A 57461-nucleotide genomic window follows, 5' to 3' on the forward strand; every position below is an offset into this window, starting at 1 on the left:
GGCTCATGAGGACCGGCTCGACGTGCTGGTCAACAACGCCGGCGCGAGCTGGGGGGCTCCCCTGGACGAGTATCCGGACCATGCGTTCGACAAACTCTGGAACGTCAACGTGAAGGGGGTCTTCCTCCTCACCCAGCGCTTCCTTCCCCTGCTCAGGGCCGCCGCGACGCCGGAGGACCCGGCCCGCGTGATCAACATCGGCTCCGTGGACGGCATCCGGGTGCCGTCGATGGACAGCTACGCCTATTCGGCGACCAAGGCCGGCGTGCACATGCTCACCCGCCACCTCGCCGGCCGGCTCGCCCGCGAGTCGATCACCGTCAACGCGATCGCGCCCGGCCCGTTCGACTCGAAGATGATGGCGTTCCTCCTCGACGACCCGGCGACCCGGTCGATGGTCGAGAGCACGGTGCCGCTGGGGCGGATCGGCCGCGCCGACGACATGGCAGGCACCGCGATCTTCCTGGCCTCCCGGGCGGGCTCCTACCTCACCGGCACGGTCATCCCGGTCGACGGCGGCATCACCGCCCACGGCTGAGCCGCGGCGCCGATCTAGGATTGCGGCCATGACGCAGGTCGCGGTGTGCGGGCCGTCCGCGTGCACCCCTCAGGAGGCGGAGACGGCCCGGACGGTGGGCCGCCTGCTGGCCGAGCGCGGGGCGGTCGTCCTGTGCGGCGGCTACGGCGGGGTCATGGCCGCCGCCGCAGCGGGTGCGCGTGAGGCGGGAGGCGTGGCCGTGGGCATCCTGTCCGGGCGCGACGCGGCCGGAGCCAGCCCCGATCTCACGGTCGTGATCCCCACGGGCATGGGCGAGGCCCGCAACGCCCTCATCGTCCGGGCCGCCGACGCGGTCATCGTGGTGGGCGGGTCGTGGGGCACGCTGTCGGAGCTCGCGCTGGCCCAGCGGGGCGGCACTCCGGTGGTCGCCCTCGGCGGGTGGAGCGTCGTGGACGCCGCGGGAGATCCCGTGGCCGGCCCGGTCCGCGCCGCCGACCCCGCCGACGCCGTACGGCTCGCCCTCCTGACCCCCGAGCTGTGATCACACTCAACCCTTGGCCGTGATCACACTCATCCCTGGATGCTCAACCCTTGAGCGTGATCACACTCACCCTTGCGCGTGATCATGCAGAAGTTCGGAGGCATAGCCGCCCACCTGCGAAAACCCGCCACGTGATCATGCAGAAGTTCGTGTGCATGGCCATTGAGCTGCCACGACTCATTCCGTGATCATGCAGAAGTTCGAAAAAGGCCCGCCCACCTGGAAATACAGAGTTCGTGATCATGCAATTCAGCCTCAGTACATGATCACTCACGGCTGAAGCCCACGCCAGCCATGCATTCGGCGATTTTCTGCATGATCACGATTGTTAAATCCCCAGGTCAGAAGGCACGATGGCGAACTTCTGCATGATCACGCCAAGGGTTTGTGCTGGTCACGGCGAGATCCCCGAACTTCTGCATGATCACGCTCAAGGGGTTGGGCCCCTCAAGGGGTGGGGGTTCCAGGGGGTTCCAGGGGGCTCAGCGTCAGGGGGTGTGGCGCAGGCGTTCGGCGAGCTTCTGGGCGAAAAGGTCGGGGGCGTCCAGCTCGTAGCCCAAGAAGAGGTACGGCTCGGCCGCCTCGAGCTCCATCAGCACCGGCTCCCCTCCGGGCAGCCTGACGAGGTCGACCCGCACATACAGGAGCTCTTCCTTGATCTTGCTCAGCACGAGCTCCGCGAGGTCGAACTGGTCGGCGTCGGGATCCCGCAGCCTCGCCTTGTTGTCCTCGCTGATCGCGACGCCCGTCAGCATGGGATGCCGCCGTACGGCGTGGCTGAACTCGCCGCCGAAGTAGAGCAGCGACAGCTCGCCCTCGCGTTCGACCGCCTCGACGTACGGCTGGACCATGACGGCCCTGCCCTCGGCGAGCAGCCGGTCGGCGTGTGCCCGCGCCGCGTCCCTGTCGGCAGTGCGCACCGTGTCGCGCGCCCCGGCGGAGATCGTGGGCTTCACCACGTACTCGGCCCATTCGGGCGGTTCCACCGTGGCCCCGGGCTCGGCCCAGTACGTCGGCACGGTGGGCACCCCCAGGTCGCGCATGTACGACTTGTCGGTGTTCCACTCCAGGACGGACGCCGGGTTGAACAGCCGCGTCACCCGCTCTGTCGCGTGGGCCCAGGCGACGAAGTCGTCGCGCCGCTCGATGTAGTTCCACGTGGAGCGCACAACGGCCGCGTCGAAGGAGGCCCAGTCGACGGCGGGGTCGTCCCACGCGGCGGTGCTGCCCTCGATTCCCGCGCCGAGCCAGGCCGCCAGCACGGCCTCCCGCTCGTCGTCGAACCGCACGATCGGGTCACCGCAGGTGACGTACGCGACCTTCATCGAAGCCCCCAAACCCCGTGCTCTCGGCGCTCATCGTACGGGCCGGTCATGACCATGGAGAAACCCGGACTCCTCAGGCGGTGCCGGTGAGCACCTCGGCCGCCGCCTGTCCGCACACGCGGGCCGAGCCGTGCGTGGCGATGTGCACGGCACCCAGGTCCGTACGGCCGGGCAGCCCCATTTCCACGATCACCAGGTCGGGACGGGCGGCACGGACCTGCTCGACGAAGCCCAGCTGCCAGGGATGGCGGTGGGCGTCGCGCACGACGACGACGAGGGGCCGGTCGGCGGCGTCGCGCAGGGCTCTGCCGGGCGCGCCGTCGGCGGTCTCGGGCGCGGTGAGGCGGGTGACGGTCGTGCCGGGCAGGAGCTTGCTCAGCGGCTCCCCGGCACCCCAGGGCATGCCCTTGTCGATGGCAAGGTTGGTCTCGGGGGCGAGTTCGACGACGTGCGGGGCCGCGCCGAGCGGGAAGGCGGGAGCGGCGGGCGAGTTGCGGGTGATCCTGACTGCGCGGCGGGCCGCGGCGAGGCCGATCTCGCTGGCCGGCTCGGTCTGCGCGGCATCCGCGTGCCAGGAGGCGAGGGCCCGCACCCGCGCCGCCGCGTCGGCGAGCCTGTCCTCGGCCAGCCGACCTTCGGCCACGGCATCGGCGATGGCGTCGCGGATGTGCTCCACCGCGTCCTCTCCGGCGTTCTCCCCGCCCACGCAGATGGCGTCGGCCCCCGCGGCGACGGCGAGCGCGGAGGCGCCGCCCAGGCCGTACGGGCCCGACACCGCGGTCATCTCGATGCCGTCGGTGACGATCAGGCCGTCGAAGCCGAGCTCGTCCCGCAGGAGGCCGGTGAGGATCCGGGGGCTCAGCGTCGCGGGCAGTTCCGCGTCGTAGGCGGTGACGAGGAGGTGCCCGGTCATGATCGAGCGCACGCCCTCGGCGATGGCGGCGCGAAAGGGCGCGAGTTCGACGGCGGCGAGCTTCTCGGCGGACGCGGTGACCCGCGGGATGCCGTGGTGGGAGTCGACCGACGTGTCGCCGTGCCCGGGGAAGTGTTTGGCGCAGGCGGCCACTCCGGCGCCCTGAAGGCCGCGGATCCACGCTGAGGTGTGCCGGGCGACCAGTCCGGGGTCGGCGCCGAACGCCCGGAGGCCGATCACGGGGTTGTCCGGGTTGGAGTTGACGTCGGCCGCGGGCGCGAAGTCGATGTTGATCCCGGCCGCGCGCAGGTCGTGCCCGACGTCGGCGGCGACCTGTTCGGTGAGCGCCTCGTCGTCGACGACCCCGAGCGCGTAGTTGCCCGGGCGTGAGCTGCCCGTGCGCGCCTCCAGGCGGGTGACCTCGCCCGCCTCCTCGTCGATGCCGATCAGGATGTCGGCCTTCTCCGCCCGGAGCCGGGCGGTGAGTTCGGCCAGCTGCGCGGGAGTGTCGACGTTCCTGGAGAAGAGCACCACTCCGGCGAGCCCGTCGGCGAGTCTCCTGCGCACCCAGTTGGGCGCGGTCGTCCCCACGAAGCCGGGGAGGACGACGGTTTCGGCCAGAAGGAGAAGGTCCCGGCTTCGCTTCATACTGTGCCCACAGGGCGGCGCTCAGGCATGCACCGAAATCTAATAGGAAACTTTCCTATTCGCCAGTGGGGTGACCTCGTATTTTACAGATCGACTTGCTCTATGCTGTTCCATTTCACCTGAAAGCTCGCCGCGGTCACCCGGCCGGTCGACGTATTCGACCACTCCGTAACTCCTCCAGCGCTCGCCGTACAACGACAGGGATCCGCGCTGAGTCAGCACGGAGGATCATCCCGCGGCGCCCCGAAGCCGCCCCTGCCACGAGGCGGGGGCGCGCACGCGATCACGGTGGCCAGGCGAACGGGAGAATGCAGAAAAGTGCGGACGATCCGCCGCCGGAGCCGCGCGCGCATTTGAACAAGCTCTTGTTCGTGGGCTCATAATGGGCTCGTGAACCAGCGTAAGGACTCCGGCGTCGCCGCCGCTCCTGTACGGGCCAGGCACGCGGGCGGGACCGGCTCCGCGTCGGAACGGCGGGACCACCTCGTGAAGCTCGCCGCCGAACTCTTCGCGCGCAAGGGCTTCCAGGCCACCACGGTCCGCCAGATCGCCGACGAGGCCGGCATCCTGTCCGGAAGCCTCTACCACCACTTCGACTCCAAGGAAAGCATCGTCGACGAGGTGCTGCGCACCTTCCTCGAAGATCTCATCGCCCACTACCGCGCGACTCTGGCCGACGCCGGCGACGCGGGGGCGGTCCTCATGGAGATGGTCCGGATCGGATTCCACACGCTGGAGCCCCACCGCGCCGCCATCACGGTCATGCAGAACGACTGGAACTACCTGCGCTCGCTGCCCGGCGACCGGTTCGACTACCTCGTGCGGGCCGAGGACGAGGTCGAGCGCATGTGGGTGGAGCAGATCAAGCGGGGCCAGGCCTCGGGCCAGTTCCGCGCCGACGTCGACCCCAAGCTCACCTACCGCATGATCCGCGACGGGATCTGGGTGGCGGTGCGGTGGTTCCGCCCCGGAGGCAGGCTCGACACCGACGCCCTCGCCGAGCACTACATCAAGGTGCTGTTCGACGGCCTGTCCACCGGAGACCGGACCTCGCAGCGGGCATGACACTCGTCGAGAAGGTACGGCTCGCGCTCACCGAGGTCGCCGACCCCGTCCGCGCGCCCGCGATGCGGGCCTATATGAAATCGGAGATGCCGTTCCTCGGCGTGCCGGCGGTTCCGCGCCGCGCCGCGCTGCGGCGGGTGTTCGCCGAGCACCGCCTGGAGTCCGCTCCGGTGTGGCGCAAGGCGGTGCTCGCACTGTGGCGGGAGGCGGAATACCGCGAGGAGCGCTACGCGGCCGTCGAGTTGTCGGGCTTCCGCTACTACAAGTCCTGGCAGACGCTGTACACGCTGCCGATGTACGAGGAGATGATCGTCACCGGGGCGTGGTGGGACCTGGTCGACGACATCTCCGTACACAGGATCGGACCGCTGCTGCGCATGTTCCCCGAGACGATGCGCCCGCTGATGCTCGAATGGTCCCGCGACGCCGACCTGTGGAAGCGGCGCACGTCGATCCTCTGCCAGAACTCCTTCAAGGACCGCACCGACCTCGGCCTGCTGTACGCCTGCATCGAGCCGAGCCTGTCGGACATCGACTTCTTCGCCCGCAAGGCCATCGGCTGGGCCCTGCGCGAATACGCCAAGACCGACCCGGCCGAGGTGGTGCGGTACGTCGACCACCACCGCATCTCCGGCCTGTCCCGCCGCGAAGCCCTGCGCAACATCCCCGGCCACGGCTGACGGGCCGCACCGCCGGGACGGCTCGCGCGCCCCGAATACGCGCGAGCCGCATCACCTCACCGGCTCTCAGGCTCCGGGGACGGTGTCGACCCAGGAGGTCGACGCCGTGCGGTAGCCGTTGACCCGGTTCAGGACCTCACTGGGCGCGACGACCTCGTTCTTCGCGTGGTAGAACCAGTCGACCTGCTGCACGTAGGTGCGCGGGGTCGAGCTGCCGATCTGGCCGCCGCTGATGAACCACAGGTTGAAGTTCACCGACTGCACGGTCTCCGGGTAGTAGATGCCGCCGTGCTCGGCGAACAGGGCGCCGTCGATGTAATACCTGATGGTGCCACCGGAGACCTGCAGCATCAGGTCGTGCCAGCCGTCGTAGCTCTGCCGTACCTCGTTGTGGACGTTGACCGCCAGCCAGGGCTCGTTCTGGTAGGTCTCCCACGACGTGGCGTACATGATGCCGGCCGGCTCACCCCAGCCGCCGTTGGGGAGGTACTCGAAGTCCTGCTCGCTGTAGTCGGGGTCGAGATCGCGGTTGAGGGGCGTGATCGTGAAGAACGTCTGCACGATGGCGTCGCCGTCGGGGCCGCTGACGGGCGCGTCGGAGAACTTCACCCGCGCGGCATAGGTGCCCTCCAGGAACTTGCGCTGGTTGAGCACCTCGGACTGCTGGGTGCCCGCCCCGGTGCCGTCGGTGACGGACTTGAGCTGCAGCGCCTTGTTGGTGCCCGAGACCACGGGGAAGGAAATGTTGCCCTTCGGCCAGGAGGCCCCGGGGATTCCAGGCCCGCCCTGGTTCGTCCGGATGGTCCAGTTGTGGGCGTTGATGGTGGCGTCGTTGGCGTCCGTGTAGGAGAAGTCGTCGAACACTACGCCCGCGTTGCCCCCGGTGGGCGGCGGGGTCGGCGAGGTCGTGGGAGTAGGAGTGGGCGTGGGGGTCGGGTCGCCACCGGTGGGCGCGGTGCCCCACAGCAGCGTGCCGTTCTGGTAGACGGTCGCCTTCGTCCAGTCGGCGTAGGAGGTCTGCGTGCCGAAGGAGTAGTCGTCGCTCTGGGTGATCCGCTGCCAGTCGGAGCGGTAGAAGCGGAGCTGGAGGTCACCCGTCTGGGCTCCGGGCGCGAGCGACCCCGAGGTGAAGCCCACCTCGAGGTAGCGGTCGGCGGTGGCCGTGCCGGGGGTGATCGTGCCGAAGGTCCCGGTCACGGTCGAGCAGGACACGACGGCCCACGAGCAGGCGAAGCGGTACTGCTGCGCCGCGGAGTCGGCCTTGAAGTAGTACCGGATCTTGATCGAGCTCAGCGGCACGCTCGTCGTGCCGTTGTTCACGAGGTTGAACCACGGTTCGACCTGGTCGGCGGTGGCCCCGGTGGCGCTGTTCTTGTACTGGAGCCGGAGCGAGGTGGCGGCGTCGGCCGGGAGGGCGGACACGCCGATGACGGCGAGGGCGGACACGAGCCCGCCGGCTAACCACTTCTTGCGTAACACTGTCGTCCTTTCGCTGGGTGTGAGTGCGATCCCCCGTCGTCGGTGTGCCGCGCGCGCCGCAAAGGCCAGGGCGGCTATGGGATGAGCGGTCCGATCCGCACGCCCCGGGCCTCCAGACGGGCCAGGTGAGGGCGCAGCCGCCGGAGGAAGTCGGGGTAGTCGCCGGCCGAGCCCCAGGCGACCTCGGCGAACGCGCACAGCCGGGGGAACGCCTGGCGTTCCACGTCGGAGGGCGTCGGCATGTACTCCGTCCACAGCTGGGCCTGGACGCCGAGGATGCGCCCGCGCGCTCGCTCGGGGACGGGCGGCGGGTCGAAGTGGTAGGCCTGCGACAGCGACAACACCCGGTCGGGCGCGAACGGACCCTCCTCCAGCACGAGCGGGTAGTCGAAATAGGTTCGCAGGTGGGGGGCGAGCACGACGTCCCTGCCCTCCAGCGTCGCCAGCGGGCCGCTCTCCTCGTCGAGCCAGGTCATCGTGGTGGCGCCGGGAGGCCCGTCGGCCTTCTCGTACCAGTAGACGAGCTTCCTCCCCCGATCGGCCAGATACTCGGCCATCCGCGCGGTGATCCACGCCCGGGCCGCGTGCGCGCCCGGCAGGCCCAGCTCGCGGACGCGCTCCTGCGCCCGGGGGGTGCGCTCCCACTCCCCCGGCAGGCATTCGTCCCCGCCGACGTGCACGTATTCGTCGGGGAACAGGTCCACGACCTCGTCGAGCACGTCCCGGAAGAAGGCGATCGTGGACTCCTCCAGGTTGAGGGTGTGCTCGCTGATCCCCCACGAGTCCCACACCTGAAGGCGCCTGCCCGGGTCGTTGCCCAGGTGCGGGTAGGCGGCCAGGGCGGCCTGCACGTGGCCCGGCAGCCCGATCTCGGGCACGATCCGGACGAACCGCTCCGCCGCGTAGGACACGATCTCGCGGATGTCGTCGTGGGTGTAGTGGTCACCGCTGACCTCGGTGAGCCGCGGATGGCGTTTGATCTCCAACCGCCAGCCCTGGTCGTCGGTCAGGTGCAGTTGCAGCACGTTCAGCTTGAGCTCGGCGATCAGGTCGACCAGCCGCAGCACGAACTCCTTGGGCATGAAATGCCGGGCGACGTCGAGCATGACCCCGCGCCAGCCGAAGCGCGGGCCGTCGCCGATGGTCCCGTACGGCACGGCCTCGCCGAACTGCGACAACGTCTGCCGGCCGTAGAACTCCCCGGCGGGGCCGCCGGAGGCCAGCTCGATCGCGCCGTCGGAGACGCTCAGCCGGTAGTCCTCCGGGCCCAGGCGCGGGTCGCGCGACAGCCGTACGGCGTCATGCGTGTGCGCGGCGAAGCCCCCGAGAACGGCCACTTCCCTCGGCCGCGGAATGATCACGTTGGAAATCCCTCCAGGCAGGATGGACGAACGGCGGTGGGCCGCACGATGACAGGCGAAGCAGGCCTCAGCCCTTGACGGCGCCGGCGATGAATCCCGTGGTCACGCGGCGTTGCAGGGCCAGGAAGATGAGCAGGACGGGCACCATGAACAGGGTCGCGGCGGCCATCGTCGCGCCCCAGTCGGTGCCGAAGATGTTGCCGAACGACGAGAGCCAGACGGGCAGCGTGCGGTCGTCCTGGTTCTTGATGATCAGCGCGTTGGCGAAGGCGAACTCGTTCCAGGCGGTGATGAAGCCGAACAGCGAGGTCGACATCAGGCCCGGCGCCAGCAGCGGGAGCACGACGCGGCGGAAGGCCACAGCTCTGCTCGCGCCGTCCATCTGGGCGGCCTCCTCCAGCTCGGCCGGGATCGCCGCGATAAAGCCCCGCAGGGTGACGATGGTGAACGGCAGCGTGACGATGAAATAGATCAGGGTGAGCATCGACAGCTTGTCGAGCATGCCGGTGTCGCGGGCGATGATGAACATCGGGATCAGCAGCGCCTCCCACGGCGCCATCTGCGCGATGAAGACCATCAGGATGAACGCCTTCCTGCCGCGCCAGCGCATGCGCGCCACGGCGAAGGCGGCGAGCATTGCCACGGCGAGGGCGAGCAGCACGGCGCCGGCTGACACGAGCAGGCTGTTGCGCCAGAACAGGCCGAAGCCGTCGGCCCCCACCGCGGTCCGGAAATGCTCGAGCGTGGGATGCAGCGGGATGAACTGCGGGGTGTCGGCCTGGATGTCCCTGGTCGGCTTGAACGCGGTCACCACCATCCAGTAGACGGGGAAGACCGACACGACCAGCACGGCGAGGGCCGCGAGGTTCAGGGGAAGCCGGCGGAGCCTCACAGCTCTTCTCCTTCGCGGGAGTACATGCGCCGCAGGTGCACGACGAGGACGGCGAGCAGGATGAGCACGGTGAGCGTCGAGATCGCCGAGCCGAGGTCGTACCTGTGGAGCGACTGGGCGACCTGGAACGCGTAGACCGGCAACGTGGTGGTGGCGTCGTCCGGGCCGCCCTGGCTGATCGCCCAGATCTGGGCGAAGCACTTGAACACCCAGATCACCTGCAGCGAGGTGATCAGCCCGAACAAGGACCGCAGCATCGGGAAGGTGACGCCGCGGAAGACCTGCCAGGAGCCCGCGCCGTCGATCCTGGCCGACTCGTACAGCTCGGCCGGGATGGTGGTGAGCCCGGCGTACAACGTGAGGGCCGCGAACGGCACCGACTGCCACACCACGAGCAGCACGAGGATGGCGAAGGTGGAATCACCGTCGGCGAACCAGCTGTACCCGTCGAAGGAGTCGAATCCGGCGGTGACGAGCAGCCAGTTGACGACGCCGAGCCGCGACTGGAACAGCCATTGGAAGATCGTGGTGGCGGCCAGCACGGGGGTGGCCCAGGTCAGCACGAGGGCGCTCATCACCGCCAGCCGCATGCGCCGGCCGAGACGGGCGATCATCAGCGCCGTCAGCGTGGAGATCACCATGATGAGGACGACGTTGACCGCGGTCCACGCCAGCGTGCGCCGCACCACCGTCCAGAACTCCGGGCTGCCGAGCACGTCCTGGTAGTTCTCCAGGCCGACGAAGGCCGCTCCGCCACGGATCAGCTCACCGGTCCTGAAGTGCTGGAAGGAGATCACCACGTTGCGCAGCAGCGGATACAACAGCAGGTACGCGGTGCCCACCACGGTGGGCAGCACCAGTAGGTACGGCCAGGCGGCGGCGGCCCGGCTCACCTTCGCCGCCCTGCGCCGCCCGCCCGGGCCGGGCCGGGTGGGCGTGTGAGGACCCGCCGGCGGCCGGTAGGTCTCAGGGGCCTCGGAGATCACGCGATTCCTCTCGTCGTGCCGTGGCGGGGCCCGTCCGTTCCGCCCCCGGAAGGGAGAGAGGGGGAGCGGAACGGACAGGCGGCTCGTGGAAGCTCGGACCACTCAGGACGGCTTAGGACGGCTCAGGACTTCGTGTTGAGGATCTCGCCGATGACCTGGGACGCCTTGGCGGCCTCGGCTGCGGCGTCGCCGCCGGTCAGCGCGGCCGTCATGTACTCCTTGATGACGTTCTTGGCCTCGACCGCCGCCCAGTTGGGCGAGTTCGGCGTGGCGTGGCCGTTCGCGGCGCCCACGGCCATCGCGGCCGCGCCCTCGCTGCCGCTGAGCACGCCCGCGAGCGAGACGCGGTTGGGCACGTACGACATCTCCTTGGCCATGTCGGTCTGGAACTTCTCGCCGGCGAGGGCCTTGACCACCTCGTAGGCGGCGTCCTGGTTCTTGGACGCTTCGGGGATGATCAGGTCGGAGCCTCCGGTGAAGACCGCGCCGGGCTTGTCGGCCGTCTTGCCGGGGATCGGGAAGAAGCCGAGCTTGCCCTTGAGCTCGGGGTTGGCCTTCTCGATGGCGACCGCGCCGCCGGGCGCGGAGATGAGCTGGGCGACGTCGCCCTTGGCGAAGACGTCGGCCTGCGGCGGGTTGGCCTCGTCGGAGTCGCGCGGGCCGTCGCCGAGCGCCTGCAGCTTCTTGTAGAAGTCCATGCCGGCGAGGGCCTGCGGCGTGTCGAGGGCGCCCTTCCAGGTCGTGCCCTCCTGCACGGCGAGGTCGCCTCCTTCGTCCCAGATGAACCCGGCGAGGGTGTACCAGTTCTGGCCGGGGAGGTAGATGCCCTGGGCACCGCCCTTGTTCAGCTTGGTGGTGATGTCGATCCACTCGTCGCGGGTCTTCGGCGGAGCGGTGACGCCGGCCTTGGCGAACAGGTCCTTGTTGTAGATGACGACGCGGTTGGCGGCGTACCACGGGATGCCGTACTGCCTGCCGTCGATCTTGCCGGGCTCGGCCAGGCCGGGCAGCCAGTCGGTCCCGTTGAGCTCGGCGGCCTTGTCGGTGAGGTCCTTCACGCCGCCGCTCGCCGCGTATTCGGCGACCTGGGTGTTGCCCACCTCGATGACGTCGGGGGCGTCGTTGCTGGCCAGTGCGCTGGTGACCTTCTGGCCGATGCCGTCCCACTCCTGGATCTGGATGTCGAGGGTGACGCCGGAGTGCGCGGCCTGGTAGTCGGCGGCGAAGCTCTTCAGGAGCGAGTCGGAGACGCTGTCCCGCATGACCCATACGGTCAGCGTCGTGGGGGCGGCGGCGCTTCCCGCCGGGCCCGGCGACTCGGTGGAGGAACTGCACGCGGTCAGCACGGCTGTGATCGTCAGCACGGCCGCCGCGGCGAGAAAGCGGGACCTCATTGCTACTCCCAGTGGTCAGATATTGGTAAGTAATCTGCCTGCTGCGGATAGAGTGGTCTTAACCAGTTGGCCCGTCAAGACTCGTTATCTGCTATTTACATGAGAGCTACTGGTAAAGTCCTGGTAAGGTCGAGGAGTGACTCTCAACATGCGAGCCGGACTGAAACGCGACCGGGTGCGCGACTTCCTGCTCGACTTCGTCGCCGACAAGAAGCCGGGCGAGGCGATCCCGTCCGAGCGCGACCTCTGCAAGGAGCTGGGCGTCTCCCGCCCCACGCTGCGCGCGGCGATCGACGACCTCGTCCGGTCGGGCGTGCTGGTCAGGGAGCACGGCCGCGGCACCTTCACCGGACCTCAGCGCGTCACGCAGGCGCTGGCCGCGACGCCCACCGGGTCGTTCTACGCGCCGCCGGCGGAGGGGCACTGGCTGAGCCGGATCCTCGAGTTCGGGTCGGCCCCCGCGGGGCCGCAGCTCGCCAACCGGTTGCAACTCGCTCCGGCGGCGCCGGTGCTGCGGGTGGTGCGCCTGCGCGTGGTGGACGACGAGCCGATGGCGATCGAGCGGCTCCACCTGCCGCAGGCGCTGGTCGACGGGCTCGTCCCCGACGACATGGAGTCGGGCTCGTTCTACCGCGTGCTGCGTGAGCGGTTCGGGGTGGACGTGCGCAGCGCCGTGCAGACCATCGAGGCGACGGTCACCGACGACACCGAGGCGGTGCTGCTCGGCGTACCCGAGCACTTCCCCGCCCTCATGGTGGAGCGCACCACCCGCGACGTGAACGGCCGGATCGTGGAGTTCACCCGGTCGATCTACCGCGGCGACCGCTACCGGGTGACCTCAGAGCTCCACTTCGACGCCGCCTCGGGATGAGGCTCAGGCGGGGCGGAAGGAGTCCCTGGGCCGCGGCGCCGCATGCTTGATCATGAGGTGCCGGGTGACGGAGTATTCCTGGACCGCCTCCTGGCTCATGTCCTTGCCGAACCCGCTGCCCTTGACGCCGCCGTGCGGGGCCTCGGACGCGATGGGCAAGTGATCGTTGACCCAGGTCACGCCCACGTCGAGCCGGTGGGAGACGCGCAGTGCGCGCGACACGTCCGCCGACCACACCGACGAGGCCAGGCCATACGGCGTGGCGTTGGCCAGCCGCACCGCCTCGTCCTCCCCGTCGAAGGGGATGGCCACGAGCACCGGGCCGAAGACCTCCGACTGCACGATCTCGCTGTCCTGGTCGGCGTCGGCGATGAGGGTGGGTGTGTAGTAGAAACCGGGCCCGTCGACGGGCTTGCCGCCGCAGACGACCCGCCCAGACGAGCGGGTCACGAACCCGTGCACCCGGTCGCGGTGGGCCGCCGAGATGAGCGGGCCGATGTCGGAGCCCGCGGCCCACGGGTCGCCCGGCCGCACCCGCGAGACGGCTTCGCGCAGCGCCTCGACGGCGTCGCCGTACCGGGACCTGTCGATGTAGACCCGGGTGGCGGCGGTGCAGTCCTGGCCGGTGTTGTAGGTAGCGCCCATGACGACTCCTGCCGCCATGCCCTCCAGCTCGGCGTCGTCGAACACCAGCGCCGGGGCCTTGCCGCCCAGTTCGAGGTGCACCCGCTTCAGCCCGTCGACCGCGCCGCGCATGACGGCCCTGCCGGTCGCGCTCGAACCCGTGACGCTGACCATGTCGACCCCGGGGTCGGTCACCAGCGCCTGGCCCACGTCGGCGCCGCCCGTGACGACCTGGAGCAGGCCGTCCGGCGCCCCGGCTGAGGCGAACAGCTCGGCGAGCCGCAGCGTGGTGCGGGGCGTGGCCGGCGCCGGTTTGACGACCACGGCGTTGCCCGCCGCGAGCGCCGGGCCGGCCTTCCAGACCGCCATGATGAACGGGAAGTTCCACGGGGAGATCGACCCGACGACACCGACCGGCCGCCTGACCAGCACCGACGTGTACCCAGAGCTGAGCACGCCCGCGCCCGTGCCTTCCAGCGACCGGGCGGCTCCGGCGAAGAAGCGCAGGTTGTCGACGGCGAAGGGCAGCTCGCCGTCGCGGAAGACGGAGGCGGGTTTGCCGGTCTCCTCGACCTCCAGCCGGGTCAGCTCCTCGGCGTCGCCCTCGACCAGGTCGGCCAGGCGCAGCAGCACGCGGGCGCGCTCCCCGGGCGTCGCCTCCCGCCACTGCTCGAAGGCCTCGCGGGCCGTCTGCACGGTTTCCGCGACGCGCTCGACGGGGGTGTCGGGCACGACGTCGACGGCGCTGCCGTCCGCCGGGTTGATGAGCGTGGTCATCTGGGTCGCTCCATCCGAGCACAGTAGCGCGCCGGCGAATGGGAAAGAACGGGCCGGGGCGGGCGAGAGGGGATCGTCTACGCCCCCGGGCGCAGCAGACCCGACTCGTAGGCGAGCACCACGAGTTGCGCTCGGTCACGCAGCCCCCGCTTGGCGAGCAGGTTGGTCACATGGGTCTTGACCGTGCTCTCCGCGAGGAAGAGCTCCGCCCCGATCTGCGTGTTCGAAAGACCCCTGCCGACGAGGCGCAGCACGTCGAGCTCGCGCGGAGTCAGGCCCTCGAGCAGCACCGGCGTCGTGGATCCCGGGGGCGGGCCGTTGAGGAACTCCTCCAGCAGACGCCGGGTGATGGCCGGTGCGAGCAGGGCGTCTCCCGCCGCCACCGTCCGGATCCCCGTGACGAGGTGCTCCCGCGGGACGCTCTTGAGCAGGAAGCCCGAGGCGCCGGCGCGCATGGCCTGGTAGACGTACTCGTCGAGGTCGAAGGTGGTCAGCATGAGGACACGGACGCCGGCCTGGGTCCTCGTGAGGCGCCGGGTCGCCTCGACGCCGTCGAGGACGGGCATCCGGATGTCCATCAGCACCACGTCCGGACGCGTACGGCGCACCTCGGCGAGCACCGCGACCCCGTCTGCCGCCTCGGCGACCACCTCGATGTCCGGTTCACCGGCAAGGATCGCGGTGAGGCCCTGCCGGATCAACATCTCGTCGTCGGCGACCAGGACACGGATCACGGCACGACCTCGGCGGTCAGCGGCAACCTCGCCCGCACCGCGAAACCGTTCGAGACGTCGAGGCTCAGGCTCCCTCCGCAGAGGGCGACCCGTTCCCACATGCCGATCAGGCCTCGACCGGCGCCTCCGGCGGCCGGGGGCGACGACCCGTCGGCTGCCGCGCGCACCTCGAGATCGAGCGCGCCCCGGCTGTATCCGAGCGTCACGTCCGCCTGGTCGGCGGCCGAATGCTTGAGGGTGTTCGTCAGCGCCTCCTGAATCACGCGGTAGGCGCACAGGGAGACGCCCTGCGCGAGCGGACGCGCCTCACCTTCGACTCTCAGGCGTACGGCGAGCCCCGCGGCGTCGATGCGGTCCAGCAGTGCGTCGAGGTCGGACAGTCCCGGCTGGGGGGACAGCGGTTCGATCGCGACCGGCTCCTCGTCCTCGCGCAGGACCCGTAACAGCCGGGCGAGCTCCACGAGTGCGGACCGCGACGCCTCGGCGATCGCCGTGAACGCGCCGTCGGCGGTCGCCGGGCCCCCGTCCAGCACCCGCTTGCCCGCCTCGGCCTGCACGGCGATGACGCTCACCGAGTGCGCCACGAGGTCGTGCACCTCGCGGGCGATGCGCCGGCGCTCCGCGGCCACCGCTCCGCGTGCCTGCCGCTCCAGGTCCTCGGCCCGGGCCTCGAGTGACTGCGTGGCGAGGCGCCGCCGCCGGTATGCGGCGCCCACGGCGGCAGGCAGGACGACGAAGAGAACCATCCCCGTCCCCACGCCACTTGCGTCGGTCTCCGACGTGTCGGTCAGGATCGAGACGGTGAGCGCGGCGGCGTTCGCGGCGGTCGCACCGGCCATGGCGAGAGTCGGCAGGTAGGCCGCGGCGCTGAAGACCGACACGATCACGGCGAGCAGCACGGCCACCTCGTCGGGCGGCTCGGCGCCCAGTGACGTGGCCACCACCGTGGCCGCGACCGCGAGCGCCACCGCGAGCGGATGGCGGCGCCGTACCGCCAGCGCCAGGGTCGACACGAGCACCGCGAACAGATGCTGCTGCGCCGTGTCCGGAGCGAGCCCCAAGCCCGGGAGTTCCAGAAGTCCCACGAGGAGCAGGCCGATCGCCGGGCCGAGATCGATGACCAGGTTCCACCAGACTCGCCGCACCCGGGAAGCGTAGAGCAGCTGTGGGAGACCCGGCCTCCCCCTGTGGTACCGGTCGGGCTCCATCCCTGGACGGGCATGGCCCCCTCCACGGGCGGGTGTCGCGGGCCGCGGCCGCTGGGAGGGTCGAGGCCGTTGAGAACCGGCCTTTGGAGGACACATGCCCCGACTCCCTCAGATCGCTCTCGTCGCCGCGCCGACGCTCGCCCTGATCTCCGAGCTCATCGAGCCCCGGGACGAGCCCGCCACCGCCGCGGCCGAGCTGGAACTGATCGCCGCCAACTCCACGGCCTACCTGCTCGCCGATCTCCTCGCCTTCGCCGCCTTCGCGCTGTTCGCCGTGGGCGTCATCGGACTCGTCGGCACGGTGCGCGAGCGTGGCCGGCTCGCGGCCCGGATAGGCGGCACCATGACCGTCATCGGAGCGCTGGCGATGGTCTCGCACTCCATGGTGCTGCTGGCCACCCGTGACATCGCCCTCATCGGCGACTCGGCGGCCATGGCGCCCGCCAACGAGGCCATGTCGGAAGGCCTCGCGGCCGCGCTGCAACTGTTCATGCTGTTGCTCGGTTTCGACCTCGGCCTCACCGTGCTGACCATCGCGCTGTGGCGGGCCCGGCTGCTCCCCGCATGGCTCGCACCCGCGGGGCTCCTGGCTCTGGTCGCCGACTTCTCCCCGACCTCGTACAACGCCGTCCTCATGTACGGCGTGCTGCTCGTCGTTTTCGGCATGCTGGCGTGGCGGTCACGCCGGGAAACCGCCGTGACCCCCATGGCCGAGACGTTCGCCTGACGGCGATCGGGCGCCTCCGCCGCGGCCCCGAGACCTTCGGGGCCGGCAGGCGGGGCGCCCGCCGGCTCACCTGACGGCGAGCTTCTCGATCACGTCGGCGGCCGTCCGCAGGCCGTCGTGTGCGCGGACGCGCTCGCCCTCGGCAGCCAGCCGCTCGCGCAGCCCGGTGTCGCCGAGCAGCCGGTCGATCGCTGCGACCAGTTCCTCGTCGGTGAAGCCGTAGGTGGACAGGCGCACGCCGTTGCCGGTCTCGTCGACCCGCTGGGCGTTGTCGTACTGGTCCCAGAAGAGCGGCAGCACGATCATGGGCTTGCCGAAGTGCAGCGCCTCGGTGGTGGTGTTGTTGCCGCCGTGGGTGATCACCAGGTCGACCATCGGGATGATCTTCGTCTGGGGTACGAACTCGGCGCCCCACATGTTCGTGGCCAGCTCGATCTCCTCGTGCAGCGGGCCCTTGGAGACGATGTAGCGGTGCGGCGTCTTCGCCAGCACGGAGATGACCCGGCGCATCAGCTCGACGTCGGCCGACCCCAGCGAGCCGAGCGAGAAGTACACCAGCGCGCCCTCGCCCGGGATGTCCGGCAGGGTGAACTCCTCGTCGGTCTCCCTGACGGAGGAGTCGAGCCGCGTCCAGGACTCTCCGAGCGGCCGGTCGGCGGTGTAGTCGAGGATCTCGGGATAGACGTAGAGGTTGGCGTCGCCCTCGTGGACGAACTCGAGGTCGGTCAGTGCGGGAGCACCCTGCTCGACCACCCATTCGTTGAACGCGGTCCACAGCTCACGATGGGTGCGGTCGTACTCCGCGCGGAACTCCGCCCACCCGGTGCCGTCGGCGGCCAGGCCGGAGAAGACCGGGGCGACCCCCGGGCCCTTCACCTCGAGCGGGTTGCACGACACGATCCGAACGAACGGAACGCCCGCCGTCACCAGCGCGGGGAAGGCGATGACGTTGTCCTCGACGATCACGTCCGGGCGAACCCGCGCGATGATCTCGCGCAGCTGCGGCTCACAGTATTTCGCGCCGTCGATCAGCGCCTCCCAGATCGGCTTGGTCACCGTCTCGAGCTGCTCGAACGTGCTCTTGCGGTATTCGGGGGCGGTGTCGCGGATGAAGTCCTTCCAGAACTGGCCCGGGTCCTGCTCCTCCTCGGCCGGCGGCGTGAGGTCGACCAGGTCCTCCTCGAAGCCCAGGGCCTCCAGCTTGCCCTTCCACGACGCCTCCGCGGCGAACACCACCCGGTGCCCACGGCGGCGCAGCACGTCGCCGATCCCGATGCAGTTGTTGGTGGGGCCGTAGGCGCTCTCTGGCATGAACAGGATCGTGAGCTGCTTGTCTGTCATGTGGGGGCTCCCTGGATATTGTTGAATGAAGATTCAAATGCGCCCCTGGAGCAGCCGTCAATAGTGCAGGGGATCTTCACGCCGGCGGGCGACTCCGAGACCATCGGGCGCGGCTTGCGGCCGGAACGAGACTCGTGCTTGCATCGCCTCCTCCGTTGACCCCCGATTCAGGAGATCGCGTGGAACACTCGCCGTGGCCGGGCGTGGAGCGCCGGCCCGACGGCACGCTCGCCCTCGACCCCCGCGAGGGCGTCACCGCGTCGGTGGTCCGGGCCCTGGCCGGAGGGGAGACCCCGCCGCCGCCCTTCACCGTGCGCGTGCTCACGCCGCTGCCGGACGTGCCGCCGGGCGAGCGGGCCATCACCGTGGACCAGACCAACCGCTCGGTGATCGCAGGCGAGACTGTGGTGGTCAAATGGCTTCTCACCCCTTCGCGGGTGCCCCATCCCGCTCCCCCTCTGCTCACCCATCTCGCCGGGTTCTCCCGTACGGCCACGCCGTACGCGCTGGTCTTCTGGGAGGACGCGCTGGTCGCCCTGGTCACCGCGTATCTGCCCGGCGCGCGCGACGGCTGGGAGTGGTGTGTGGACGAGGCCGTCGCCGGGCGGACGGCCTTCGCGGCCGAGATCGGGCGGCTGGCCGCCGAACTGCACGTGGCGATGGCCTCGCCGTCCCAGGTCTTCCCCGATCCCGTACGCCTGCCGGGGAAGGCCGCCTCCGGGTTCGCGGCCCGGGCGGAGGAGGCGTTGCGGGAGGCCCTGCGGCTCACCGGCGGGGAGGACGGCGACTGGCTGGGCCGCCGCGCCGAGACGCTGCGGGATGAGCTGGCCCCGCTGGCGTCGGCCGGCCCGACCCCGTCGATCCACATTCACGGCGACCTGCACGTCGGCCAGATCCTGCAGTGGCGGGACGGCTACGCGGTGGTCGACTTCGACGGCAACCCGACGGTCTCCGGCGGCACGGCGTTCCAGCCCGCGGCGCGCGACCTGGCGCAACTGCTCACCAGTGTCGACCACGTCGGGCAGGTGGCGATGCGCCGCAGGTCGGCCGCCCCCGCCGCGACGGCGGCCTGGGTGGCGCAGGTCAGGGCCGACCTGGAGCGGGCCTACGCGGACGCGCTCGAGCAAGCCGGGCGAGCCGGCCTGCTCGACCGCACGCTGCTGCGGCCCTTCGAGGTGGAGCAGGAATGCCGCGAACTCATCTACGCGGCCCGCCACCTGGAGCGCTGGCGGTACGCCCCCATGGGGGTGCTGCGGTCATGGTTCGCGTGAGCACGGCGGAACGGACGACACGAGGCAGGCATGGACGCTGAACGATTCACAGCAGACCTGGAGGCCAAGCCGGAGGCGCTGGGCGCGCTGGCCGATCTCCTCGACAAGGGCGACCCGTTCGACGGGCTGCCCGGCCGCGTCGACCGGATCGTCTTCCTCGGCATGGGCAGTTCACGCTATGCGGCGGGCGTGGCGGCGCAGCGGCTGCGCGCGGCCGGTGTCGACGCGGTCGCCGAGCACGCGTCGGCGGCCTCCGGCACCCGCCCCGGCCCCGGCACGGTGGCGGTCGCCATCTCCGCGACCGGCGGCAGCCGCGAGACGCTCGACGCGGTGGCCCGCCACACCGGGCGGTCGTTCGTCGTCGCGATGACGAACACACCGGGTTCGGCCGTCACGCGGGAGGCCGACCTGACCGTGCCCATGGTCGCGGGTGAGGAGGCGGGCGGCGTCGCCTGCCGGACGTTCCAGCACACCCTGGCCCTCCTGCTCGCCCTGGGCGCGCGCGCCGAATCCGGGGAGGGGGCGGGCGGCCTGAACCGGATCTCCCGGCTCGTCCGGCGGGCCGCCGAGGCCACGGCCGACCTCCTGGACCGGCGCGGCGAGTGGCTGGACGGCGCCGCGGCCCTGCTCGACGGCCCCCACGGCGTCTACACCATCGCCCCGGCCGAGCGGCTCTCCTCCGCCGAGCAGTCGGCGCTCATGTTCCGGGAGGGGCCGCGCCGCCAGGCCGACGCCTGCGAGACCGGCGACTGGGCCCACGTCGACGTCTACCTGACGAAGACCTACGACTACCGGGCGATCCTGTTCCCCGGCTCGCGGTACGACGAGCAGGCGATGGACTGGATCAGGCAGCGGGGCTCGACCGTGCTGACGGTCGGGGGCGACGTCGACGGCCAGGCCGGGTCGGTCCGTTACCGTCACGACGACGACCCCGACGTCGCCCTGCTCACCGAGACGCTGGTGGCCGAGCTGGTGGCGGCGGCCTACTGGCGGCGGGTCAGCTGACCGAGATGTTCGGCGGCGGCACGTTGACCTGGAGCTCGCGCACGTTGCCCTCTCCCTCCGGCCACAACGACCGGAACCCGTGCACCGATGCGCGGCTCGCCTCGGCGTGCTCGCCGAACACCACCCAGTTCACCGGCCGGAAGTAGTCTCCGGTCTCGTCGGGGGTCGTGAGGGAGCCCGTGTACCGGTACGTGGTGCGGTCCTTGGGCAACAGGTCCTTCAGGTGGATGTTCCGTACCTGCTGGGCGGAGCCCAGGGGCGGCGGCGAGGCGAGCAGGCGGTCGTGCTCCGAACGCCGGGGCGAGGCGTCGAGCAGGACGGACAGGACGACGTATCCGCGCTCCCCCGTCGCCTTCTCGTGCACGAGGTGGGCCTCGACCGGCGCGTAGCGCTCGCCGGCGAACCTGTGCTCGGCGTGGCCGTGGAAGTGCACGTTGTTCAGGGTGTACCGCTCGCCGCCGAACGTGATGTGCGGCCGGGGGCCGGCGATGACGAAACGGATGTCGTCGTGCTCGCTCGGGTGCCCGCCGACGGGCGCCTTGTCCTGGAAGACCAGCTGCCCGTCGACGTGCCGGGGATAGTGCAGCACGAGCGCGGGCACCGGGCGCTTGCAGACGGCGGAGCGGTCGATCTCGACGGGAGACCGCACGGCCTGGTCGGTGCCTTTGCAGGCCGGTTTGCGCCGGGCGGTCGCGGCCGGCCCGCTTTCTGACGCACCGGGCAGGGCGGCGGGAAGAGCGCCGCCGGACGGCGCGGCGGAGGCCGGGACGGCGCCGGCGACGGAGGGCAGTGCGGCGGGGGCCAGGCCGAGGGCGGCGGCGACGGCCAGAGGCAGGATGCGGGGAGACATGCGCGGACGACCTTCAGTGATCGGCTTGGACGGGGGAACAACCCTTTTGCTCGCATCCGTGGGGATGCGCCGTGCAATTCACCCTTTATATGGATGCGCTCGGTTATGGTTAATGTGGCGTCGATCACAATGCGTAGCGATTTGTCCGCTTAATGGTGGTCTACTACGCCAGGTGCGTGGATAGCGCAACTATCCAGTAGCATCGCGGCATGCGGATCTCCCAGCTGAGCGCCGAGTCAGGGGTGCCGATCCCCACGATCAAGTACTACCTGCGTGAAGGCCTGCTTCCGCAGGGAGAGCAGACGTCCGCGACCCGGGCCGAGTACGGCACGGCCCACCTGCACAGGCTGCGGCTCATCCGGGCGCTCCTCGAGGTGGGCCGGCTGCCGGTCGCCGCGATCCGCAAGGTCGTCGAAGCCGTCGAGGACGAGCGGACCGGCGTGCACACCATGCTCGGCACCGCCCACTACGCGCTCGCGTCCCCGCCGGACCCGCACGCCGGCGACGAGGACTGGGAGGAGGCGCGCGAACACGTCGACCGGCTGATCGCCGAGCTCGGCTGGGCGGTCAGCCCGCACGCTCCGGGGCGCGACGAACTCGCCCAGACGCTCCTGACGCTGCGCCGCCTGGGCATGGCCGCCATCGACGCCGACCTGCTCCCCTACGCCGCGGCCGCGATGAACCTGGCCCGCGACCACGAGATGGGCATGATCCCGTTCGACGGCCCGCGTGACGTGGCCGTCGAAACCCTCGTCGTCTGCACGGTGCTGTACGGCAAGGCACTGGAGGTGTTCCGGCGCCTCGCCCACGAATCAGAGTCCGCCAGACTCCTCACCCCTGCGCGTGATCATGCAGAAGTTCGGACGCAAGACACCTGACCTGCCCCCACCCCTGCGCGTGATCATGCAGAAGTTCGCCGAGGCCGGCAGTGACCTGCGCGAACCCATGCCGTGATCATGCAGAAGTTCGGTAAATCATCCCCCGACCTGCATGAACGCCAATCGTGATCATGCACTGGATCGCGGGGCGAGCCCCGCCATCAACCCGCCGACCAGACCGGGCACGAGGGTGTCGTCCGGCCCGAGGTCGACCAGGCTTTCCAGCAGCGCCCGGTGGAAACACGCCCCCATCAGCAACGTGGCGGCGGCGTCGGGGTCGGCGTCCGGTCCGACGCGGCCGAGCCGCTGCTCCTCGCGCAGATAGGCGCCCAGCCGGTTGATCGGGATGTGCGGGCCGCCCCCGACATCGGCCAGCATCCGGCGAAAGCCGTCCAGCAGGGACGCCTCCGCCACCACTCCCGCGCTCAGCGGCAACGACCTGCGGTAGAAGACGACGGCGGCCTGGGCGAACTCCTCCAGGTTCTCCCGGACGGCGCCCTTGCCGACACGCTCGTTCAGCCGAGTCACGGCGGGCACCAAGGCCGGCACGCGTTCGAGCAGCACCGCCAGGAACAGGTCTTCCTTGCGGCTGAAGTGCTTGTAGAGCAGCGCCTCCGAGCATCCCGCCGCCCGGGCGATCTCCCTGGTCGTTGCCCGGGCCAGGCCGAGTTCCTGAATGACCTGTTCGGCTGCGGCGACGATGCGGTCGCGAGTGCCCACGGCTGACTCTTCCGGTCTTGACGGGTGAGTGGATGCTCACCACTATAGAGGTGAGTGAGTGTTCACTGACCACGAGAGGTCGATCGTGCGAATAACCGTTTTCGGCGTCACCCGAGGCACCGGGCGCCATTTCCTCCGGCTCGCGCTCGCCGAGGGACACGAGGTGGTCGCGGTCGCGCGCCGGCCGGAGGCCGTCACCGAGCAGCACCCCAACCTGTCCGTACGGCACGGCGACGTGATGGACCCCGCGACCCTCGATGTGAAGGGCGCGGACGCGGTGGTGTTCCTGGCGGGCCCGAGCGAGGGCGGTCCCACGCGGCTGTACTCCCGCGGCGGCGCCAACGTCATGGACGCCATGGCCGACCAGGACGTCCGCCGATTCGTCGCCGTGACCAACGCGCTCGGCGACCATCCCGCGCACACGACCGTCCAGCGGCTGCTGACCCGGGTGGCGCGGTCGACGGCGCTGCGGCACGTGCATCGTGACGCCCGCATCATGGAGCTCGACGTGCGCACACGCGACCTCGACTGGACGGTGATCCAGCCGCCCCGGCTGACCGACGAGCCCGCGTCGGGGGTCTACCGTACGGCGCTGAACGACGGCGTGGCCGGCGGGCTGAGCATCTCCCGGGAGGACCTCGCCCAGTATGCGCTCGCGGCCGTGACCTCGCCCGAGACGATCAGGGCGACGGTCGGCATCGGGTACTGACGGGCACGCCGAAACCCGTCAGGGCTACATCCATGCGGTGACATTATGCTCCGGTGACAACCGGCCTTTCGGATGAGACCTTGGTGCAGGGCTATCCGAAGGGGCCGATTCATGACCGGCTGGTCGGTTCCCGGATACCGGGAAGTGCGAGAGCTCGGCGCAGGCGGCGCGGGCAGAGTGGTGCTGGCGACGTACACGACGACCGGCGCCTATGTCGCGATCAAATACCTGCGTGACGAGCTGCGCGGAAATCGGCGTTTCCTGAACGACTTCCGCCAGGAAGCTCGCATCATGGTCGAGCTGAACGATCCGTCCATCGTGCGGCTCTACGAATACGTCGAGACCCGCGACGGCGCCGCCATCGTCATGGAGCTGGTCGACGGGGTTCCGTTGCGGCGCATCCTCAGCGAGCACGGCGCGACCAGCCCGGAGGCGGCGCTGGTCGTGCTGAAGGGCTCGCTGACCGGCCTGTCCCTCGCCCACGCCTCCGGAATCGTCCATCGCGACTACAAGCCGGAGAACGTGCTCATCCAGGCCGACGGCGCGAGCAAACTATCCGACTTCGGCATCGCGACCCCCAGTTCCGAGCCGGGCATCCCGGCGGGCACTCCCAGCTACATGGCGCCCGAGCAGTGGGACGCGGGAGCCGTCAGCCCCGCGACCGACGTCTACGCGGCGACGTGCGTGTTCTTCGAGTGCCTCACCGGACGCCGGCCGTACCACGCGGAGCATCCGGCGGCGCTCAGGCACCGGCACAAGACGGCGCCGATCCCGCTGGACGACGTGCCCGCCGGCCTCCGCGAGCTGGTGGGGCGGGGGCTCGCCAAGGACCCGGCCGACCGGCCGCCCACCGCGGGAACGTTCCTGGGAGAACTGGAAGACGCCGCGAGTGCCGAATACGGCCTCGACTGGGAGCAGCGCGGCCGGCGCAGGCTGGCGGAACTGGCCACGCTGCTGGCGCTGATGTTCCCGCTCGCCCGCCCGGCGGAGCCGGTCGAGGTGGCCACCTCGGTCGCCAGGACCGTGCTGACCAGGCGGCTCGTCTCGTCCGCGCCGCGTTTCGCCATCGGCGGCGCCGTGCTGTCCGCGCTGGTGGCCGCGACCCTGATCGCCGCCAACAACCAGGAGCCCGTGGCCCGCGACACGCCCATCTCCCCGCCTGTGCATTCCGGGACCGTTCCAACGCCGGGCAACTCACCGGGGACGTCCCCGGCCGCCTCGCCCTCGGGCAGTCCCTCTGCCGGCGTCTCCCCCAAACCCGATCCGTCCGGCACCGCCCCCGGCGGTGGCACGCCCGCGACTCCCGGGACCACTCCGGCACCGTCGACCGCGCCGCCGCCGGTGCCGCTGGTGGTGACGAGCCTCGGCGTCAGCGGATTCGACGGCCAGTCGGCGACGGTCCGGGTGAAGGCCACCAGCAAGAAGCGGGTGACGCTCACCGTCCGGTTCTTCGAAGGGTCGTCGCCGGACGCGCTCGTCTCGACCTCACCCCAGACGATCCCGCTCGAGGGCGCCACCTCCTACGAGTTCGGGGTGCAGCAGGGCTTCCCCCGGCCCGCCTGCGGCACCAGCGTCTATCGCAAGGTCGAGGCCATGACCGCCCCTGCCGCCAAGGGCGGCGCGCGGTCGAACGTGCTGCGGATCACGGGGGCACCGTGCCCGCCTGCGGCGGTGCGGGGCGTGAAGATCTCCAGCTGGGACGGCACGACGGTGAACGCCGACATCAGCACGAGCGGCACCGGACCGGTGAAGGTGACCGTCCAGTTCACCCGCGACCGCGAGATCGTCACCACCGTGACGCGGACGATCTCCGGGCAGACCGCCTACTCCTTCAGCGCGACCGCCGACCTCGGCCCGGCCGACTGCAAGAAGCGCACGTCGTACGGCGTGCGGATCGACACCGACCCGGCCGCCCCCGGTGGCACGCAGACGGCCGACCGCTGGATGACGGGCGAGTGCACCCCACAGGAGAGCACGCCACCGGCACGCGCGCCACAGTGAACGCCACAGTGAGCGCGGCTACTCGTCCGGCTCGTCGGCGTTCGGCAGCCGCCACGTCTCCGGGGTGATGAACAGGCCGGTCGCCTCAACCAGCGGCGTGCCGTCGGGAAGGGCGATCGTGCCGTCCGCCCACGTCTTGCGGCCCTCGACGCGGGTCGCCTCGGCCGAGGCCACGACCGGCCTGCCGTACGGCACGAGCCGTTTGTAGCGGATCGTCAGCGTGCCGGTGACGCCGGGCCTGCCGGCGGCCGCCACCGCGTCGCCGAGCAGATGGTCGAGGATCAACGCGGTGACGCCGCCGTGCACCGCGCCGGGCGGCCCCTCGTGGATGGGCCTGAAGTTCAGATCGGCGCGTGAGCCGCCCTCCGGCGGCCGCTCGACCTCCAGGGGGAGCGCGTGGGGGTTGCACGCGCCGACGACGGCGTTGCCCAGGTGCCGGAACGTTCCGTCGGGCGCGAACTCGTGGGGCAGCGTGCTCTCGCGCCTGACCGCGCGCAGGCGCTCGGTGAGGGCGACCAGTTCCGCGGTCACCGCCTCGATCTCGGTCTCGTCCACGTCGGTCAGCACGACCGCGTCCATCAGTTCCCTGGCCTGCTGTGCCAGCACAGCCAGGGCGGCCAGCTGCGCTTCCCCGCTGGCGAGCTCGATCGTCATGACGGTGATTCTAGACACAAGTTCTAGCCAAACCGGGCCATTTGTCATGTTTAGGTAGATAAACTTGACTTTGTCTGGAAATATCCCTTTTGCGTAGATAGCCTCCCGTCACGGAAGCCCCCCGACGGAACGGCAGGCCCAGACTTCACATGAGCCCCGAGATGAAGAAGCTGATCCACCTCCTCCAAGGCCAGATCGGATACACCGAGCAGGCGGGCGGCTACACCAAGTTCGGACATTGGTACAACACGGTCGAAAGTGACGCGAACTACTCCGGTCAGCCGTGGTGCGACATGTTCCTCTCGTGGGGGGCGCACAAGCTCGGCTATTCCCAGTGGTTCGGCCAGTTCGCGTGGACGGTCGGGCACGCCCGGTGGTTCCGGCAACACGACGCCTGGGGAACCACGCCCAAGCCCGGAGCGGTGGTCTTCTTCGACTGGTCCGGCACGAAGGTGATCGACGGCATCGACCACGTGGGAATCGTGACGAAGGTCGACGGCGACAAGATCCACACGATCGAGGGCAACGCCAGCAGCGGGGTCAGGGCCGAGGTGCGCGACCGGGGCTCCGTCGTCGGCTACGGATACCCCGACACCATCAGAACCCGGCTCCAGCAGAAGGAGGCGGCGGCCGCCGCTCCGTCGGCCAAGGTCGCGCCGTACGTGGTTCCGCGGGTGGTCCCGATGTCCATGCCGCCGTCCATGCCGCCGTCCATGCCGCCGTCCATGCCGCTGTCCCCGCCGCCGGCGCGGCCTGCCGCGTTCGCGACCGCGGGGGCGACGTCCATGGCGGCGACGTCCATGGCGGTGCCCGCGGTCATGCCGCTCTCACCGCAGGCCGCCGTCCTGGACACCGAACCGGCCGCGTCGCCGGCCGAACACGTGAAGCCGGTGAGCACCGAGTCCATGGCGATCGTCCCTTCGCTGGGCTTCGGAGACTCCGCAGTCATCGCGCCCGTACTCCTGGCCGCGCTCGCCCTCGCGTATCTGAAGATCCGCCGTGTCTCGGTACGGCAGGCCGCCGCAGCCTCCGACCTGCCCCCGGGGCATGGGCTTGGCCGTACGAACCGGAGGGACGGCGGGTGGGGCGCGGGCCTGCTCAACGCCGTGACCGACCGTCCGGGCCCGGCGTCACCCGCACCGTGGCCGGGTGGGCCTGAAGGCGGCGGGCAGGCCGCGAGGTGGAGCGGGGCCGATCCCGCGGAGGGCGGCGACCAGGCCGACTCCGCTGTGAGCGGGCAGGCCGTCGCGCGTCCTGCCGTCGCCGACCCCGCCGAAGAGGAGCCCCAGGCCGACGTCCGCCGGACGTACTTCATGCCGGATCGTCCGTACAGGCCGGTCCGCCGGTTCAGCCTCTATCAGGCCGGCGAGGGCATCGCGAACGCCCTGGAGGCGACGTGGGCCGCGGGCCACACCGACGATCAGGGCGAACGCGATCGGGGCGGCCAGGCTGTCGCAGATCCCGGTGACGACGCGCCCACCGCGGCGATGTGGGCGTTCCCCGAAGCGGCGGAGCGGACCGGGCCTCAGGAAGCGCCGCCTGCCTGGGCGCGCGGTGAGCGAGGTGACGACGAGACGGGCCGTTACACCGGCGCCGTCGGAGCCGGCTGGGCCTTCCCCTCACCCGCCGATGCCGTCGCCGATCCGCCCGCCGACCCCGAGCCGCCCGCCGCGCCTCCGGCACCCGCTCGCAAGCGCGGGAGGCACCGGAAGACCTGAGCTGCGGCACTGCATGATCACGATTCGCATCACCGCAGGTCAAGTTGAGAACTGCCGAACTTCTGCATGATCACGGGACAAGGGGTGGCTGCGTGATCACGCCCACGGGCAGGTCGGGGAAACAAATTGAGGCATCACGGCGGTGCGCAGGCGGTGAACGCCGGTGTCCCCGTAAGCCGACGCCAGAGACCACACGCGCGCGAGCCACAATTTGAGGTCGGGCTCGCCGGCGTACCCGTCCGCCCCGTACACCTTCAACGCCATCGTGGCGGCCGAAGCGGCGGCCTCCCCCGCCGCCGCCTTGGCTGCACTCACCACTCGGTCGACCTCCCCCACCCCGCTCCTCAGTACCGCCTCGCCCGCTCCGCTCCCGGCCACGCCGTGTCGGACGCTTCCGCGGTGCACGGCTTCGGCGGCCGCGTAGACGAGTGACGCGGCGAGGTCGATCGCGACGGCGACATCGGCCAGCCGTCGTTTGATCGCCTGGAAGGCCGCCACGGGCACGCCGAACTGCTTGTGCCGCCTCGCGTAGTCGGTGGAGACCTCCAGCACGCGCCTGGCCAGCCCCACCAACTGGGCGGCCACCGCGACGGTCGCCGCACGCAGGGCAGGCCTGGCCGGCCGGAACGCCCGGCGCGTGCGCGCCGCCACGCCACCGGTGGAATCGCCTGGAGAGTCACCTAAAGAGTCCTCTGGGGAGTCGATCGTCACGCTGAACAGGCGGCGCACCGGATCGATCCCGGGTTCGGGCGTGCAGCGCGCCCGCGCGGCGGGGACGATCCACGGCTCCCCGTCTCCCTGCTCGGGCGATCCGCGCCTTTCCATGACGAGCAGGTCGGCGAGGTCGGCGTCCGGCACGTAGACCTGGTCCCCGAGCCGGGCGGAGACGCAGAGCCGGCCGGCCGCCAGCCGGGCGAGCAGGTCGCCGTCGTCCAATGTCAGCGGGCCGACCGCCGCGGTCTCGACGACGGGCCCGGGCAGAGCGGCCCTGCCGGTCTCCTCGAACGCCAGAATCACGTCGGCCAGTCCGCGGCCCAGGCCGCCACGCTCCTGCGGGACGAGGGCTCCGAAGAATCCCATGGCGGCGAGCTGGGGCCAGGCCGGCAGGCGCGCCTCACGGTGGGACGCCCCGGCCGCCTCCCCTACGGCGTGCGCGGGGCAGTGCCGGGCGAGCACCTCCCTCACCGCGAGCGCGTACGCGATCTGCTCGTCGGTGAAGGGGAACGTCATCTCCACACATCGACATGTACGGCCTGCGTACGGGATCACGCCATGGCGAAGGCTGCCAAGGGCGGGCGCCTCCATCGGCACGCGGCCACCGGCAGCTCGCGCCTCGCCCGGTGCTCAGCCGTACAGGGATCGTCTGACGACGGCGCAGAGCGTGTCCACGGCCTCGTCGGAGGGATCTGCGGCGAAGACGGCGAATTTCATCCGCACCAGAGCCTGGGCCAGTCTCTCGGGCGCAGGGCCGGGCAGAGCGTCTCCCTCGCTTCTGTCGCGGGCGATCCTGGCGGCGACCTGGTTGAGATAGCCGCGCACGACGTGTTCGCGAAACTCGGCGAACTCCGGGTCTTCGGCGAGAAGGGCCTGCCTGAGCAGCGGCCCGTGTTCCCGCCAGAGCCGTGCGCTCACCGCCAGGGCCTCACGCAAGGCGTCCGGGTCGTCCCCCGATCCGTCGAGCCAGCGGCGGGCTGCCGCGCCCATCTCCTCCGCGACGTCGTCGAGCAACGCCTCCAGCACGGCGGTCTTGGAGTCGAAGTAGAAGTAGAAACCGGAGCGGGAGATGCCCGCCCCCGCCGCGAGCATGTCGATCGTGATCTGGCCGACGGGGACGGATCCGAGCAGCTCACGAGCGGTGTTCAGGATCGCCTGCTCGCGGATGTCTCCCTTGGTGGCCGTCTTGCGCCTCGCCATGCGATCACGATACTCAACGTGGCGTTGGGAATTATCGACGCGATGTCGACTCTTGTAGCGATAGCGGACCACATCTATGAGGAGAAGCACCATGAGCCGGATTTACACCGCCATCGCCACCGCCACCGGGCGTGAGGGCCGGGCCGTCACCAGCGACGGCAAGCTCGACGTACAACTGGACCGGCCGGCCGAGATGGGTGGCGAGGGCGCGGGGACCAACCCCGAGCAGCTGTTCGCCGCGGGATACTCCGCCTGTTTCGCCAGCGCGTTGGCCCTCGTCGGCAAGCGCATGAACCTGGACGTGTCGGACGCCTCGGTGACCGCCGAGGTCGGCCTCGCCGCGGTGGACGGTGGCGGGTACGGGCTCGAGGTGACGCTCCGGGTCGAACTGCCCGAGGAGCTCCAGGGCGAGGTGGGCACCAAGCTCGTGGAGGCGACGCACCAGGTCTGCCCGTACTCCAATGCCACGCGCGGCAACATCCCGGTCGAGCTCGTCGTCGAGTAGGCGACCGATCACCGAATGAACAAATAAAACGCGGAATCGCTTGCGATCTCCTGCGTCCGGGGTCACATTTCCGGTGAACGTTCAAGCATTGCGCCGCGTCCTACTCACGACAGCGGGACGGAGCAAAAGGGGGTGACCGCCGGCCCATGGAATCGCAGATGGTCACAGTGGGTCGCGCGAACATCCTGGACAGGGTGGTCGCGGCCGTGTCCGAGACGCCGCGCATGATCCTGATCGACGGCGAGCCCGGCATCGGCAAGACCCACCTCCTCGGAGAAGTGATCACCCGGCTGCCGGGCTTCCGCGTGCTCCGGGGGCAGGCGCGGGAGCTGGACGGCGGCCTGGCCTACGCCTCGCTCACCGGTGCGTTCGGCGCGCTCACCGATGAGGCACCGGAACAGCTCGCCGCGCTTCACCAGGCGATCGACGACGCGGCCCACGGTCACTCCCCCGCTGCCCCGGCGATCCTCGCGGCCCAGCTCATCGAGTCCCTTCCGGGGCGGACGCTGATCGCCATCGACGACCTCCACCTCGCCGACGCCGACACGCTCAACGTGCTGCGCCGGCTGCCCCGCCGTGTCCCCCGGCTGTCCATCCTCGGTACGGCCCGCCGCCCCCCGGCCCTCGACGTCGATCTGGCCATCAAGCTCGAGCCGCTGTCGAGGCAGGAGGTGGCCGCGCTCGTCACGAACCTGCTGGGCCGTACGCCCAGCGAGACGATCGTCCGCCGGGTCCACACCGCCAGCAGCGGCAACCCGTGGTTCGCCCAGGAGGCCGTGCTGACCCTGGTCCAGGGCGGCGCGGTGTGGTCGCCCGACCCGGAGGCCCGCCGCGGCTCCATCCTGCGCCGGCTGTTCCAGCGCGACGAGAGCGGCAGGAAGCTCGCGAGGGTGCTCGCCGCGTTGTCGCGCACCCGGGAGACCATCGACCTCGCGCCGCTCGCCGAGCTCGCCGGACTCAGCCCGCGCGAGGCCGAGCACGCGTTCGACGGCCTGGTCCGCGACGGCATCGTCACCCGTACGGCCGAGGGCTACGGCCTGGCCCACCCGCTGGTCGCCGAGGCGCTCTACGACGACCTCGCCGTGACCGAGCGGCGCAGAGTCCACTCCCGCATCGCCGAGCTGCTCCAGCGCGACGGCCTGACCGGCACCCGGCGTATCCTCGAATGGACCGCGCACGTGGCCGAAGGCGGCTCCCCCGGCGAGGCGCTGCCCGCGATGATGCACGCCGCCCAGCTCACCCGCTGGACGGCGCCGCTGTCTGCTGCGCACTGGTACGGCAGGGCGGCCGAGATCTCCGACGACAAGGGCGACCTGCTGGCCAGGCAGGCCATGTCGTACTGGAAGGGTTCACGCCCCGCCCTCGCCCTCAACTCCGGGCAGCGGGCGCTGGCCGTCCTCCCGCCCGGCCGAAGGCACACCCGCACCGCCCACACCGCCGTCGGCGCCGCCCACGCCATGGGGTGGTACGAGGTGGCTCTGGCCATCGCCGACCAGCAGCTCCCGCACGCCGACGACCCGACGGCCCTGCTCGCCCAGCAGTCCCTGATCATGGCGGAGCTCGGTCAGGAGAGCGACGAACAGGCCAGGCGGGCCTGGGAGGGTCTGGCCGACTGCCCGCCGGAGGACCGCGTCGTCGCCGGGGGCTCCCTGGCCATCCGGTCGCTGATCCAGGGCGACTGGGCGGCGTCCCAGCGGGCCGTCGACGACCTGCTCGGATATTCGGCGGCGCTGCCCCCGGGGGCACGGCTCGCGTCGCTGGAATCCGCGGCCCACGTGATGTCCGTAGCCGGGCTGCGCTCCAAGACCGTCGAGCTGCTCGACCAGGCCGAGCAGATCCACCGCGGGCTCGGCTGGCATGACATCGCCGGACAACATGTGAGGACCACCGCGGTCCTGCGGCGGCTCAGCGGCGAATGGGACCAGGCTCTCGAAGAGATCGCCGCGGGCGCGGGCGCGATGGCCGAAGCCGGGCTGCTCGAAAACCTCGGGCTGCTGCGCAACATCCAGCTCGACATCCTGCTCGACCAGGGCAGAACCGACGAGGCCGAACGCATCCTGGCCGACCCGCCGCCCGACTGCCCCATGCAGACCGGGCTGCGGCACACGTTGTTCGCCAGGCTCGCGCTGCAGCGGGGCGACCGGGCCACGGCGCGCCGAGAGCTCGAGCGCGCCATCGAGCTCGGCGTGCCCGACGTGCTTCACCGTGCTCTGGCCGTACAGGTGATGCTGCACGTCGCCGCGGGCGACGACGCGGCGGCGCGCGATGCCGCCGCCGAACTCGCGGACCGATCGGTCAGCGGGACGCCGCGGGCGCAACTCGCGGCCGACCTGTCGATGGGCCGGGCCTTCCAGGACCGCTCACGGGTCGGTGCGGCCCTGGAGCGGGCACGCGCCGACGGCCTGCCGTTCGAGGAGGCTCAGGCCAGGTTCCTCCTCGGTGCGCTCGGCGACCGGATGCAGCTGCCGCGGGCGCACTCGATCTTCGTGAGGCTGGGCGCGGTGCCGTGGCAGGAGGCGGCGGAGCGGCGCATCCGCGACGCCGGTCTGGTGCCGGCGGCGGCGACCCGGCTGACCCCCAGCGAACGCCGGGTGATCGCCCTGGTCGCGGGTGGAATGAGCAATCCCCAGATCGCCGAGGAGCTCCACTACAGCCGCAAGACGGTGGAGGTCTACCTGACCCGCGTGTACGCCAAGACCGGCATCAAATCCCGGGTGGAGCTCGCCTTGGCCGTGGCCCGTGGGGAGCTCTAGGGACATCCCTACTGGGCGCGGGGAGCAGGCTCGGCCACGCTCTATCACATGACTTCGCCGATCCTCGAATACGCCGACAAGGTATGGCGTGGAACCGTCAGTGCGGATGAGGTGCCCCTGTCCGCCCTGAGGGCCCACGGCGCCCAGGAAGTGGCCTACGGCGTGGCGATGTGGCCGGCGTTCGGAAACGTCTATGCGATCCGGGGCGACGAGGGACTCGCCCTTTTCGACACGGGCAACGCCGTCGACGCGCCTGCGATGTTCAAAGCCATCCGGAGCTGGTGCGACCAGCCCGTCAAGTACGCGATCTTCTCCCACGGGCATCTCGACCACGTCGCCGGCACCGAGGCGTTCGACGAGGAGAACGGCCCGCGGCCCATCGTGGTCGCGCAGGAGGGCATCGCCAAACGGTTCGCCCGGTATGGCCGGACCGCCGGCTACAACTCCGTGATCGACCAGCGGCAGTTCGGCTTCATCCGGATGACGTGGCCGACGAGTTACCGCCTGCCCGACCTCACCTACCAGAACCGGATGAACCTGTCCCTCGGCGACGTCACCTTCCAGTTGCGGCACGCCCGCGGCGAGACCGACGACGCGACCTGGGCCTTCCTGCCCGAGCGGGGAGTTCTGCTGACCGGCGACCTGTTCGTCTGGGTCGCCCCCAGCGCGGGCGGCCCGCAGAAGGTGCAGCGCTACCCCGACGAGTGGGCGGTGGCGCTGCGCAAGATGGCCACGATGAACGCGGAGATCCTCCTGCCCGGTCACGGGCTCCCCATCGTCGGCGCCGAGCGTGTACGGCAGGCCCTCGTCGACACCGCCGACTACCTCGACAGCCTGGTCGAGCAGACCCTCGACCTGATGAACGCAGGCGCCCGCCTGGACGAGATCCTGCACGTCGTGAAGCCGCCGGCCGAGCTGGCCGACCGGGTCTACCTCAAGGCCTACTACGACGAGCCCGAGTTCATCGTCCGCAACATCTGGCGGTTGCACGGCGGCTGGCACGACGGCAACCCCGCCCACCTGAAGCCGGCGCCGGACGCGGTCTTCGCCAAGGCGGTCGCGGAGATGGCAGCGGGCGCGGCGTCCGTCGCCGGCCGGGCCGTGGCGGCGGCGGCCGAGGGAGACCTGCGCCTTGCCTGCCAGCTCGTGGAGCTCGCCGCTCAGGCCGATCCGGACGACCACAAGGTGCATGAGATCAGGGCCCGGGTGTACGCACTCCGCGTCCAGCAGGAGACGGGGGCGCTGGCTCGAGGCATCTTCGCCTGGGCGGCGGCCGAGTCCCGCAGCAAAATCACTGGGCTGGACATCCTCGACGTCTACAACGAGGTGGCCGGAGGGCAGATGTGGTGGATCCCCGGCAGCACCCGCTGACCATCCGGACGGCTGCAAGGCAACCGGCAACCGGCAGCCGGAGAGTCGGGCGTGCGGACAGCTGCCCGGCAGCCAACGGGGCGGGCGTGCGGAGGGGCCACGCCCGCCTCATTTTTGCCGTGATCATGCAGAACTTCGACGACACACCCGCTGACCTGCCCACCCCCGTTTCGTGATCATGCAGAACTTCGGGGACATGGCAGCTGAGCTGGTGAAATGCCATTCGTGATCATGCACATCTTCGCCGAAGCAGCCCCCCACCTGCCGAGTTCCCTTCCGTGATCATGCAGCACCCGGCATCGGACCCACGTACATCAGTGCACCGCTGCATGATCACGAAATGCATGCCTGCAGGTCGGCACATGCTCACCAGGTATTTGCGCATGATCACGATCGACGTTTTCCCTTGTCGAAGGCCGAACCGCCGAACTTCTGCATGATCACGGAGGGCGTTCGCCCAGGTCACAGCGCAATCCGTCGAACTTCTGCATGATCACGGCCCGTGAAGGTGCAGGTCAGGCGGCGCGTCCCCGAACTTCTGCATGATCACGCGCAAAAACGGGGTGGGGTGGGTGGATAACCTTTTGAGCGTGTTGGAACAGATCACGGCGACGAGGTACGTCACCCCACTTCGTGAGGGTGGCTCACTCCCCGGCGTCGTCGAAGCCGATGACCTCGGCACATATGTCGTGAAATTCCGGGGAGCCGGCCAGGGCCGCCGCGTCCTCGTCGCAGAGATCATCTGCGCCGAGCTCGCCCGCCGACTCGGCTTCGCCACTCCCGAGCTGAAGATCATCGATCTCGACCCTCAGCTCGGCGCCCGCGAGCCCGACGAAGAGATCCAGGATCTGCTCACCGCGAGCGCGGGCCACAACCTCGCCATCGACTTCCTGCCCGGCGCCCTCGGCTTCGATCCCCTCGCGTGGGAACCCGACGCCGCCTTCTCCTCGCGCCTCCTGTGGTTCGACGCGCTCATCCACAACGTGGACCGCAGCTGGCGCAACCCCAACCTCCTCGTCTGGCACGGCGGGGTGTGGCTGATCGACCACGGGGCGGCCCTGTGGTTCCACCACAACTGGCCGACCGCCGACCCCCAGCGCCGATTCGACGCGGGCGACCACGTGCTCGCGCCGTTCGCCACCGAACTCGCCGAGGCCGACGCCGAGCTGAGCGCGTTGATCACTCCCGAGCTGCTCGACACGGTCATCTCCCTCGTACCGGACGAATGGCTCGACGGCGAGCCCGGTTTCGCCGACGCCTCCGCCGTACGGCAGGCCTACGCCGATCATCTGCTCGCCCGCGCACGGGGCCCGCGGGCCTGGCTGCCTGATCTGACGGCGACTCCGCCCGCGCCCCGCCGCGAGCGCACCACCATCGGGGGCTTCTGGCGCGCCACGCGAGGTGAGGGCGCATGACCAGGGACGTCTACGAATACGCGGTGATCCGCGTGGTGCCCAGCGTCGAGCGGGGAGAACTGGTCAACGCCGGCGTCATCGTCTACTGCCAGCCCCGCGGCTACCTGTGCGCGCGCGTCGAGCTCGACGAGACCCGGCTGCTGTCCCTGTGCGCCACCGTCGACCTCGCCGGGGTACGGCACGCGCTCATGGCCTACGAGGTCGCCTGCGGCGACGACGCGGGCCCGATGCGCAAGGAGTCGCTCGGCAGCCGCTTCCGCTGGCTCACGGCGCCGCGCAGCACGGTGGTGCAGACGGGCCCGGTGCATGCCGGTCTGACCGCCGATCCGGCGGCCGAGCTGGACCACCTCATGGAACGCCTGGTCAGAACAGCACGGACATGAACGTGTCGACCTCGCGGAACCCGACGCGGCGGTAGGCCGCCCTGGCCGGCGTGTTGTAGTCGTTGACGTACAACGTGACCAGCGGGGCGAAGTACTTCAGCGCCTGCTCGACCACGGTGGCCATGCCGGCGACGGCGTGTCCGCGCCCGCGGTAGTCGGGGTGCACCCACACGCCCTGGATCTGGCAGGCCTGGGGGGTGACCGCCCCGATCTCCGCCTTGAAGACGACCTGCCCGTCCTCGATCCGGGCGTAGGACCTGCCGATGCGGATGAGCTCGGCCACCCTCGACCGGTACAGCGCGCCGCCGTCGCCGTTGTCGGGTGAGACGCCGACCTCCTCGGTGAACATCGCCACGCATGCGGGCAGGAGGATGCCGAACTGCTCGGGGGTGACCCTCCGTACAAGGGGGTCGGGCTCGGCGATGGGCGCGGAACCGGTCGCCATGACGGGCTGCGCCCACCTGATCGCGCGGGCGCTGCCCCAGTGCGGCTCGATGCGCTCCCAGAACTGCTCGACGGCCGTGGCGGGCCCGACGATCGACGAGCACCGTCTGCCCTGCTTGCGGGCGCGTTCGGCGAACGCCTGTACGGCCTCGCGGCCGGCGTTGACCGGGACCAGGTTGGCCCCCGCATAGCAGAGGGAGACAAGCCCGCCACGCGGCCCGAAGCCCCACATCTGGCCACCCAGGCGCGACGGGTTCAAACCGACAGTCCTGACCCGGGAGGCGACGAAGACGTTCGCGACGGGGTCGGCGTCGAGGAGCGCCAGCACCTCCTCGCGATCACTGTCGTCGAGCACGCGCGACGCCGATGTACGCAGCATCACGCGCCCAGCCTACGCGAGGAGCAGACCTTTTGTTGTTACCGATCAGACACGGACGGACGCCGCCTATCGGACCACCGCCGGTCCCCGCGCATGCGCGGCCATGCGGGTGAGGGGCTTGGGATCGGGAGGCGCCGGGCAGGCCGCGTCGGGCGCCGCTGCCTTGCGCTCGGGGAGCGAGGCGGGGTCGCGCAGGTATGCGGCGAGGTAGCGGTCGGCGCACGCGCTCCCCGCTAGGGAGACGCCGTGTTCTCCTCCGCCCTGGCTGACCAGCCGCGCGGTGGGGAACAGCCGGCGCATGTGGACCGCGCCCTCCTGCGGGGTGGCGGCGTCGTCCTCGGACTGGAGCAGCAGGACGGGCGGGACCTCTCCGGTGCCCACCCGCACCGGCTTGCCTCCGCGTTCCGGCCAGAAGGCGCAGGGAGCGTTGTAGACGGCGTTGGGCCACGCCATGAAGGACGCCGTGCCGTTGATCTTCTCGGTGTCGGTGTGCCAGCGGTCCCAGGTTCGCGGCCATACGGCGTCACGGCACTGGATGCCGAGGTAGACGGCGTAGGAGTTCTCCTCCTTCTCGTCGACCTCCGACTCGCTGCGGTAGAGGGCGACCAGGCCGGTGGTGTCGGCCTTGAGCACGTAGTCGGAGAACGCCTGGGCGATCTTCGGCCACAGGCTGCTCGAATACGCGCCCGCCGCGAAGATGTCGTCGAGCTCGCTCGGGCCGACGACCCCGCCGGCCGGCTGTGCCTTGAGCCGCCCCCGCAGGGCGCTCCAGGCGAAGGTCACCGCGGCCAGAGAGCCGCCCAGCCGGTAGGTCTCCTGATTTCGGGCCACCCAGGCCAGGAACTCCTTGTGCCGCCGGTCGAAGCTGTAGTCCTGGGCGAGGTTGGCCTTGTACCAGACGCCGCTGGGATCGACCACGCTGTCCAGCACCAGCCGCCGCACCCGCTGGGGGAAGAGCGTGGCGTAGACCGCCCCCAGGTAGGAGCCGTACGAGTAGCCCAGATAACTGATCTTGTCCTCGCCCAGGGCGGCGCGGACGACGTCCATGTCCCTGGCGGTGTTCTCGGTGGTGAGGTAGGGCAGGAACCACGCCCACCGGTTGCCGCAGGCGCGCGCGTACTCGCGGGCGCGGGCGACCAGCACGTCCTCGGCCGCCTTGACGTGCGGAATGTTGTCCGGACGCGGCGCGGCGTAGTAGCGCGCCGGGTCCACGCACCTCAGCGCGGGCTCGCTGGCCCCCACGCCGCGCGGGTCGAATCCGATCACGTCGTACCGCGCGGCGACGTCCCTCGGCAGCGTGGCCGCCACGTAGCGCGCCATGTCGAGGCCGGAGGCGCCGGGCCCGCCGGGGTTGACCAGCAGCGCCCCCAGATGGCCGGCGGCGGGGGCGGCCGAGCTGCGCACCCGGTTGAGCGCCAGCGAGATCTGCTGGCCGAGCGGCTCCATGTGGTCGAGCGGCACCCGCACGGTCGCGCATTCCACGACGAACGGCGAAGGGTTCCTGCGCGGCGCCGGGTTCGGCCCCAGGGCCGCGCCGAGGGCCGACGTGCCGCCCTGCCCGCACGGGCCCCAGGCGATCGCCCTCTTGGGAGCGGCCCTCGCCCCATCCGGCCCGACGCCGAGCACGGCACCCAGCATCGTGACGCTCATGACGACCCCGACGACCCGCTTCACCGGCACGCCCCCTCTGCTCACACGGCAGAGGCCAGCTTCCCGGACGTGATCGCAGGCCTACGCGGGGCACACGCGAACGACTGACAGGATGTAGCCAATCAATTGCGCTGTGTAAACAGAGATTCAGCGCACGACGACTTCGGGGCCGGCCGCGTCATCGTCGTCGAGGTCCACCTCGACGCCCATCTCCTCGGCGAGACGCAGCGCCTCCTCGATGAGGGTCTCGACGATCTGCGACTCGGGCACGCTCTTGACGACCTCGCCCTTCACGAAGATCTGGCCCTTGCCGTTGCCCGAGGCGACGCCGAGGTCGGCCTCACGGGCCTCGCCGGGCCCGTTCACGACGCAGCCCATGACGGCGACCCGCAGCGGCACCTTGAGGCCCTGCAGACCGGCCTGCACCTGCTCGGCGAGGGTGTAGACGTCGACCTGGGCGCGCCCGCACGACGGGCAGGAGACGATTTCCAGGCCGCGCTGGCGCAGGTTGAGCGACTCCAGGATCTGGATGCCGACCTTGACCTCCTCGACGGGAGGCGCGGACAGCGAGACGCGGATGGTGTCGCCGATGCCCTCCGCCAGGAGGGCGCCGAACGCGACGGACGACTTGATGGTGCCCTGGAACGCGGGGCCGGCCTCGGTGACGCCGAGGTGCAGCGGGTAGTCGCACCGCTGGGCCAGCAGCCGGTAGGCCTGGACCATCACGACGGGGTCGTTGTGCTTGACCGAGATCTTGATGTCGCGGAAGCCGTGCTCCTCGAACAGGGAGCACTCCCACAACGCCGACTCGACCAGGGCCTCGGGGGTGGCCTTGCCGTACTTCTGGAGCAGGCGCGGGTCGAGCGAACCCGCGTTGACGCCGATCCGGATCGGGACGCCGGCGTCCTGCGCGGCGCGGGCGATCTCGCCGACCTTATCGTCGAACTTCTTGATGTTGCCGGGGTTGACCCGGACGGCCGCGCATCCCGCGTCGATCGCCGCGAAGACGTACTTCGGCTGGAAGTGGATGTCCGCGATGACCGGGATCTGCGACTTCTTGGCGATCATCGGGAGCGCGTCGGCGTCGTCCTGCGACGGCACGGCGACCCGCACGATCTGGCAGCCGGAGGCGGTGAGCTCGGCGATCTGCTGGAGCGTCGCGTTGACGTCGGCGGTCAGCGTGGTGGTCATCGACTGCACCGAGACCGGCGCGTCACCACCGACCGGAACCGAACCGACCATGATCTGCCGGGACACCCTCCTCGTGGCGATCGGCTGGGATCTGACCGAAGGAATGCCGAGATCAACAGACATTTCAGTCCCTCTTGCGCTGGATACCGGGCGACCCCCTCAGTTTAGGCAGTCCGGCGAACACCCCGACCGGCAGCCGGGTGTCACAGGATGAAGGTTTGATCGCCGTTCACCCGACGTATGTCATCTGACCTGCAGAAATGCCCACGCGTGGACCGCCCTGGAATCCCCGGTTTCTGCGAACCCGGGCGACATGTGATTAATGTCCGGAATGCACAATTACTTTCGCCCGGCCCGCCGACGGCCACGACCGGGACGCCACGGACCTCATCGCGTCAGCTCGGCGGCCCGCGCCCGCGCCCAGGAGTCGGCCGCGAGGACCTCCTCGACCGACGACGCCGGGCCCGCCTCGTGTTCTCCCACGACCGCCTCCACGGTGTCCACGATGGCGAGGAACGGCAGGCCGCCCTTGAGGAACGCCTCCACGCACACCTCGTTGGCCGCGTTGTAGACGGCGGGAGCCGTGCCGCCCAGGGCACCGACGTGCCGGGCGAGCGCCACAGAGGGGAACGCCTCGTCGTCGAGCGGGTCGAAGGTCCAGGTGTGCGAAGCCGTCCAGTCGACCGCCGAAGCCGCGTCAGGCACCCGTTCGGGGTAGCCCAGCGCGAGGGAGATCGGCAGCCGCATGTCCGGCGGGCTCGCCTGGGCGATCGTCGACCCGTCGGTGAACTCCACCATCGAGTGGATCACCGACTGCGGGTGCACCACGACCTCGATCCTGTCGAAGCCGATGTCGAACAGCAGGTGCGCCTCGATGACCTCCAGCCCCTTGTTGACCAGGGTGGCCGAGTTGACCGTGATCACCGGGCCCATGCTCCACGTCGGATGGTTCAGCGCCATCTCCGGCGTCACGTCGGCCAGCTCCGCCCGCGACCGCCCGCGGAACGGGCCGCCGCTCGCCGTCACGATCAGGCGCCGTACGGCTCTCGCGTCCGGGCCGGAGGGACCCGCCGCCCACAGGGACTGGGCCAGGGCGGAGTGCTCGGAGTCGACGGGGAGGAGCCGCCCGGGAGCGGCCAGGCGCTTGACCAGCGGCCCCCCGATGATGAGGGACTCCTTGTTGGCGAGGGCGAGCACCCGGCCCGCCTCGAGCGCGGCCAGGGTCGAGGTCAGGCCCAGCGCGCCGGTGATCCCGTTCAGCACCACGTCGCAGGGCCACGCGGCGAGCTCGGCCACCCCTTCGGGACCGGCCAGGATCTTGGGCCGCGCTCCGCGTGCGGCGAGCGCCTCGCTCAGCGCCGGCACAGCCGCCGGGTCGGCCACGGCGACCGCCTCGACGCCGAACTCGGCCGCCTGGCGGGCCAGCAGGTCCACCCTGCCGCCTCCGGACGCGAGCCCGGCCACCCGGAACCGGTCCGCTGCGCGGGCGACGACGTCGAGCGCCTGAGTGCCGATGGAGCCCGTCGAGCCGAGGACCACAATCGACCGGGATTCGGAAGTCACCTCACCATTGTCCCCGAGGAGCGCGGGGGCGGCAGCACAGCGGGAAACGGGCATGCCAGATTTACCGAAAGTAGCCACAAGACCACGGTTGGTGGTCCAAACTCTGGTCCCATGACTCCGAGCCTCCCCCTGCTTGCCGTCGCCGCTCTCGCCGCCACCGGGCTCGTGGCGCCCTCCACCCCGGCCGGCCCGGCGGACGGCCATGCCGGTCCCGTGGCGGACCCCGTGGCGGACATCGTGGAGCACGCGGTGACGCCCGCCCTGGCGGGCTACTGGACGCCGGAGCGCATGGCCCGGGCGGTGCCTATCGAGCTGCTCTCCACGATCGGCGAGGTCCGCAACGCGACCGGGACGAACGCCGGCGAGAAGGGGGCGGGAGGCGGCCCTGAACGGATGCTCGGCCCGACCCGTGTGCTGCCGTCGCAACTGCTCCCCGCCCCCGAGCGGCTGCTTCCCACTCCCGCGCAGCTGCTTCCTGGCCCACGTGATCTCCCGCCCGCCGCGCGCCGGGCGCTTCCCGGCCGCAGAGGGCTCGTGCCGGGAGACGCGCTCGACGGCCGCAAGGGCCTGCTGTCCCGCCTTCTCGCCCCCCGCTCCGGGCTTGCGCTTCCCCGTACGGCGGGGCTCCCCAGAGCCACGGGCCTGCCCACTCCCACGGGCGTCGTCCGCCGGACCGCCGTGCACGACACGGCCCGTCGCACCGTCGGCGGCCTAGCCCGGCTGCCCCAGACCGCGTCCGTACGGCAGGCCGCGCCCGAGAGGCGGGCGGCGCGGGTTCCGGCGTCCACCACGAGCGGCTCCCGCTGGGCCGCGGGCGGGTCCGTGACGCGGACGACCGGCCGGGTGTTCCTCACGATGAGGGGCGTCGACTTCGTCTGCTCGGCCAGCTCCGTGCGCAGCGCCAACAGGGATGTCGTGGTGACCGCGGGCCACTGCGTCAAGGACGGCGCGGGCCCCTGGGCCGAGAACTGGACCTTCGTCCCCGGCTACCGCGACGGGCAGGAGCCGTACGGCAGCTACTCGGCCCGCAGGATGTTCGTCGCGGGGCCGTGGTCGCGGGGTGGCGACGACAACTTCGACGTGGGCATGGTGGCGGTGACCTCCCAGGGCGGGCGCCACCTGACCGACCTGGTGGGCGGCCAGGAGATCGGCTTCTACCCCAGGAAGGGGCTGCGCACCTACGGGTTCGGATTCCCCGCCGACCCGCCGTACGACGGTGAGGACCTGCTCTACTGCGCGGGGACCGTGCACGCCGACCCGCAGGGCCAGACCCGCGACGAGGGGCTGCGCTGCGACCTGACCGCCGGAGCGAGCGGCGGCCCGTGGCTGACCGGCTTCGACCCCTCGACCGGCCAGGGCACGCTCACCTCGGTGAGCAGCTTCAAGTACAGCAACGACCGGGGCACGATGTACGGCCCCTATTTCAGCGACGCCGCCAAGGACCTCTTCCACCAGGCCGAACAGGCCTGAATCTAGGCCAGGGGGCTGAGCGGCTCCGCCTTGTCCTCGTCGACGATGTCGGCGGCGGAGCGCACGATGGCCGGGTCGGGCACGCCGACGATCGCGACGTCCTTGTCGTCGTAGTCGAACAGCGACAGGACGTACCGCATGGCCTCAAGCCGGCCGCGCTTCTTGTCGTTGCTCTTGATGATCGTCCAGGGGGCGTCCGCCGTGTCGGTGTGGAGGAACATGTCCTCCTTGGCCCGCGTGTAGTCGTCCCAGAGGTCCAGGGAGGCGATGTCCATCGGGGAGAGCTTCCACTGCCTGACCGGGTCGACCTGGCGGATGACGAACCTGGTCCGCTGCTCGGCTCTGGAGACCGAGAACCAGAGCTTGACCAGGTGCACGCCGTCGCGCACCAGCATCCGCTCGAACTGGGGGGCCTGCCGCATGAACTCGACGTATTCCTCGTGCGTGCAGAAGCCCATGACCCGCTCGACCCCGGCCCGGTTGTACCAGGACCGGTCGAAGAGCACGATCTCCCCCGCCGCGGGCAGGTGGTGGCTGTACCGCTGGAAGTACCATTGGGTGCGCTCGCGCTCGGAGGGCTTCTCCAGGGCCACGACCGTCGCACCCCGGGGGTTGAGGTGCTCCATGAACCTCTTGATCGTGCCGCCCTTGCCCGCCGCGTCCCTGCCCTCGAAAAGGATCACGAGCCGGCCGCCGGTGTCCTTCAGCCAGTACTGCAGCTTGAGCAGCTCGATCTGGAGCAGCCGCTTGTCCCGGTCGTAATCGTGCCGGGTCACGCGCTCGCCGTACGGGTAGTGCTCGCGCCACGTGTCGACCGGCCGCCCGTCTGCCAGGAGGAGGACGGGGTCGTCGTCATCGTCGTCCACCACGGTCAACCCCGGTGTACGGCGCAGCAGTTCCCAGTCGCCCAACTGATCCGGCAGCTCGGTCATGGGCACCATCTCCTGAAATTTCGTGACACCGGAGGTAGTCCGACGCTACCCGGCAATCCCGAACAGGAGATGGCGGGAAGGCACCGTTATTTCGCCAGTATCACGTACAAACCCACGCCGGCCCCAACCAGGACGACGGTGAAGCAGGCCCCCCCGACCGCCCGTCCCATCACACGGGCGAAGGTCCCCCCGTTCTCGGTCACCCGGCCGGAGACCATGAGCAACCCGAAGGCGTACAACGTGACCAGGCCGACCCCGCCGAGCATGCCGGCGAGCAGCACCTTCCACAGGGCGTCGACCTCTTCGACCAGGTTCATGCCGCCCGCTCCCTCTCAGGTGCCAGCGTCCCCGTCCACGTCTCGTTCACATTGTCATGCGTGACGGGAACCCGCCGGGCGGCCATGAAGAGCGCCCCGGCGAAGGCCACGGCGAGGGCGAAGACCGCCGTGACCCCGCCCATGCCGCCGATGACGTCGGTGCCCTTCCACGCGCCCGCGCCGACGAGGGCCGCGGCCGGGATCGTGATCACCCAGGCGGCCGCCATGCGGCCCGCGATCCCCCATCTGACCTCCGCCAGGCGTTTCCCCACCCCGGAGCCCATGATCGAGCCGCTGCACACGTGGGTCGTGGACAGCGGGAAGCCGAAATGGGACGCCGCGAGGATCACCGCGGCGGACGAGCCCTCGGCGGAGAACCCCTGAGGGCTCTGGATCTCGGTCAGCCCCTTGCCCAGTGTCCTGATGATCCGCCAACCGCCGAGATAGGTGCCGAGCGAGATGGACAGGGCGCAGGCGGCGATCACCCAGAACGGCGGGCCCGAGCCGGGGCGCAGGACGTCGGCGGCGATCAGCGCGAGCGTGATGACGCCCATCGTCTTCTGGGCGTCGTTGGTGCCGTGCGCCAGCGACACGAGTGAGGCGGAGCCGATCTGCCCGATCCGGAATCCGCGGAATCGTGTGCCCTCCGGCACGCGGGCCGTGATCCGGTAGACCAGGAAGGTCCCCACCGTCGCGACCATGATGGCGAAAACCGGGGACAGGACGGCCGGGAGGATCACCTTCGTCACCAGGCCGTCCGCCTTGACGGCCGAAGTGCCCGCCGCTATGAGCGTGGCGCCGACCACCCCGCCGATCAGCGCGTGGGACGAACTCGATGGCAGGCCGAAGTACCAGGTCAGGAGATTCCAGGCCAGGCCGCCGACGAGGCCGGAGAAGACCACCGTCAAGGTGACCGCGCCGGTCTCGACGATGCCGCTCGCGATCGTCGCCGCGACCTTCAGGGACAGGAAGGCCCCGGCGAAGTTGAGCACCGCCGACAGGGCCACCGCGATCCGTGGACGCAGCGCCCCTGTCGTGATGGACGTGGCCATCGCGTTGGCGGTGTCGTGGAAGCCGTTGGTGAAGTCGAAGGCGAGCGCCGTCAACACGACGACACCCAGAAGCAGGGTGTTGGCGTCCATGTCACGAAACTGTGCAAATCAAAGGCGATTAGTCCGGTTTGTCCGGTTATTCGCCTAATGTTCACTCGCCGTTGGACGCCGCCACTCAGAGCGACAGGCCGGTGAGCACCATGACCTTCTCGTAGGTCAGGTCCTCCATCGCCGAGTGAAGGCCCTCCCGGCCCACGCCGGACTCCTTGACTCCGCCGTACGGCATCTGGTCGGCACGGTAGGAGGGCACGTCGCCGACGATCACACCGCCGACCTCCAGTTCCCGGTTGGCCTTGAACGCCGCCTCGAGACTGCGGGTGAAGACGCCGGCCTGCAGGCCGTACTTGGAGTCGTTGACCGCCGCGAACGCCTCGTCGACCGAGGCGGCCCGCTGGATGACCATGACGGGCCCGAAGACCTCCTCGCAGACGACCTTGGCGTCGGCCGGCACGCCCGCCAGGACCGTGGGGGCGAACGTGGCGCCGTCCCGCGTGCCTCCGGCCAGGATCCGGGCGCCCGCGGCGACCGCCTCCCCCACCCAGCTCTCCACGCGGATCGCGGCGTCCTCGCTGACCAGCGGCCCGACCTGCGTCTTGTCGTCGTCGGGGTCGCCGGTGACGAGCGAGCCGACGGCCTCGAGCAACTTGTCGGTGAACGCGTCGGCGATGGCGTCCTCCACGATCACCCGCTGTACGGCGATGCAGCTCTGGCCGGCCTGGTAGTTGGAGAACAGCGCGATCCTGCTCGCGGCCCAGTCGAGGTCGGCGTCGGCGAGCACCACCGCCGCGGCGTTGCCCCCGAGTTCCAGCGTCACGTGCTTGCGCGGCACCCGGTCGGCGATCGCGAACCCGACGGGCCCGGAGCCGGTGAACGAGATCACCGGAAGGCGGGGGTCCTCGACGAGCGCGCCCGCCCGGTCGTTGGGGACGGGCAACACGGAGAACATGCCCTCGGGCAGGTCGGTCTCGGCGAGGATCTCACCGAGCAGCAGCGACGAGAGCGGGGTCGCGGGAGCCGGCTTCACGATGATCGGGGCGCCGACGGCGATCGACGGGGCGACCTTGTGGGCCACCAGGTTCAGCGGGAAGTTGAACGGGGTGATCGCCAGCACCGGCCCGTACGGCACACGCGTGACATAGGCGAGGCGGCCCTGCGCGGCGGGCTCGGTGTCGAGGCGCTGCACACCGCCGCTGAAACGGCGGGCCTCCTCGGCGGCGAAACGGAACGTGGAGACGGCACGCCCGACCTCTCCCCTGGCCCAGAAGATCGGCTTGCCGTTCTCCGCGGTGATGAGCCGGGCGATCTCCTCCGAGCGCTCGGCCAGGCGGCGCGAGACGTGGGCCAGCGCCTCGGCCCGCACATGCACGGGCAGCGCGGCGGCCTGCTTGCGGACGGCGTGCGCCGCCGCGACGGCCTGCTCGACCTGATCCTCCGTGGGAACGGAGGCCACACCTACGACCCGCCCGTCGTGGGAGTTGGTCACGGTCAGCTCGGAGTCACCCGTCGCCGGACGACCGGCGAGCCAGAAGGGGAGAACATCGATACCACGGCTCACGTCCATGTTCTGACGGTATGTCACCTGGTCACGCTAGGCTCTACTCCTTTCAGCCCAATCAGCCGTCGGCGGCGTACCGATGTGGACAAGTTTGGTACGTCACAAATGCAGCGCGATTTCGGGATGTTTTCCGTTTCACAGCGGTTTGAAAGCCGAGCCGCATGGTTAAGTCATCATCCGGGTCCGTCGCGGGGACCCCGAATTCAGAAGGGCTCGTCGCTGATGGGTACGCCGGCGCCGCTCGGATTGCAGGGTGCCTACGCGCGCGGCCAGCGGAGCAGCTACGACGAGCTGAGGACCAAGCTCCTCGACGTCGCCAGCGAGTTGCTCACCTCCGACGGCCCGGAAAGTCTCACCGTGCGGCGCATCGCCGCCGAGGCGAGCTGCGCGACCCAGGTCATCTACACGATGTTCGGCAGCAAGGAGGGCCTCGCCGAGGCGCTCTACCTGGAGGGCTTCGAACGTTTCCGCCGCCGCCTCGAAGCCGTCCCGCAGCGCAGCGACCCCTTCGAATACCTCACCGCACTCGGCCCCGCCTACCGGGAGGCCGCCCTGTCGGAGCCGGGCTACTACAGCCTGATGTTCGAGCGGGCGATCCCCGGATTCGTGCCGAGCGAGCGGGCGCGCACCCTCGCCAGGGCCGCGCTGAACATCTTCGACCGGGTGATCGCCGACTGCATATCGGCAGGCCATCTCGTGCCGACCCAGCCGCGCAGGGTCGCCGACGCGTTTTGGGCGGCGGCTCAGGGCGCGCTCAGTCTGGAACGTGCCGGGCACCTGCCGGACGCCAAGACCTACGAGACCGTCACCACCGCGACGATCTCCTCCTTCCGCACCCAACGCGGCTGAACGCCCTGGTCACAGACACCCCGGGTCACGAGCACCGTCACAGGCACAACGCGATCCACAGTTCGGCCCGGGCGGCGGGGTCCTCCAGGTCGCGGCCGAGCAGCTCGCTCACCCGTTTCATGCGGTAGCGCAAGGTGTGCCGGTGGATGCCGAGCCGCTGCGCCGCGGCGTCCCAGTGGCCGTTGCTGGCCAGGTAGGCGCGCAGCGACTCGACCAGGTCGGCGCGCGACCCGTACTCGCGCAGGGGGGCGAGCAGCGCGGCCGCGAAGGCCGCGGCGGCGTCCGGATCGAGCAGCCCGATCAGGCCCTCACCGGCCAGTTCGGCGAAACGGGCCACCGGGGCGGCCGACGCCAGCGCCCGCTCGGCCTGGTCGAGGCCCAACGGCAGGCCCACGCCGGGAACGCCCACGCCGACACGGCCGTGCCGGCTCGCGCGGGCCGCGAGCAGGTCCGCCTCGCCTGCCGGGCCGACCACCACGACGAGCCGGCCCCGGGGGGCGACGAAACACGGCGGCATCGCGCCCTGGTCCTGCCCGGCCGCCTCCTGTGCCGCCTGTTCCGCGTTCTGCGGCGCCGATGGAGCGGGCGGGGGCTCCGACAGGGATTCCGCCAGCGCATCGGCGTCGCCCGTCTCGCAGACGAGCACGACGACCGGCTCCCCGGGCAGTGACTCGGGCAGTGACTCGCCCAACGCCTCCAGCACCTGCGTGGCCGCCTCGGTCTCCCCGGACAGCAGCAACCCGAGAACCGCCGAACGCACCCGTCCCGCCGCCGCGCGCCGGCCGCGGCCCTGCTCCAGGGAGAGGGTGAGCAGAGAGCAGGCCGCGTTGACGACCGTGTGCTCGATGGGGGTGAAGGTCCTGGCCGCCCCGACCACGAAGAACCCCCGGCGGCCGAGCGGCTGCACGATCACGTGCTCGCCGGGAGTGGCCAGCGCCAGGCTGGCCGGCGCCGTCGTCGTCCTCAGCCGGGCCAGCTCCGGCCGTAACGAGGCCGCCTTGGCCGCCGCCCAGTCCTCGCCCACCGAGTCCTCACCCGCCCCGTCCTCACCCGCCCAGCCCTCGCATCCGGGCGCCGCCGACGCGTGCCGTACGGCTCCCGCCTCGTCGAGCAGGAGCGCCCAGCCGGTGATCTCCCTGGCAACCCGGTCGACGACGGCCCCTGTGCCGGCGGGCTGAAGCGCGGCCCTGGTGAGCCGGCCCTGCGCGGCGAACGCCCGGCTGATCTCCTCGTACTGCTCGGCCGCGATGAGCTCGCTGACCGCCTTGGAGATCGCGATGAAGGCCGTGTCCCTTGGCACCTCGACCAGCGGCAGCCCGGCCGCGGCCGCGGCCTCCACGTACGCGGACGGCACGGTGTCGTGGCCGAGCCCCACGCCGAAGCCGAGCCCGGCCACGCCTCGCTCCACAAGCCGGGACACGTACGGCACGGCGTCCCCCGGCGTGAGCCGCATGCCGGTCGTCAGCACCAGCTCCCCTCCCTCGAGGAAGGGAGTGGGATCTTCGAGTTCGCTGACCGCCACCCAGCGCACCGGCCTGTCCATCTCCGCGTGCCCGGCCAGCACGTCCAGGTGCAGCGACCCGATGGCCGCGACACGGCGCAGTGTCGGCGCCATGAGCCCCCCAAAGCCCAAATTTGTCCGAGTTGGCCAAAAGCCGGCACTTATTCTGCCATGAAGACATATCGGCAGGTGAAGGCGGTGGCCGTACCGTCGAAAGCATGACCGTCGAAGGCACGACCATCGCTCCCGCTCATGGCGGCCCGGAGCTCCCCCAGGAACGCCGCCTCGTCACCGAGATCCCCGGCCCGCGATCACGCGAGCTGTTCGCACGCAGGCAGTCGGCCGTGCCTCCGGGGGTCAGCACAACCCTCCCTGTCTTCGTGACCCAGGCCGGCGGCGGGGTCCTCGTCGACGTGGACGGCAACTCGCTCATCGACTTCGGCTCGGGCATCGCCGTGACCAGCGTCGGCAACTCCGCCCCGCGCGTGGTGGAGCGTGTCCAGCGGCAGGCCGCCGACTTCACGCACACCTGCTTCATGGTCACGCCGTACGAGTCGTATGTGGCGGTGTGCGAGAAGCTCAACGCCCTCACGCCCGGCGACCACGAAAAGCGCACCTTCCTGGTGAACAGTGGCGCCGAGGCGGTCGAGAACGCCATCAAGGTCGCCCGGCACGCCACCGGGCGCCCGGCGGTCGTCGTGTTCGACCACGGCTACCACGGCCGCACGCTTCTCACCATGACGCTGACGGCCAAGAGCATGCCGTACAAGCACCGGTTCGGCCCGTTCGCACCTGAGGTGTACCGGGTGCCGCTGGCCTACCCGTTCCGGTGGCCGACCGGGCCGGACAACTGTGCGGACGAGGCCGCCGCCCAGGCCATCGACATGATCAACAAACAGATCGGCGCCGAGAACGTCGCGGCCGTGATCATCGAGCCGATCGCGGGCGAGGGCGGGTTCGTCGTGCCCGCACGCGGTTTCCTGCCGAAGATCGCCGAGTTCTGCAAGGCCAACGGCATCGTGTTCGTCGCCGACGAGGTGCAGACCGGCTTCGCGCGCACCGGTGATCTGTTCGCCTGCGAGGACGAGGGCATCGTGCCCGACATCATCTGCACGGCCAAGGGCATCGCGGGCGGCCTTCCGCTCGCCGCGGTCACGGGCCGGGCCGAACTGCTCGACGCGGTGCACGTCGGCGGGCTCGGGGGCACCTACGGCGGCAACCCGCTCGCCTGCGAGGCGGCTCTCGGCGTGCTGGAGACGATCGAGCAGGACAAACTGGTCGAGCGCGCCGCCCACATCGGCGAGATCATGCTGCCGCGGCTGCGCGCACTGCAGGAGCGTTTCGGCATCGTCGGCGACGTGCGCGGACGCGGGGCCATGACGGCGATCGAACTCGTGACGCCCGGCACCAAGGACCCGCTGCCGGCCGGGCCGATCGCGGCGCGGTGCCACGCGGAGGGACTCCTGGTGCTCACCGCCGGCACGTACGGCAACGTGCTGCGATTCCTCCCGCCACTGGTGATTCCCGACCACCTGCTGGAGGAGGGCCTTTCCATCCTGGAGCGGGCCGTCGCCGCCGAGGCGGGCGTCTGACCCCCGCGGAGCAGACCACGCGATCACGATAAAAGGGACACCCCGCTTGTTGCCGGGTGTCCCTTTTGTTGTCGTAGACCCTGCTTCGTTGGGGTAAAGCCTGCGCCATGCCGCGATTTAACCGCCCCTTGGCCTGACATGCGCCGATCACAAGCCGTAACCGCGTTATAACGGTTTCGATACGCGATCGAGGGGGGACGTGGATGGCCTGGAACCCGAACGGTGCCGAGCGCCTCATGCTGACGTTCGACCCTGCCGGCCTGACCCCCGTCCAGCGCGACGGCGACGCCTGCGTCGTCTGTCACAAGAAGTGGCCCCGCCCCCGCGTCAAGGTGGGGCGGCTCCCCGACAACGCCCCCGTGCACGCCTGCGACGACTGCGCCGAGGCACTGCTGCCCGCGCCCGAGGGTAAGGTTCCGCTCCCCCGCCGCTCCCGCGCCGCCATGTCGTGAGGGGCGATCTCATGAGGCTCGACAGACTCGACGGACCGGTGCTCTCGTTGTTCCGCATCGTGACGGGCTTGATGTTCACCTGTCACGGGCTGGCCTCGATGTTCAACCTCTTCGGCGGCAACCGCGGATCGGGCCACGCGGTCGAGTTCGGCTCGTGGCCCGGCTGGTGGGCCGCCCTCATCCAGGGCCTGTGCGGTGCGCTCGTGCTGATCGGGTTGTTCAGCCGCGCCGCCGCGCTGTTCGCCTCCGGCTCCATGGCGTTCGCCTACTTCTCCGTGCACCAGCCGAGAGGGCTGCTCCCCCTCACCAACGGCGGCGAGTTGTCGGCGATGTTCTGCTGGTCGTTCTTGCTCATCGTGGTGCTCGGCCCCGGCCCGTGGGCGCTGGACGCCCTGCTACGCCGGTGGCGCGAACGCGGCAGAGCGCCCGTCCCCGCCCTCGCGCACGATCGGTTGTGAGGGATCAGGGCACCGCCTGCGTCCAGCGCTGCGCCCACTGCGCGTAGGCGGCCGGCCGTACGGCGAAATAGAGGTTCTTGAAGGCCTGCGCCGTTCCCACGTGATAGTCGGCGCACACCCGCCTCGCGTCGCCCGTGCACGCTCCGGGATCGGCGGGCGCGAGTCCCGTCCACGCCGACGCCTGTCCCTGCACCTTGGCCGAGGCGGTCCATTCGAGCCAGCGGTAGGCGCACGACGGGTGGGCGGCGGTCTTCGAGACCATCCATGAGTCCGCCCATGCGGTCAGGGGCCGCCTGTCGAGCGCCTCGACGGGCTTGCGCCCGCGCTGGAGCACGTCGAGGTGATACGGCGTGCCCTGCGCCAGCCGCGCGGAATCCGACGCGAGCGCCTGCACCACCTCGATGGGGTCGGTCCAGAAGTCGCGCGTGCCGGGCCGCTCCGAGCCCACGAGCTTCATCGCCGCGTCGAGCTGTCCGGGCGTCAGGTCGAACGGGTTCTTGACGTCCTCGTCTCCGAGGGCGAGCGCCGCGTCCGCGATCGACATCGGGCTGTCCTTGAGCAGCACGGGCCCCTTGTCGCGGTAGATCGCTCCAGCGTTCGCGGGCGTGACCTTCGTGGTGTCGTAGAGCACCTCGTTGACGCCCCACAGGTACGGCACGCCGTACACCTGATCGTTCCTGGTGATCGCGGGAAGCCCCCGCAGCCGCGACGAGAGCTTGCCGTACCCCTTGATGAGGGCGGTGTTCAGCGGGGCGGCCTTGCCCTCGTCGATCAGCCTGCCCGCGATCTCGGGGGTGGCGGAGACCACGTCGGACGTGCCCAGGGACACGCCGCCCGGCTTGGCCTCCTGGCGGGGATCGTAGAACGTGAGGGACACCTTGCAGCCCGTCGCGTCCTGGAAGGGAGTCACCCAGTTGACCGTGGGGTCGGTGCTGCCCCACTCGGCGTACCCGTTGAGCGCGAGGACGCGTACCGACCCCTCGCCGGGGCCGGTCGACGCGAGCGCCGAAGGGGTCGCGGAGCCGCTCGGCGTGGGGGTCGGCGCCGGCGCGGAGGCCGGCGGGCTCGACGAGGAGGGCGTCGCCGCGGAGGTGGCGGGCGCGGCCTCGGCCGTGTCACTCTGCCCTGTCCCCCCGCAGGCCACGGCCAGGAACCCGGCGGCCGCCACGGCCACCGTCAGTTGTGTACGGCGAAGCCTCACCGGGCGGACCCCCTCACGAGACGGACGTCACGAGCCTACTGGCCCCACGACCGCCTTCCGCCGCGGCTCGGCTCGCCGTGTACGGCTCAGCCGTTGGTGGGGAAGCCCAGGTTCACGCCGCCGTGGGAGGGGTCGAGCCAGCGGGAGGTGACGACCTTGCCCCGGGTGTAGAAGTGCACGCCCTCGGTGCCGTGGACGTGGGTGTCGCCGAAGAGCGAGGACTTCCACCCGCCGAAGCTGTAGAACGCCATCGGCACCGGGATCGGCACGTTGATGCCGATCATGCCGACCTCCACCTCGTTCTGGAAGCGCCGCGCGGCGCCGCCGTCGTTGGTGAAGATCGCGGTCCCGTTGCCGTACTCGCCGTTGTTGATGACCTCGAGGCCCTCCTCGTACGACGCGACCCGCACGACAGAAAGGACCGGCCCGAAGATCTCCTCGCGGTGCACGCGAGAGCCCGCCGGCACGTGGTCGAGCACGGTCGGCCCGAGCCAGAAACCGTCGCCGCGGCCGCCGCGCACGGGCGTCTCGCGGCCGTCCACGACGAGCTTGGCGCCTTCCTCGACGCCGAGGTCGAGGTAGGAGGCCACCTTGTCGCGGTGCGCCTCGGTGACCAGCGGGCCCATCTCCGACGCGGGGTCGTCGCCGGGGCCCACGGTCAGCCCGGCCACCCGGGAGACGATCTTCTCGACGAGTTCGTCACCCACCGGGTCGACGGCCAGGACCACCGAGATCGCCATGCAGCGCTCGCCGGCTGAGCCGAACCCGGCCGACACCGCCGAGTCGGCGACCAGGTCGAGGTCGGCGTCGGGCAGCACGAGCATGTGGTTCTTCGCGCCGCCGAGCGCCTGCACCCGCTTGCCGCGCGCGGTCCCCGTCTCGTAGACGTACCGCGCGATCGGCGTCGAGCCCACGAAGGACACCGCCTTGACGACCGGGTGCTCGAGCAGCCGGTCGACCGCGACCTTGTCGCCCTGCACGACGTTGAACACCCCGTCGGGCAGGCCCGCCTCGGCCCACAGCTCGGCCATCAGCAACGACGCGGAGGGGTCCTTCTCCGACGGCTTGAGGATGAATGTGTTGCCGCAGGCGATGGCCACGGGATACATCCACATCGGCACCATGGCCGGGAAGTTGAACGGCGTGATCCCGGCGACGACGCCGAGCGGCTGGCGGATCGAGTAGGAGTCGACGCGGGTCGAGACGTTCTCGGAGAAGCCGCCTTTGAGCAGGTGCGGGATGCCGCAGGCGAACTCGACCACCTCGAGACCGCGCGCGACCTCGCCGAGCGCGTCGTCGTGCACCTTGCCGTGCTCGGAGGTGATCAAGGCGGCCAGGTCGTCGCGGTGGGCGTCCATCAGCTCGCGGAACCGGAACAGGACCCTGGCACGCTTGGCCAGCGACGCGTCGCGCCAATCGGGGAAGGCACGCGCGGCCGCCTCGACGGCCGCGTCGACCTCCTCCACCGTCGCGAGTGCGACCTGGCCGCTGACCTCGCCGGTGGCCGGGTTGAAGATCTCCGCGGCGCGTCCGTCGCCGCCGGTGCGGGCGCCGGCGATCCAGTGGCTAACGTGCTTCATCGTTGAGGGTCTCCAGAGCGGTGACGAGGATGCCCAGGCCCTCGCGGGCCTCGTCCTCGGTGATCGTGAGCGGCGGGGCCATGCGGAGCGTGTTGCCGTACAGGCCGCCCTTGCCGACGAGCAGGCCCAGCTTCTTGGTCTCCTCCAGGAACCGGACCGCCAGGGCGGGCGCGGGGGCGCCGGTGGCGGGGTCGACCAGTTCGATGGCGAACATCAGTCCCCTGCCGCGCACGGCGCCGACGACGCCGAGCCGCTGCTCGGCCTCGCGCAGGCCCGCGATGATGATGTCTCCCGTCCTGGCGGCGTTGGCCTGCAGGTCGTGGTCGAGCACGTAGTCGAGCGTGGCGTTGGCGGCCGCCATGGAGATCGGGTTGCCGCCGAACGTGGAGAGCCCGACGGCGTGCAGCGCGTCCATGAGCTCGCCGCGGGCGACGACGCCGCCGACGGCGAAGCCGTTGCCCAGCCCCTTGGCGAAGGTCAGCATGTCGGGGACCACGCCGTGGTTCTCGATGCCGAAGAAGGCCGAACCGGTGCGTCCCCACCCGGTCTGAACCTCGTCGGAGATGAACAGGACGCCCTCCGCGTCGAGGACCTCCTTATAGGCGGCGAACAGGCCGTCGGGCGCCATGGTGAAGCCGCCGACGCCCTGGATCGGCTCCGCGATGAGCGCCGCGACGTCATTGGAGACCGCCGTGGCGAGCACGTGGCGCAGGTCGTCGACGCACGCCTTGATGTAGTCGGCGTCGGACAGGCCCCGGAACTGGGCGAGGTGCCGGTCGGCGCCGTGCAGGAAGTGCACGTTGAGCGGCGACAGCGAGTTGTTCTTCCACGAGCGGTTGGACGTGACGCTGACGGCGCCGAACGACCGGCCGTGGTAGCTCTGCCGCATCGCGAGCACCTGGTCGGTCTTGCGCGCGTAGGTCGCCAGCAGCAGCGCCGTCTCGTTGGCCTCAGTGCCGGAGTTGGTGAAGAAGACCTTGGCGTCGGGGATGCGCGACAGCCGGGCGATCTTCTCGGCCAGCTCGACCTGCGCGCGGATCAGGTAGAGCGTCGAGGTGTGCACGATGCCCGTCGCCAACTGGCGCTCGACGGCCTCCCGCACCTCGGGCACGTCGTACCCGATCATGTTGGTGAGGATGCCGGCGAAGAAGTCCAGATAGCTCTTCCCTGACGCGTCGACGACACGGTTGCCCTTGCCGCTGACGATCTCGATGGGTTCGTCGTAGTAGAGGTTCACCCAGTTGGGCAGGACGGCGCGATGGCGCGCCAGGAGCTCCGCGGAGCCGGAGGGCGGCCCGGGGTTGCGGGAAGAGTCGGACATGGTTCGAGTATCGCGGCTTCCCACCCTCGTCTCCCACCTCCCAACCTGTCGGAAAACTCCGACTCCGCGTTACACACTGGAACAGCATGCTTCCCGGCTATGTCAGGACATAATATGGCTCACACGGAGGCCGGTTCCTCCTGCGCGGGCTGCGCACGGGAGACGGGAACACGCCGCAGGACCAGCAGCGCCACCACGGCCGCACCCACGCTGAAACCGAGCCCCACCAGCGAGCCGACCGACATCGCGGAGACGAAGGCCTCGCGTCCCGCCTCGGCGACGGAGGGGTCGCCCAGCGCGAGCGCCCCGCTGATCGAGTCGCGGGCGGCCTCGGGCGCCGAGCCCGGCATCGACGCCGTGTAGACGCCCGCCAGGACGCTGCCGAGCACGGCCACGCTCAGCGCCGCGCCGACCTGCTGCACCGTGTCGTTGAGCGCCGATCCGACGCCGGCCCGCTCCGGCGGCACCGCGCCCATCAGCGAGGCGTACGCCGCCGGACCGGCCAGGCCGCCGCCCACCCCCATGATGAGCAGGCTCGCGATGAGCACGCCGTAACCGCGGTCGAGCGTGGACAGCAGGCCGAAGCCGCCCGCCATGACCAGCAGCCCGGCGACGATCAGCGTCCTGTTGTCGAGCTTCTTGCCCAGGCCCGCCCCTACCCCGTTGAAGACCATCGCGGCCGCGACGTACGGCAGCAGCGCCAGGCCGGCCTTCAGCGGTTCGTAGCCGAGGACGAACTGCAGATACTGCGTGAGGGCGAGCATCAGGGCGCCCGAGCCGAACGACAGGAGCACGATCGAGAACGAGGCCCCGCTGAACTGCCGGTCCCGGAAGAGCGACAGCGGCAACATCGCGTGCGCGACCCTGCGCTCCCACAACACGAAGCCAAGCAGGGCCAGCACAGCCACGCCCACCACGACCGGGTTCCAGTCGCCGGCGGGCGCGGACACGACCGCGTAGACCAGGGCTCCCATGCCGATGACCGACAACACGACGCCGACCGGGTCGACGGGCCGGAATTCACCCTTCGACTCGGGCATCAAAACGAACGCCGCGACGATCGCCACGACCGCGATCGGCACGTTGAGCAGGAAGACCGAGCCCCAGTAGTAGTGCTGAAGCAAGAAGCCGCCCAGCGTGGGCCCGGCGATGACGCCGACCATGGCCACCGAGCTCCACGCGGCGAACGCCTTCCTGCGTTCGCTGTCGTCGAAGACGGTGATCATGATCGACATCGTGGACGGCATGACGAGCGATCCGCCCACCCCCATCAGCGCCCGGGCGCCGATGAGCTGCCACGGCTGGGTCGCGAGCATGGCGAGGACCGAGGCGCCGCCGAAGAAGGCCAGCCCGATGACCAGGAACAGGCGCCTGCCGTACCGGTCGGACAGGCTTCCCGAGGTGAGCAGCAGCCCGGCGAAGACCAGGATGTAGGCGTCGATGATCCACTGCACGTCCGACGGCGAGGCGCCGAGGTCGCGCATGAGGGAGGGGATCGCCAGGTTGAGCACGGTGTTGTCCACGACGAGCGTGAGCAGGCTCAGGCAGAGGACGACGAGGATCCACCATCGGCGGGGATGTGACATGAAGGCCACCTCGAACAGTGTGCGATTGGACTCGGACACCGTACGATATTCTCGAACAGTGTGCGAGCAAATATTCTGAGGCGATGTCTGCGAAGC

The 57461-nt window shown here is 70.5% G+C and carries 52 protein-coding genes (2 of these 52 cut by a window edge); 23 read left to right on the top strand and 29 right to left on the bottom strand.

The genetic code is table 11. The features are described 5' to 3' along the window. Both Pth03_RS17565 and Pth03_RS17570 read left to right on the top strand, forming a co-directional pair. Positions 1-538, top strand: partial view of an SDR family oxidoreductase gene (locus Pth03_RS17565; RefSeq protein ID WP_203945369.1) — the 3' portion only. Its footprint begins 224 nt before the window's first position; 538 of the gene's 762 nt are visible here — the last part of the coding sequence; its start codon lies off the left edge, out of view; it ends in the stop codon at positions 536-538. A gap of 28 nt (positions 539-566) precedes the next feature. Next, a complete protein-coding gene (locus Pth03_RS17570; RefSeq protein WP_203945370.1) occupies positions 567-1040 on the top strand; it encodes a TIGR00725 family protein in 474 nt (157 codons plus the stop codon). Between the two features lie 488 nt (positions 1041-1528). Here the strand turns inward: Pth03_RS17570 and Pth03_RS17575 are convergent, their stop codons facing one another. Together Pth03_RS17575 and Pth03_RS17580 are read right to left on the bottom strand one after the other, a co-directional pair. Continuing rightward, positions 1529-2365 (bottom strand): ATP-grasp domain-containing protein, encoded by an 837-nt coding sequence (locus tag Pth03_RS17575; protein ID WP_203945371.1) that lies wholly within the window; start codon positions 2363-2365, stop codon positions 1529-1531. A gap of 73 nt (positions 2366-2438) precedes the next feature. Next, positions 2439-3926, bottom strand: coding sequence for a glycoside hydrolase family 3 protein (locus Pth03_RS17580; RefSeq protein WP_203945372.1), 1488 nt, complete (start codon positions 3924-3926; stop codon positions 2439-2441). A 390-nt stretch (positions 3927-4316) separates the two neighbouring features. Between Pth03_RS17580 and Pth03_RS17585 the strand changes: the two genes are divergently transcribed. Beyond that, entirely contained in the window at positions 4317-4991 is a 675-nt protein-coding gene (locus Pth03_RS17585) for a TetR/AcrR family transcriptional regulator (RefSeq protein ID WP_203945373.1), read from the top strand. After that, a complete protein-coding gene (locus Pth03_RS17590) occupies positions 4988-5671 on the top strand; it encodes a DNA alkylation repair protein (RefSeq protein ID WP_203945374.1) in 684 nt (227 codons plus the stop codon). The genes Pth03_RS17585 and Pth03_RS17590 overlap by 4 nt, the downstream gene beginning before the upstream one ends. Positions 5672-5737: 66 nt before the next feature. Here the strand turns inward: Pth03_RS17590 and Pth03_RS17595 are convergent, their stop codons facing one another. The 5 genes from Pth03_RS17595 to Pth03_RS17615 all read right to left on the bottom strand — a co-directional run bounded on the left by Pth03_RS17595 (position 5738) and on the right by Pth03_RS17615 (position 11783). After that, entirely contained in the window at positions 5738-7150 is a 1413-nt protein-coding gene (locus Pth03_RS17595) for a cellulose binding domain-containing protein (protein WP_203945375.1), read from the bottom strand. A gap of 74 nt (positions 7151-7224) precedes the next feature. Continuing rightward, positions 7225-8511, bottom strand: a complete 1287-nt coding sequence (locus tag Pth03_RS17600; protein WP_203945376.1) for a beta-N-acetylhexosaminidase — start codon at positions 8509-8511, stop codon at positions 7225-7227. Between the two features lie 67 nt (positions 8512-8578). Continuing rightward, positions 8579-9403: a carbohydrate ABC transporter permease gene (locus Pth03_RS17605; RefSeq protein WP_203945377.1), complete on the bottom strand. Its 825-nt coding sequence runs from the start codon at positions 9401-9403 to the stop codon at positions 8579-8581. Continuing rightward, complete coding sequence (locus Pth03_RS17610) at positions 9400-10389, bottom strand: carbohydrate ABC transporter permease (protein ID WP_239119115.1); 990 nt, start codon at positions 10387-10389, stop codon at positions 9400-9402. The genes Pth03_RS17605 and Pth03_RS17610 overlap by 4 nt, the downstream gene beginning before the upstream one ends. Before the next feature lie 122 nt (positions 10390-10511). After that, complete coding sequence (locus Pth03_RS17615) at positions 10512-11783, bottom strand: extracellular solute-binding protein (protein WP_203945378.1); 1272 nt, start codon at positions 11781-11783, stop codon at positions 10512-10514. Between the two features lie 148 nt (positions 11784-11931). On the opposite strand from Pth03_RS17615, the gene Pth03_RS17620 reads away from it, so the two are divergent. Further along, positions 11932-12654 (top strand): GntR family transcriptional regulator, encoded by a 723-nt coding sequence (locus Pth03_RS17620; RefSeq protein ID WP_203945379.1) that lies wholly within the window; start codon positions 11932-11934, stop codon positions 12652-12654. 3 nt (positions 12655-12657) lie between these two features. Here the strand turns inward: Pth03_RS17620 and Pth03_RS17625 are convergent, their stop codons facing one another. From Pth03_RS17625 to Pth03_RS17635, 3 genes are all read right to left on the bottom strand, one after another. Beyond that, positions 12658-14055 carry an aldehyde dehydrogenase family protein gene (locus Pth03_RS17625; RefSeq protein WP_203945380.1) on the bottom strand — a complete coding sequence of 466 codons (1398 nt, stop codon included), beginning with the start codon at positions 14053-14055 and terminating at the stop codon, positions 12658-12660. Between the two features lie 77 nt (positions 14056-14132). Continuing rightward, on the bottom strand, positions 14133-14789 hold the full coding sequence (locus tag Pth03_RS17630) for a response regulator transcription factor (RefSeq protein WP_203945381.1): 657 nt from the start codon (positions 14787-14789) through the stop codon (positions 14133-14135). Next, a complete protein-coding gene (locus Pth03_RS17635) occupies positions 14786-15934 on the bottom strand; it encodes a sensor histidine kinase (protein ID WP_203945382.1) in 1149 nt (382 codons plus the stop codon). The genes Pth03_RS17630 and Pth03_RS17635 overlap by 4 nt, the downstream gene beginning before the upstream one ends. A gap of 157 nt (positions 15935-16091) precedes the next feature. Here Pth03_RS17635 and Pth03_RS17640 point away from each other — a divergent pair, with 157 nt between their 5' ends. Further along, complete coding sequence (locus Pth03_RS17640; protein ID WP_203945383.1) at positions 16092-16724, top strand: hypothetical protein; 633 nt, start codon at positions 16092-16094, stop codon at positions 16722-16724. A gap of 66 nt (positions 16725-16790) precedes the next feature. Here the strand turns inward: Pth03_RS17640 and Pth03_RS17645 are convergent, their stop codons facing one another. Then, positions 16791-18065 (bottom strand): glycosyltransferase, encoded by a 1275-nt coding sequence (locus tag Pth03_RS17645; RefSeq protein WP_203945384.1) that lies wholly within the window; start codon positions 18063-18065, stop codon positions 16791-16793. A 179-nt stretch (positions 18066-18244) separates the two neighbouring features. Between Pth03_RS17645 and Pth03_RS17650 the strand changes: the two genes are divergently transcribed. Then, positions 18245-19336, top strand: coding sequence for a hypothetical protein (locus tag Pth03_RS17650; RefSeq protein WP_203945385.1), 1092 nt, complete (start codon positions 18245-18247; stop codon positions 19334-19336). Positions 19337-19366: 30 nt separating this feature from the next. Next, positions 19367-20341 (top strand): SIS domain-containing protein, encoded by a 975-nt coding sequence (locus Pth03_RS17655; protein WP_203945386.1) that lies wholly within the window; start codon positions 19367-19369, stop codon positions 20339-20341. Here the strand turns inward: Pth03_RS17655 and Pth03_RS17660 are convergent. Continuing rightward, positions 20334-21191: a carbonic anhydrase family protein gene (locus Pth03_RS17660; protein WP_203945387.1), complete on the bottom strand. Its 858-nt coding sequence runs from the start codon at positions 21189-21191 to the stop codon at positions 20334-20336. The genes Pth03_RS17655 and Pth03_RS17660 overlap by 8 nt on opposite strands. Positions 21192-21400: 209 nt before the next feature. Here Pth03_RS17660 and Pth03_RS17665 point away from each other — a divergent pair, with 209 nt between their 5' ends. Further along, the gene (locus Pth03_RS17665; protein ID WP_203945388.1) at positions 21401-22069 is read left to right on the top strand and encodes a MerR family transcriptional regulator; all 669 of its coding nucleotides are present in this window, start codon (positions 21401-21403) and stop codon (positions 22067-22069) included. 129 nt (positions 22070-22198) lie between these two features. On the opposite strand, the gene Pth03_RS17670 is transcribed toward Pth03_RS17665, so the two are convergent. Further along, positions 22199-22789 (bottom strand): TetR/AcrR family transcriptional regulator, encoded by a 591-nt coding sequence (locus Pth03_RS17670; protein ID WP_203945389.1) that lies wholly within the window; start codon positions 22787-22789, stop codon positions 22199-22201. 58 nt (positions 22790-22847) lie between these two features. On the opposite strand from Pth03_RS17670, the gene Pth03_RS17675 reads away from it, so the two are divergent. Next, the gene (locus tag Pth03_RS17675) at positions 22848-23498 is read left to right on the top strand and encodes an NAD(P)-dependent oxidoreductase (RefSeq protein ID WP_203945390.1); all 651 of its coding nucleotides are present in this window, start codon (positions 22848-22850) and stop codon (positions 23496-23498) included. 111 nt (positions 23499-23609) lie between these two features. Further along, complete coding sequence (locus Pth03_RS17680; RefSeq protein ID WP_203945391.1) at positions 23610-25499, top strand: serine/threonine-protein kinase; 1890 nt, start codon at positions 23610-23612, stop codon at positions 25497-25499. An 18-nt stretch (positions 25500-25517) separates the two neighbouring features. Here the strand turns inward: Pth03_RS17680 and Pth03_RS17685 are convergent, their stop codons facing one another. Continuing rightward, positions 25518-26153, bottom strand: coding sequence for a PaaI family thioesterase (locus tag Pth03_RS17685; RefSeq protein WP_203945392.1), 636 nt, complete (start codon positions 26151-26153; stop codon positions 25518-25520). Between the two features lie 149 nt (positions 26154-26302). On the opposite strand from Pth03_RS17685, the gene Pth03_RS17690 reads away from it, so the two are divergent. Beyond that, on the top strand, positions 26303-27871 hold the full coding sequence (locus Pth03_RS17690; RefSeq protein WP_203945393.1) for a CHAP domain-containing protein: 1569 nt from the start codon (positions 26303-26305) through the stop codon (positions 27869-27871). A 96-nt stretch (positions 27872-27967) separates the two neighbouring features. On the opposite strand, the gene Pth03_RS17695 is transcribed toward Pth03_RS17690, so the two are convergent. Continuing rightward, positions 27968-29101 (bottom strand): acyl-CoA dehydrogenase family protein, encoded by a 1134-nt coding sequence (locus tag Pth03_RS17695; protein ID WP_203945394.1) that lies wholly within the window; start codon positions 29099-29101, stop codon positions 27968-27970. 114 nt (positions 29102-29215) lie between these two features. Next, positions 29216-29785 carry a TetR/AcrR family transcriptional regulator gene (locus Pth03_RS42125; RefSeq protein ID WP_203945395.1) on the bottom strand — a complete coding sequence of 190 codons (570 nt, stop codon included), beginning with the start codon at positions 29783-29785 and terminating at the stop codon, positions 29216-29218. A 91-nt stretch (positions 29786-29876) separates the two neighbouring features. Between Pth03_RS42125 and Pth03_RS17705 the strand changes: the two genes are divergently transcribed. The 5 genes from Pth03_RS17705 to Pth03_RS17725 all read left to right on the top strand — a co-directional run bounded on the left by Pth03_RS17705 (position 29877) and on the right by Pth03_RS17725 (position 36212). Continuing rightward, positions 29877-30290: an organic hydroperoxide resistance protein gene (locus Pth03_RS17705; protein WP_203945396.1), complete on the top strand. Its 414-nt coding sequence runs from the start codon at positions 29877-29879 to the stop codon at positions 30288-30290. A gap of 158 nt (positions 30291-30448) precedes the next feature. Continuing rightward, positions 30449-33043 (top strand): AAA family ATPase, encoded by a 2595-nt coding sequence (locus tag Pth03_RS17710; protein ID WP_203945397.1) that lies wholly within the window; start codon positions 30449-30451, stop codon positions 33041-33043. 48 nt (positions 33044-33091) lie between these two features. Next, complete coding sequence (locus Pth03_RS17715; RefSeq protein WP_203945398.1) at positions 33092-34414, top strand: alkyl sulfatase dimerization domain-containing protein; 1323 nt, start codon at positions 33092-33094, stop codon at positions 34412-34414. 590 nt (positions 34415-35004) lie between these two features. Next, a complete protein-coding gene (locus tag Pth03_RS17720) occupies positions 35005-35829 on the top strand; it encodes a HipA family kinase (RefSeq protein WP_203945399.1) in 825 nt (274 codons plus the stop codon). Further along, positions 35826-36212, top strand: a complete 387-nt coding sequence (locus tag Pth03_RS17725; RefSeq protein WP_203945400.1) for a DUF3037 domain-containing protein — start codon at positions 35826-35828, stop codon at positions 36210-36212. The genes Pth03_RS17720 and Pth03_RS17725 overlap by 4 nt, the downstream gene beginning before the upstream one ends. Here Pth03_RS17725 and Pth03_RS17730 read toward each other — a convergent pair. From Pth03_RS17730 to dxr, 4 genes are all read right to left on the bottom strand, one after another. Further along, positions 36193-37035, bottom strand: a complete 843-nt coding sequence (locus Pth03_RS17730) for a GNAT family N-acetyltransferase (protein ID WP_203945427.1) — start codon at positions 37033-37035, stop codon at positions 36193-36195. The two genes, Pth03_RS17725 and Pth03_RS17730, sit on opposite strands and share 20 nt — an antisense overlap. 66 nt (positions 37036-37101) lie before the next feature. Further along, on the bottom strand, positions 37102-38715 hold the full coding sequence (locus Pth03_RS17735; RefSeq protein WP_239119117.1) for an alpha/beta hydrolase: 1614 nt from the start codon (positions 38713-38715) through the stop codon (positions 37102-37104). Positions 38716-38832: 117 nt separating this feature from the next. Continuing rightward, positions 38833-39999 carry a flavodoxin-dependent (E)-4-hydroxy-3-methylbut-2-enyl-diphosphate synthase gene (gene ispG / locus Pth03_RS17740; RefSeq protein WP_203945401.1) on the bottom strand — a complete coding sequence of 389 codons (1167 nt, stop codon included), beginning with the start codon at positions 39997-39999 and terminating at the stop codon, positions 38833-38835. A gap of 264 nt (positions 40000-40263) precedes the next feature. Continuing rightward, positions 40264-41415 carry a 1-deoxy-D-xylulose-5-phosphate reductoisomerase gene (gene dxr / locus Pth03_RS17745; protein ID WP_308442361.1) on the bottom strand — a complete coding sequence of 384 codons (1152 nt, stop codon included), beginning with the start codon at positions 41413-41415 and terminating at the stop codon, positions 40264-40266. A gap of 135 nt (positions 41416-41550) precedes the next feature. Here dxr and Pth03_RS17750 point away from each other — a divergent pair, with 135 nt between their 5' ends. Continuing rightward, positions 41551-42909, top strand: coding sequence for a trypsin-like serine peptidase (locus Pth03_RS17750; protein WP_203945403.1), 1359 nt, complete (start codon positions 41551-41553; stop codon positions 42907-42909). A gap of 2 nt (positions 42910-42911) precedes the next feature. Here Pth03_RS17750 and ppk2 read toward each other — a convergent pair whose 3' ends face one another. From ppk2 to Pth03_RS17770, 4 genes are all read right to left on the bottom strand, one after another. Beyond that, positions 42912-43841 (bottom strand): polyphosphate kinase 2, encoded by a 930-nt coding sequence (gene ppk2, locus Pth03_RS17755; protein ID WP_203945404.1) that lies wholly within the window; start codon positions 43839-43841, stop codon positions 42912-42914. Positions 43842-43927: 86 nt separating this feature from the next. Then, positions 43928-44158: a hypothetical protein gene (locus Pth03_RS17760; protein ID WP_203945405.1), complete on the bottom strand. Its 231-nt coding sequence runs from the start codon at positions 44156-44158 to the stop codon at positions 43928-43930. Further along, on the bottom strand, positions 44155-45300 hold the full coding sequence (locus tag Pth03_RS17765) for an inorganic phosphate transporter (protein WP_203945406.1): 1146 nt from the start codon (positions 45298-45300) through the stop codon (positions 44155-44157). The genes Pth03_RS17760 and Pth03_RS17765 overlap by 4 nt, the downstream gene beginning before the upstream one ends. A gap of 85 nt (positions 45301-45385) precedes the next feature. Continuing rightward, positions 45386-46813 carry an aldehyde dehydrogenase family protein gene (locus Pth03_RS17770; RefSeq protein WP_239119123.1) on the bottom strand — a complete coding sequence of 476 codons (1428 nt, stop codon included), beginning with the start codon at positions 46811-46813 and terminating at the stop codon, positions 45386-45388. Positions 46814-47047: 234 nt separating this feature from the next. Here Pth03_RS17770 and Pth03_RS17775 point away from each other — a divergent pair, with 234 nt between their 5' ends. Next, positions 47048-47674: a TetR/AcrR family transcriptional regulator gene (locus Pth03_RS17775; RefSeq protein WP_203945408.1), complete on the top strand. Its 627-nt coding sequence runs from the start codon at positions 47048-47050 to the stop codon at positions 47672-47674. A gap of 37 nt (positions 47675-47711) precedes the next feature. On the opposite strand, the gene Pth03_RS17780 is transcribed toward Pth03_RS17775, so the two are convergent. After that, complete coding sequence (locus Pth03_RS17780) at positions 47712-49289, bottom strand: PucR family transcriptional regulator (RefSeq protein ID WP_203945409.1); 1578 nt, start codon at positions 49287-49289, stop codon at positions 47712-47714. 104 nt (positions 49290-49393) lie between these two features. Here Pth03_RS17780 and gabT point away from each other — a divergent pair, with 104 nt between their 5' ends. From gabT to Pth03_RS17795, 3 genes are all read left to right on the top strand, one after another. After that, a complete protein-coding gene (gabT, locus tag Pth03_RS17785) occupies positions 49394-50767 on the top strand; it encodes a 4-aminobutyrate--2-oxoglutarate transaminase (RefSeq protein ID WP_203945410.1) in 1374 nt (457 codons plus the stop codon). A 203-nt stretch (positions 50768-50970) separates the two neighbouring features. Next, complete coding sequence (locus tag Pth03_RS17790) at positions 50971-51219, top strand: hypothetical protein (RefSeq protein ID WP_239119119.1); 249 nt, start codon at positions 50971-50973, stop codon at positions 51217-51219. An 11-nt stretch (positions 51220-51230) separates the two neighbouring features. Further along, on the top strand, positions 51231-51677 hold the full coding sequence (locus Pth03_RS17795) for a DoxX family protein (protein WP_203945411.1): 447 nt from the start codon (positions 51231-51233) through the stop codon (positions 51675-51677). 4 nt (positions 51678-51681) lie between these two features. On the opposite strand, the gene Pth03_RS17800 is transcribed toward Pth03_RS17795, so the two are convergent. From Pth03_RS17800 to Pth03_RS17815, 4 genes are all read right to left on the bottom strand, one after another. Further along, entirely contained in the window at positions 51682-52851 is a 1170-nt protein-coding gene (locus tag Pth03_RS17800; protein ID WP_203945412.1) for an extracellular solute-binding protein, read from the bottom strand. A 113-nt stretch (positions 52852-52964) separates the two neighbouring features. After that, the gene (locus Pth03_RS17805; RefSeq protein ID WP_203945413.1) at positions 52965-54458 is read right to left on the bottom strand and encodes a CoA-acylating methylmalonate-semialdehyde dehydrogenase; all 1494 of its coding nucleotides are present in this window, start codon (positions 54456-54458) and stop codon (positions 52965-52967) included. Next, a complete protein-coding gene (locus Pth03_RS17810; protein WP_203945414.1) occupies positions 54445-55779 on the bottom strand; it encodes an aspartate aminotransferase family protein in 1335 nt (444 codons plus the stop codon). The genes Pth03_RS17805 and Pth03_RS17810 overlap by 14 nt, the downstream gene beginning before the upstream one ends. Before the next feature lie 119 nt (positions 55780-55898). Next, positions 55899-57404 (bottom strand): MFS transporter, encoded by a 1506-nt coding sequence (locus tag Pth03_RS17815; protein WP_239119120.1) that lies wholly within the window; start codon positions 57402-57404, stop codon positions 55899-55901. Between the two features lie 44 nt (positions 57405-57448). Here Pth03_RS17815 and Pth03_RS17820 point away from each other — a divergent pair, with 44 nt between their 5' ends. Further along, on the top strand, positions 57449-57461 hold the beginning of the coding sequence (locus tag Pth03_RS17820) for a TetR/AcrR family transcriptional regulator (RefSeq protein WP_203945415.1). Its footprint extends 755 nt past the window's final position; the window shows 13 of its 768 coding nt (coding positions 1-13); the start codon lies at positions 57449-57451; its stop codon lies beyond the right edge, outside the window.

The sequence above is a fragment of the Planotetraspora thailandica genome, from assembly GCF_016863335.1.
Lineage (GTDB): Bacteria > Actinomycetota > Actinomycetes > Streptosporangiales > Streptosporangiaceae > Planotetraspora > Planotetraspora thailandica.

Coding starts and splice junctions, on each gene's coding strand:
- Pth03_RS17695 (WP_203945394.1), bottom strand. CDS start 29,101: ATGACGTTCCCCTTCACCGACGAGCAGATCGCGTACGCGCTCGCGGTG.
- ppk2 (WP_203945404.1), bottom strand. CDS start 43,841: ATGACCGAGCTGCCGGATCAGTTGGGCGACTGGGAACTGCTGCGCCGT.
- Pth03_RS17625 (WP_203945380.1), bottom strand. CDS start 14,055: ATGACCACGCTCATCAACCCGGCGGACGGCAGCGCCGTCGACGTCGTG.
- Pth03_RS17795 (WP_203945411.1), top strand. CDS start 51,231: ATGAGGCTCGACAGACTCGACGGACCGGTGCTCTCGTTGTTCCGCATC.
- Pth03_RS17725 (WP_203945400.1), top strand. CDS start 35,826: ATGACCAGGGACGTCTACGAATACGCGGTGATCCGCGTGGTGCCCAGC.
- Pth03_RS17775 (WP_203945408.1), top strand. CDS start 47,048: ATGGGTACGCCGGCGCCGCTCGGATTGCAGGGTGCCTACGCGCGCGGC.
- Pth03_RS17615 (WP_203945378.1), bottom strand. CDS start 11,783: ATGAGGTCCCGCTTTCTCGCCGCGGCGGCCGTGCTGACGATCACAGCC.
- Pth03_RS17710 (WP_203945397.1), top strand. CDS start 30,449: ATGGTCACAGTGGGTCGCGCGAACATCCTGGACAGGGTGGTCGCGGCC.
- Pth03_RS17780 (WP_203945409.1), bottom strand. CDS start 49,289: ATGGCGCCGACACTGCGCCGTGTCGCGGCCATCGGGTCGCTGCACCTG.
- Pth03_RS42125 (WP_203945395.1), bottom strand. CDS start 29,785: ATGGCGAGGCGCAAGACGGCCACCAAGGGAGACATCCGCGAGCAGGCG.
- gabT (WP_203945410.1), top strand. CDS start 49,394: ATGACCGTCGAAGGCACGACCATCGCTCCCGCTCATGGCGGCCCGGAG.
- Pth03_RS17640 (WP_203945383.1), top strand. CDS start 16,092: ATGCCCCGACTCCCTCAGATCGCTCTCGTCGCCGCGCCGACGCTCGCC.
- Pth03_RS17570 (WP_203945370.1), top strand. CDS start 567: ATGACGCAGGTCGCGGTGTGCGGGCCGTCCGCGTGCACCCCTCAGGAG.
- Pth03_RS17750 (WP_203945403.1), top strand. CDS start 41,551: ATGACTCCGAGCCTCCCCCTGCTTGCCGTCGCCGCTCTCGCCGCCACC.
- Pth03_RS17705 (WP_203945396.1), top strand. CDS start 29,877: ATGAGCCGGATTTACACCGCCATCGCCACCGCCACCGGGCGTGAGGGC.
- ispG (WP_203945401.1), bottom strand. CDS start 39,999: ATGTCTGTTGATCTCGGCATTCCTTCGGTCAGATCCCAGCCGATCGCC.
- Pth03_RS17790 (WP_239119119.1), top strand. CDS start 50,971: ATGGCCTGGAACCCGAACGGTGCCGAGCGCCTCATGCTGACGTTCGAC.
- Pth03_RS17575 (WP_203945371.1), bottom strand. CDS start 2,365: ATGAAGGTCGCGTACGTCACCTGCGGTGACCCGATCGTGCGGTTCGAC.
- Pth03_RS17680 (WP_203945391.1), top strand. CDS start 23,610: ATGACCGGCTGGTCGGTTCCCGGATACCGGGAAGTGCGAGAGCTCGGC.
- Pth03_RS17760 (WP_203945405.1), bottom strand. CDS start 44,158: ATGAACCTGGTCGAAGAGGTCGACGCCCTGTGGAAGGTGCTGCTCGCC.
- Pth03_RS17765 (WP_203945406.1), bottom strand. CDS start 45,300: ATGGACGCCAACACCCTGCTTCTGGGTGTCGTCGTGTTGACGGCGCTC.
- Pth03_RS17655 (WP_203945386.1), top strand. CDS start 19,367: ATGGACGCTGAACGATTCACAGCAGACCTGGAGGCCAAGCCGGAGGCG.
- Pth03_RS17715 (WP_203945398.1), top strand. CDS start 33,092: ATGACTTCGCCGATCCTCGAATACGCCGACAAGGTATGGCGTGGAACC.
- Pth03_RS17690 (WP_203945393.1), top strand. CDS start 26,303: ATGAGCCCCGAGATGAAGAAGCTGATCCACCTCCTCCAAGGCCAGATC.
- Pth03_RS17590 (WP_203945374.1), top strand. CDS start 4,988: ATGACACTCGTCGAGAAGGTACGGCTCGCGCTCACCGAGGTCGCCGAC.
- Pth03_RS17730 (WP_203945427.1), bottom strand. CDS start 37,035: ATGCTGCGTACATCGGCGTCGCGCGTGCTCGACGACAGTGATCGCGAG.
- Pth03_RS17660 (WP_203945387.1), bottom strand. CDS start 21,191: ATGTCTCCCCGCATCCTGCCTCTGGCCGTCGCCGCCGCCCTCGGCCTG.
- Pth03_RS17580 (WP_203945372.1), bottom strand. CDS start 3,926: ATGAAGCGAAGCCGGGACCTTCTCCTTCTGGCCGAAACCGTCGTCCTC.
- Pth03_RS17645 (WP_203945384.1), bottom strand. CDS start 18,065: ATGACAGACAAGCAGCTCACGATCCTGTTCATGCCAGAGAGCGCCTAC.
- Pth03_RS17810 (WP_203945414.1), bottom strand. CDS start 55,779: ATGTCCGACTCTTCCCGCAACCCCGGGCCGCCCTCCGGCTCCGCGGAG.
- Pth03_RS17665 (WP_203945388.1), top strand. CDS start 21,401: ATGCGGATCTCCCAGCTGAGCGCCGAGTCAGGGGTGCCGATCCCCACG.
- Pth03_RS17685 (WP_203945392.1), bottom strand. CDS start 26,153: ATGACGATCGAGCTCGCCAGCGGGGAAGCGCAGCTGGCCGCCCTGGCT.
- Pth03_RS17620 (WP_203945379.1), top strand. CDS start 11,932: ATGCGAGCCGGACTGAAACGCGACCGGGTGCGCGACTTCCTGCTCGAC.
- Pth03_RS17805 (WP_203945413.1), bottom strand. CDS start 54,458: ATGAAGCACGTTAGCCACTGGATCGCCGGCGCCCGCACCGGCGGCGAC.